The organism is Kitasatospora sp. NPDC001540 (genome assembly GCF_042894345.1).
GTDB classification, from domain to species: domain Bacteria; phylum Actinomycetota; class Actinomycetes; order Streptomycetales; family Streptomycetaceae; genus Kitasatospora; species Kitasatospora phosalacinea_C.
This window is the reverse complement of sequence record NZ_JBIAVO010000044.1, coordinates 1-57,098: the sequence shown is the minus strand read 5'-3', so window position 1 is coordinate 57,098 and position 57,098 is coordinate 1. Positions and strand designations below refer to the sequence as shown.

Genomic DNA, 57,098 nt, shown 5'->3' with positions numbered 1-57,098 from the left:
GCGACCAGTTGCCCGACGTTGCCGAACGCCGCGATGATCGCCAGCACGCCGAGGCCGACGGTGGTGACGGCGCAGTACGAGTACAGCCACAGCTGCCAGGCGTGTGGGGCGTCCATGTCGAGGACGACGGTCGCGGCGAGCATCACCAGGCTGGCGGAGACCACCGAGGCGCCCGCCGTCATGCCCATCTTGGCCAGCAGCACCTGGGTGCGGCTGATCCGCAGGGTGGGTTCGCGCAGGTGGAACGGGCCGATCTCGGCGTCCGCGAAGCCCATGGACACGTCGAGTCCGGCGTGCACGATGTTGGCGGTCATGAAGCCGGCCAACAACAGCAGGAGGGTGTAGTAGAACGCGCCGAGGCCCGCGCCGGTGCGCTCGCCGATCGGGTGGCCCACCTCGGTGCGCACCTCGACCGGGTCGGCGAGGAACGCCTTGGCGGTCTCCGTCGGGGCGGCGGTGCTCAGCTGCTTGCCGATGGTCAGGGACGCCTGGTGCGCGGCGGTCTGGTTGATCTGGCTCGCGATGCCGGAGCCGAGGCCGCCCATGCCCGGATTGGTCAGTACCTGGAGCACCGGTCGGGCCGGGGCGTCGGCGGTGGCCAGGGCGGCAACCGTGCGGGAGAAGTCCTCCGGCACCACCAGCGCCCCGTAGACCTTGCCGGAGGACAGCTGCTGCTGGGCCTCCGCCCGGCTGAGCCGCCGCCAGTCGATCTCGCCGGGCGGGCTGCCCGCCACCACCTGCTCGGTGATCTCGGCGCCGAGCGGCCGGGACTGGCCGGGCAGCGGCGGCCCGGCGTCCGAGTCAACCAGGGCGATCGGCATGTGGTTGAGGTGCTTCTGCGGCGTCAGGATGTTGCCCATGTAGAGCAGTGACAGCCCTGACGCGACCAAGGCGCTCAGTACGACCGGCGTAAGCCAGTTCTTCCAGCGACCCAACACCCCGCCGGCGTCGGCCGGCTGATCGGGGGCACCAGGCCGGTTTGGGCTGTCGGGGGAGCTCCCGGTGTTCGTCATGCCTCTCCATGCGCTCGTGCTTCGCGGTCAGCCGCCCTGTTCCAAGGCCGGGCCGAACACCCGACCAGGGCACGAAACAGACAATATGCGCAAAACGGAAACTGGGCGACCATGCGCTCACGTTCCGTCAGCTCGGCCCTGTCGAGGCGAAGTTCATGGGGGAAGACACCTCGTCCGGGCTCGTAGGTTGTTCGCGTGACGATCGTGGAACGCCTGATGCTGGACGAGTCGTAGGAGTTGTTCCAATGGTTCGCGCACCGGTCCGCCGAGCGAGGCGAGCACGGCTGGCGGCGCGTCGGCAGCCCACTCCGCGATCGCAGCCAAGTACTTCGCGCCTGCGAGCACGGCACACGCGGCCAGGGCCAGTACGAAGGTCAGGGGATGACGGCGGCCGGCGGACCGGCGCGGATCGGGTACGGCGGCCAGGCGGTCCAGCAGGCCGGGATGCTCATCGGGGGCGGGCGGCGGTGCGGTGATGAGCTGGCTCAGGCCAGCTGGGACGGGCGATGATGAGCGGGTAGGCACGGTCTTCCGTTGCGGTGGTCAGGGCTTCGACACCTCATGATCACCCGGAGACCGTGCCTGCCTTCGTTCATCCCGGCCCTGCGAACACGGAAACCACGTCAACCGTCTGAACCGGCATCACCCCGGACAGATCCTCGGAACGACGCCGCCTTGGCCAAGAGATGGGGGATGGAATTTTTCTGGATTCGACGGAACTGGGCCGGGCAGCCCAGGAGCTACCCGGCCCGGCACTTCCAACTCGAGAGGCGGATTCCCCCGTCACGAAGGAAAGCTGCCCGTCTCTCCAGTTATTTTCTCTTCGACCTCTTTGCCATGACAACTGCGGTGACGAACATGACTACAGCCACTCCGACAACAATGATCGAACTGGTTGCACCTCCGGAGAAACCAGAACCTCCGACTGCTATCACGCATTCCTTCTATTCATATTTCTCCGCGCCGACGCGCAGCAGGAAGGATGATGCTCCAGAAGACCATGAGTGCGGCAGCGAGCACGGCGAGGAGAAGAAGCGGGCCGGTTGTCAGCGCCGTCGGCGGCGCGACCAGACGATTGCTCCCACCACGAGCACGAGTCCTACGGCAAGAAGTACGGCGTCACCGATCGGTCCGATTCCGAGACCGGCCCCGCGAGCCAGTTGGTGCATTTTCGATCCTTTCTTTGTCGATTCATGTCCTGCGGCGCAGGATGTTCATTCCGACGAGGAACACGGCGACCCCTGCAGCCCCGATCGCGATGAGCAGGGCGCCTGCCTGCCAGCTGCGGAAAATCCCTATGCCGAGTCCCAGCACCATGAGGACCGACGAGGACACCACGGTCAGGTAGCCGTTTCGCCGAACAGCCTTGGGAGACCTGTACGGGGACTCGAAGAATTTAGCCAAAATTGCTACCCTGCCTTCTGCTCGACATAACTGGATGCCCTGTCCCCGACCGATGTGGCTATGGCCGCGCATCCCACCTCCACCGCCATGCCCCCTATGCCTGCCGTCGGAGCAGCGGCCAGGCCCGCAACGAATTGGCAGCCACTTTCCACGACGATTCCGGTGGCCACCCCGGCGAGGTCTCCGAGCAGTCCCGCTCCGTCTCCTTCTTCGGCGTCCTGCAAAGTGCCGATGACATCATTGGCGTCGTCCCAGAGGCCTTGGACGCTGCCTATGAGGCTGGTGCCGTTGGGGTCGGTGTGGTTGACGGGGTCGCCTGCGGTGTAGGCGTAGGGGTTGGTTTCGCGGCCGGAGGGGTCGGGCTGGGTGAAGCGGGCGAGTGCGGGGTCGTAGTAGCGGGCGCCGAGCTTGTAGAGGCCGGTGGGGTCGAGGTAGGCGCCGGTGTAGCGCCAGGGCTGGGGGACGGTTTCGGTGGTGGTGCGGGCGGTGCCGTAGGGGGTGTAGGTGTAGGCGTCGACCTGCTGGCCGGCGTTGTCGACCACGGTGGTCACCGAGCCCTGGGCGTCGGTGAGGTAGTGGTAGGTGGCGCCGCCTCGGGTCATACCGGTGAGGGTGCCCGACGGTTCGCGGATCATGCTGCTGGTGGTGGTGCCGGTCTGAAGGGCCGTCACGCCGAGGGCGGTGTTGGCGAAGGTGGTGGTGCCCAGGCGGGTGCGTTCGGCGCTGTCGGTGCCCGCGTAGGCGGCATCCAGGTGGGTGCCTCCCGTGGTGATCCCCGCGAGCTGGGAGAAGTCGGTCCAGGTCTCGGCAGTGCGGGCGCCGGTCGGGGAGGCGGCGGCGCTCTCGTTGCCGGCGTTGTCGTAGGACCAGCCGGTGGTGGAGCCGCCGGAGCTGGTGAGCTGGTTGGCGGCGTTGTAGCCGTAGGTGGCGCTCTGGCCGGTGCAGGTGCTGGCAGAGGTGGCGGTGCTGTTGGTGGTGGTGAGGTTGCCGGCGTTGTCGTAGCAGTAGAGCCAGCCCGCGGTGCGGGTGCCCGCCGAGTTGGTCTCCACGGCGCGGGTGAGGCGGCCGAGGGTGGTGTAGGTGTAGGTGGTCTTGTTGCCCGCGTTGTCGGTGCGGGTGGCGGTCTTGGTGCCGTCGGTGCCGTTCGGGCCGGTGGTGTAGGTGTAGGTGAGCTTCGACAGCACCGAGCCGGTGCCGCTGGTGGCGGTGATCGAGGTGGGGCGGCCGTCGTTGTCGAAGGCGGTGGTCTGCTTGGCGCCGCCGGGGAGGGTGGCGCCGGTGCGGTGGTTGTCGTCGTCGTAGGTGTAGGCGGTCTTGGCGCCGCCGGGTTCGGTGAGCGTGGTGAGGCGGTTGGCGTCGTCGTAGCCGTAGGTGAGGGTGCCGGACGGGTCGGTGGAGGTCTTCACGTTCCCGGCGGCGTCGTAGCCGAGGGTGGCCTGGTCGCCGGTGGGGAGTTTGCGCCAGTCCTCGCGGCCCAGCGGGTCGTAGTGGAAGGTGGTGGTGCCGGTCGGGTCGGTGCGGGTGGTGAGGTTGCCGTCGGTGTCGTAGGTCAGGGCGATGTGGGTGGTGGGGGTGTCGAGGGCGGTGGGCCGGTCGTGCCTGTCGTAGGTGTAGGTGATCTTGACGCCGCGTCCGTCGGTGACGGTGGCGGGCCGTCCCGCGCTGTCGTAGGTGATCGTGGTCCGGCCGAGCGGGGCGGGCGGGGTGACGGTGGTCAGGTTGCCCTGGGCGTCGTAGGCGAAGGTGGTCTTGTTGCCGCCCGCGTCGGTGGCCGAGCAGCGCTGACCGGGGAAGCCGCCGCAGGTCACGGTGGCGGGGTTGTAGGTGTAGTCGAGGTGGGCGGCGCTGCCGCCGCTGGTGGTGTCCTTGGCCTGGGTGAGGTTGCCGGAGGTGTCGTAGCTGTAGGTGGTCTGGTTGCCCTGCGCATCGGTGAGGGTGGCGGGCAGTTGCGCGCCGCCGCGGGCCGCGTAGCCGCCGAGCAGGGCGGTCGCGCCCAGGGGGAGCTTGGCGGAGGTGGGGTTGTTGCCGCTCCAGCCGAAGGTGGTGGTGTTGCCGGGCGTGGTGCCCACCCCGAGGGCGTCGGTGGCGGTGGCCTGGTTGTGCGCGGCGTCCCAGGTCGCCGAGCGGGAGTGGCCCAGGGCGTCCTTGACCGAGGTGGTCTGCCCGTCCCCGTCGTAGGTGTAGACGCTGGCGTGGCCCGCCGGGTCGGTGACCGTCGTCGTGCCGGCCCGGAAGTCGCTGTAGGCGTAGAGGGTGGTCAGGCCCGTGCTGCCGCCGGTGGTGGTGACGCGGGTGACGGAGGTGACCCGGTCGTAGCTGTCGTAGGTGAAGGAAGTCGCCCGGCCTTCGGGGGTGGTGACCTTCGCGATGCGGTAGTCGGAGTCGTAGGCGTAGACGGTCGGGTGGCCCCCGGTGTCGGTGACGGTCAGCACCTGCGCGTCGTCGGGGCCGGTGAAGGCGTAGGAGACGGTGCGACCGGTGCTGTCGCTGGCCTTCCAGGTGTCGGTGCCGGTTGCGGTGAGGTCGATCCAGCGGCCAGAGCGGGCGTCGGTCGCCTTGGAGCCGGTGGTGAACCCGTTGGAGTCGGTGTGCTGGGTGACGTTGATCGCGTCGCCGTTGCGGTCGGTGATCGCCGCCAGGTTCCCGGAGGAGTCGTAGGTCTCCTTCGTGCCGTCCTTGCGGTGCAGCAGGGTCCAGGTGCCGTCCGTGTTCGCGGTCAGCGACTCGTCGTAGCCGGTGGCCACCTGATAGGTGCCGTCCGCGTTGGCGTCGAAGGTGACGTTCTCCCCGGACGGTCCGTAGGCCACGACCTCGTCGGAGAAGACCTGCAAGTAGCGGTCGTAGGCGCCGAACCAGTGGTGTTCCAACGGCCCGTAGGGGCCGCCGCTGAGCGAGTTGAACGTGCGGGTCAGCTGCAGGCGTTGCCCCACCGCCGCCAGGTCGAGGTCCGTGGCGTCCAGCATCAGGTTCCCGTCCCACAGGTTCACCTTCGCCACCAGCGCGTCGTCCAGCCGCACCGTCGTGTAGCTGTTCCACGGGATCTCGCCCTGGCCGTAGGGGACGAACACCCGCGGCGACACCACCCCCTGTGTGGCGTCCGGCGAGGACTTCGCCTGCGGCGACGGGGCCGGGGCCTTCGAGCGCGGCTGCGCCGGGGACGCGGCGGGCCGGGGCGAGGTGGAACGCTGGGAAACCGGTGCCTTGGTCACCCCTGCCGGGACGGCCGGGTGGGCCAGCGCCGCACCCGATCCCCACCCCGACGGCGCTGCCGGCTCCGCCCAGGAAACCGCTGGCACCAGTGCACCGGCAACCGCCAGGGCCACCGCCACCGCGCTGGAGCGGGCATGCCGGAGTGACGTGCTCCGGGCACGTGAAGAGAGCATCTTCCCCCCAAGGAAGACGTCCGCCGACCCTGCTGGCCGACGGGCCGCGCAAACGTTCCCACACGCACCGACCCGAGAAGAGGGCCCCGTCTACCCGCGAAATCTCCCCCCAGACACCCGGAACCCGCCAACCCCGACCGGTGGACGAAACACCACCAACCGCCCGAGGTCAGCGCCCGCCCCACCAGCAGATGCCACCGTCACCACCGAGAACGCCCCACCGAACTGGACCGATCCACGCCCGAATCCCCGTCCGCACCCGCCACCTCCACAACGTCCGGAACACACCCACCCACTTGCGCCCACGAAACCCCCGAACCCGACAACTACGACACCCGCATACCGCAGGACGACCACCACTCGCGCCTGGAGCGGGCGCTGGACGCCGCCCTGGCCGACTGGCCCGGCTTGTCGGTGCTCGACCAGCCGCAGCACCGTGCTCCGGCTCACCGACACCCCGAACACTCCGGCCAGCCGGGCACCGGCCCGCCCGGCCAGCGCCAGCCCGACCGAGGCGAGCGTGACCCGCAACGGCTCGGTCCACCGGCCGCGTCGGCCCTTCGATCTGCTCGACGGCCACCTCGGCCTCGTCGAAGAGGGAGAAGTCCTCGACCGGCAGGTGCGGCCTGCAGGGGCCGGTCGGGATGACGCCGATGCTGACGAACGGGCTGGAGGCGACGGCGAGGAGGTGGCCGAGCTGGGCGGCCATCGTCTCCGGGTCGCACACCGCGGCGCGCAGCACCGACTCCTCGATGAGCAGGCCGAAACGGTGCCGCCCGCAGGATCGCCGGGCGTGGTGGCTGGCCTGCGAGGGCCGGGTGGACTGGCCCGGCCTGCCGGTGGACACCAGCTTCGAGGGCGAGGCGATCGGGCGCCGCAGGCGGTGCACCAGGCGCGCAGGTCGTCTTCGGACGGGGTGGCCTTGCCGCTCTGGATGCGGGAGGTCTTCGCCGGGTACCAGCCGCAGCGGGTGGACGGCTCATCGCCGGTCAGGCGGGCGGCGAGGGCCTTGCGCGCTTCGAGGACGCTGGAGGAGGGGGTGGACGACATGGTGCCGGCTGCCCGGCGGTGGTGGTGGACGGTTGGTCAGAGGGTGTACTGCGTGTGCGGGACGGCCCGCTCCCAGACCGTTTCGAAGGCCGCGGCCACCGCCTTCACCACGGCCTGGTCCTCGGTGCTCTCGTGGCCGACCCACTCGCCGTTGCCGGTGAACCAGTGGAACAGCACCGGGCGCTCGTCGACCAGCCACGGGTCGTTGCCGGGCAGCAGCAGGTCGGAGGCCCGCGAGCGGGGCAGCCAGCGCACCTGCTCGCCGAGCGCGACGTTGTGCCGCCCGGTGATCGCGTGCTCCCACCGGATGTAGGCGCTGGCCGGCTCCGAGACGACCCGGGCCCGCCGGACCTGCGCCCCGCGGCCGACCGTCTCCCGCACCAGCGCCGCCCAGGCCGCGTACTCCTGCAGGTCGTACGCCTCGGGCCGCTCGACCGGCAGGGCGGCGCGCCAGTCGGCGAACACCTGGTCCTCCCCGTAGGAGTCGCGCATCTCCAGGTGGCAGGCGGAGCGCTCAGCGCTCCCCAGCAGGGCGCCGAAGTCCGGCACCCTCGGCGTTCATCGCACACCTTCCGCAAGAAGCGGAAGCAGTGACCGGTGTGCCGGTCAGCCATCCAGCGACGCGGATTGCGCACCGCTGCGGGCTGCGGCTACGGGGTGAGGTCGATGACGCGCACCGGCTGGCCCTTCCAGCGCTGCGGGTCGACGGTGGCGACGAGGGCACCGGTGGGCCGCTCGGGGGTCGGGGCGGCGGCGTAGCGGGTGTGGGCCTGGGCCCAGGTGGTGTCGGCGGCGAGGGCGAGGACGGCGGGCAGGTCGAGGTCGAGGACGGTCAGGGCGGGTAGGGCGGCGAGGTGTTCGGCGGTGCCGGGGCGTTCGCGGTCGGCTTCGACGAGGGCGCAGGCGGGGGCGTAGAGGTGCCAGCCGGCTTCGGCGTGGGCGCGGTGGATGAGGCGGGAGGCGAGGAGGTTGCCGCGGCCGGCGGCGACCATGGCGGTGTCGTCGAGGACGACGTGCGTGTCGGTCACAGGCCGGCGGCCTGGTCGAGGCGGCGGTCGAGTTCGGCGTCCAGGTCCGCGGCGTGGACGGCGTCGGGGTCGTAACCGTTCCAGGCCTGGAGCTTCTGGCGGGCCTGCTCGGCGCGCTCGGCGCGCTCGGCGGGGGTGAGCTGGGTGTCGGCGAGGCGGGCGAGGTAGGCGCGCAGGGACATGTGTTCACCGGCGGCGAGGGCGGCGAGGCGGTCTCGGGTCTCGGCGGGGATGCGCACGTTGGCATCGGCCACGGTGCTGTTCCTTCCCTCTCGGCGTTACGCGTATGGGTACGTACCCGTACCCGTTACAGTAGCAGTACCCGGGCGGATCGGTCCCGGCCCTGCCCTGCCCACGGCCCGCCGATGCGGGTCGCTTCCCTCGACGGGAGCACCGGTGCTCGCCCGGGACGCCTCCCTTCCCCTGCCGTCGCACGAGCTGCGCCGGATGCCGGCCGAAGCCGTCCCGGCGCAGCGAGGCCGGCCACCTCCGTCACCGCCCGGATCGAGGGCGACCCGAAGGTCAGCGCGGCCCTCCCCCAGCAGGTCGGCGCCCGCCCTGTCCCGGGCCGGACACCGAGGAGAGCTGGTCCGGGGCGGACCCCGCCGCACCGTATGAAGCCTTGCCCACCGTGGCCCGCTGCACTGGTTGCGACAGATCAGGTGCGTGGGAGCATTATGCCGAGTTCGACCATGGCGGGTGAGGCTGGGCCGCCTTGGGAGCGTTCGGTCTTGTCGCCTTTGACGGTGGGGGCGATGGTGCGGGGGTCGACGGCTTCGGAGGGGGCACCGGTGGCGTAGAGGCCGTCGGGTTCGGTGTCGCGGTCGTGGGGCAGGAGCCAGAAGACGCGGCGGCGGAAGGTGCCGGAGACCCGGGAGGAGCGGGCGGTGGGGCCCAGGACGGCGTAACCGACCATGCGGCCGGCGCTGTGGTAGGGGGGTTTGCCCTTGCGGGAGTTGAGGCGCTCGAGGGACTGGCGGACGTAGTCGAGTTCGGCGATGTCCTCGAGCCAGACGATGTCGGTTTCGTGGGCGAGGTCGGCGGGGTCGATCAGGGCGCTCACGGCTGCGGCTCCTCGTCGGCCAGGAGGCCGATCCCGGGGTAGTACTTGCGGGAGTTGGACAGGACCATCTGTTTCGGTGAGGTCATACCCAGTGTGTCGCGTACACGTGCGGCGAATGCGCGGGCGCTGGCGGGGTTGGCGCCTTCTTCGGCGCACCAGCGACTGTAGGCGCTGTAGAGCTGGGACTGCTCGGCGCGCAGGCCGTCGGCGATCTTGCAGGCGTCGGTGAGGAAGCGGCCGGTGCTGTCCTCGGTCTCGGCATAGGCGGTGGTGGCGAGCTGGACGCTCTGGGGGCCGGTGAGGTCCTTCTCGCCGGCGAAGTAGCGGCGGGCGCCGGTGACGAGCCAGGCGAGGATGCCGGGGCCTTCCTCGGAGGCGAGGAGGCTGGCCAGGTTGTCGATCTTGCGTTCTTCGGCGACGACGCGTTCGAAGGGGATCAGGCGCATGCGGCGCCAGAACGCGAAGCCGCCCGAGTTGACTTCGGGGCGGTGGTTGCCGAGCAGCCAGAGCTTGTGGGTGGGGGTGAAGGAGAAGAAGTCCTGGCGCATGCGGCGGGCCTTGATCTTGTCGCCGCCGGTGAGGAGTTTGAAGCGGCCCTCGTCGAAGCGGTCGCCTGGCTTGAGCTCGGAGCACAGGATGATGCGCCGGCCGTGGAGTTCGGCGAGGTCGGTGGGGTGGCTGTCGAAGGCCTTGGCCATGAGGAAGCCGGGCGGGGCGGCATCCGCGTAGTCGCCCATGAGCTGCAGCATGACGTCCAGGAGGACGGACTTGCCGTTCTTCCCCTTGCCGTAGAGGAAGGGCATGATCTGGGCGCCGACGTCGCCGGAGATGGAGTAGCCCAGGCACAGGTGCAGGAAGTCGATCATCTCACGGCCTGCGGGGTCGGTGCCGAAGGTGTCCTCGAGGAAGCGGGTCCAGCGCGGGGTGGGCATGTCGACGGGCGCGACGGTGGTGGAGCGGGAGTGGCGCTGGGTGCGGGGGTCGGGCGCCGTCATCAGGCCGGTGCGCAGGTCGACGACGCCGCCGGGGGTGCACAGGGCGTAGGGGTCGGCGTCCAGGGCGAAGGCGTGCATGACCATGCCGGGGGCGGCCTTGGCCTGCTCCAGCATCGCGGTCATCCCGCTGGTGGACAGGGCGCGCTTGCGGTGGCGGCGCAGTTCGGTGGTGGTGTAGGTGCCGGTGGGGTCGTGCAGGGCCAGTTGTTCGGCGAGGTCGCCGGCGGCCCACAGGACGGTGTCGGTCTCGTCGATCTCCCACCGGTGGCCGGCCCACCGGTACCAGCCCAGGCCGGGCACGTAGCGGTAGTCGCCTCCGTAGAGGCGGACGAAGAGCTTGGCGTTGCCGCGGTCGCTGAGCGAGTCGGGCAGCAGCCCGGCGGGGGTTGCGGTGAGCGCGGGTGCGGGCAGGGAGAGGTGCGCGGTGGGCCGCGGCTGGGCCTGCAGGGCGGCGGGCAGCCGGTTGTCGGCCGGGGCGGCCGGGGCGGCCGGGATGTCGAGGAGGCTGTCTTGCACCGGGTCCAGGGGGTGGCGGGCGGGTGGGTCGGTCGGGTCGGCGGTGGGGGGCGGTGGGGTGGCGGCCAGGATCTGCTGGGCGGCTGCCACCGGGTCGAAGGGGCCCGTCCCCGGGGTGTCGGAGGGGTTCATGCGCGTCCTCGCGGATGGAGCGGGCTCCGGGTGCCTGCGGCGAGCCCCGCCCTGATGATCGTTTCGCTGCGGCGGTGCTGGTGGGGCCGGGCAGTCGCTGCGGCCTGGCGCAGGAGGTCCTCGGCCTGGTCCTCGGTCAGGTATCCGCCGGCGACGAGGCCTCCGGCGGTGAAGGCTGCGCGGTTGAGCTTCTCGGAGAATCCGGTGCCTTCCGCGGCAGTGGAGCAGGCTGCGACGTCGTCGAGCAGGCCCGCCAGCATGGAGTGCGCCGGACTGCGGCCGCCCGCGGCCGCGATGGCCTGACGGGCTCTGGGCGGGGGCCCCTGCGGAGCAGCCGTGGCCGGGGCGGGCGGGTCGGTGTGGTGGGTGCGCAGGAGTTCCGCGGCGAGCCAGGTCGGCAGCGGCGCGGGTGTGCGGGCACGGCCGATCGGGCTGTAGGTACCGGCGGCCGTGGTGGTGCCGGGGGCGATGATGTAGCCGCCCTGGGCGCGGACGTCGACCTGCCAGGCCAGGGCCCGGGTTTTGCCGGAACCGGAGGAGGACCGGATCGGGAGGTGGGGATGGGCCCGGTACCAGATGTGCGTGCCACCGGAGGGAGTTCGCACCCTGAGGGTTCCGCTGTCGTGGGACGGGTCGGGCTGGCCTCGTAGGGCGGCGAGGAGGGCCAAGGTGTGGAAGCCGTTGGCGAGACCGGTGAGGTCGACGGTGTCGGGGATGGCGATGCCTGGCAGGAGCCGGTCACGTTCGGGGACGGCCTGCTGGTGGGCGTCGACGTCGATGACCACCAGGCCGGCCGGTCCACAGGCGATGCCGACGCCGAAAGCGGGGTTGAGGGCCCACCAGGCGTCGATGACCGCCGGATCGGTCGTCGCAGCAAGGAAACCGTGGCACCACCGGCCGGCGCCGCGGCACGGGCAGTTGGTCGCGGTGTGGCCGCGGGTCGTACAGGTGGCGCAGTTAGCGGCGGGGAGTTTGCTTCCCGGCGTGAGGGGGTGCACCGGCCAGCCCTGGGCCGCGCACCACCGAGCCACGGTGAGAGGGCTGGCGGGCGGGGTGTTCGTGGGCGTGCTGGTGGGCACCTCAGCTCTCCCTCCCCTGGGCCGTACCTGCTGCCTTTATCGGGTCGCCGACACATCTTCCCTGGTCAGAGCGCTCGCAGCGACCGAAGCGACTGAGTTTCCAATATGGAGGAACAGACTAGCCCAGCGGGAGGCGCCCCGTGTGTCGCCCCGGCTTTTGCCTGCAGCGACCGAAGGTGGGGTGCAGCGACTGAGTCGTTTCAGTCGCTGCACCAGGCCTCGGAGGAAACCTGCAGCTCAGAGGCGTTGCGAAGCCAGTTCAGCGACTGAAGCGACTGAAGGTCGGGTGTATGAACGCGTACGCGCGCACACGAATGTCTGATATACCCAACCCCGAGTCGCTCCAGTCGCTGAAACACGGGCATCACCGCTCTGACCAGGCTTTTTGAGCAGCTACTGACCTCAGCGACCGGAGCGACCGAGCTCATTCCAGTCGCTCCGCGCCGCACCGACTGGAGCGACCAAGGAACCGGCATGAACCACCATCCGCTGCTCCTCGGGCGTGTCGCCTGCAAGCAGCCGCACACGTCCTGCCGGAAGTCCAGCGACCGAAGGTGGGGTGCAGCGACTGAGTCGTTTCAGTCGCTGCACCAGGCCTCGGAGGAAACCTGCAGCTCAGAGGCGTTGCGAAGCCAGTTCAGCGACTGAAGCGACTGAAGGTCGGGTGTATGAACGCGTACGCGCGCACACGAATGTCTGATATACCCAACCCCGAGTCGCTCCAGTCGCTGAAACACGGGCATCACCGCTCTGACCAGGCTTTTTGCCCAGCTACCGAAGCGATCTGCCAGCTACCGGCGCCGTTTCCGGACAGTCGCTGGCTTTTTTTGGACTGAGTACGCTGCTGAGCACGACGCTCTCATGCTGGCCGGCCGGCCGGCTGGCGCATGAGCAGCCGCAGGCCGGTCGAGCGGGAGATCGTGCAGGCCAGCACGCGCGAGAGGCGGGCGCCCGCCCGGCCCGCTAACTTCTTCACGATCTCCCCGACTTGGTCGGCGAGACGGCGTGTGTGCCGCTGGTAGCGCTCGATCAGGCCAGGGACCTGCTCGCGGAACGTCTGCCGCGGACACCCCAGCACCGGGCACACCATGCGCCGCACCCGCACCTTGGTACGCGGCGGGCGTGGGTCGAGCAGCGCGGTGTCGTCCCCGGTATTCCTCGGGGACGGGATGGTCATTGGCGGGCGCTGACGGGGGCGTGGTGGCGGCTTAGTCAGGCGAAGACGGTCCTCCGTAGGTGTCCGGGCCGGGGCGGAGGGGCTCGCGTTTTGAGGCAGGCACGAAAGCCGTCGCAGGCCCCTGTTGTCCGCGCTTAGGCCGTGGAAGTTCAGCCGGAACCCTCCTGGGGACGAAGTCGGCGTCTCGAAGCTCGAGGTGGCTCAGGATGGTGGTGGCAGCGGCTGCGCGAGGCCGCGCAGGTGGCTGAAGAGGTATTCGATGGTTGGGCCGAGTTCGTCAAGGACGCGACTCGGATCCTCACCCGTGATCGCACGCTGTCTGATCTGGCCGACAGCGGCCCGGTAGGCCCCACAGAGGGCGCCGGCCAGGAGGTGTGGTTCCGGGTCGCCTGTCTGCCGTCCACTGCGTTCGGCGAGCGCATGAGCCAGGGCTCTCTCGGCCCGCTCGGCGATCTCCCGTGACCGGGCCGTCAGGGTCGGGCTCTCAGCGACGGTGCGCCAGAACGCGGCCGCGTCCTTGCAGAGGCCGAGAGCGGGATCTCTGCGCTGTAGGGCGCCCAGGAGATCGGCGAGGAGGGCGTCGGCCGGGGTGGTGTCGCTGGGGGCTGTCACGACCACGTCGGCGAGGTGGTTCTCCGCCAGCGGTTGACTGTCGAAGAACAGGTCCTCCTTGGTCGGGAAGTAGTTGAAGGCGGTGTTGACGGATACGCCGGCCATGCGGGCGATCTCTGCAACGCTCACCTCGTCAAAGCCTCGCTCGCGGAACAGCGCTGATGCTGTCTCCGACAGAGCGGCCCGGGTCTGTTGCTTCTTGGTTTCCCGCAGTCCCATGGTCCTATTTTAGGCTGAACCCAAATTTGGTGCCATACCAAGATGTGGCCATGATGCTTCGCGCGGCCTTCGTCTCCGGCGTCAATCCCGAGGTCCGCTCGGCGCCCGGATCCGCTTCATCGGGCGGGCCGTGCCGACCAGTCCGGGCGGATCGGCACCGCCCTCAGCGAGTCTTCAGGGCGACGTCGACCACACTCTGCCCGTGCGGGCCCGCACGCCCCCGCAGGGGGCCACGAGGACCGGCTGGGCTTCTTCCGTGACGCCTTCCGCCCTCCAACCCGGCGCCTCAACCCGCCGTCATCACCGGCCGGTCAGCGGCTGCCGGGCGCAGCGAGGCACGGCAGGCCGCCGGGACCTCGGCGCCCGGGCGGCGCGACGTGCCGCCCGGGCGCCTGGCGCTCGATACCGCTCAAGTACCGCGGGAAGGGCCTTTCTCGGCGGGCAAGTGCCATGCGGCGATCGGGTGCCGGCCCCGCCCGGGTGGGATCAGGAACGCGTGATCTCGTCCCAGGCCCGGCGCTCACGTGGCGTCAGGCCTGCGCAGGTCCTCAGCTGCTCCGGATGACCCGGACCCGGAAGCCCGTCGGCTGTGAGGATTGTCTCGTTTGGCTCGCCCTCGTGCGGTGGCGCTGCGTACCAGAGGTGGCCGACTGTGCTGAGACCTTTACCAATAGTACTGAGACCCTTGACCATCATTTGCACGCAGCTGAGCCGGGCATGTCCAGCCGCCCACCACAGGAACCCAGCCAAGAATCCGACCTCACCTTCGAAACCGACCTGGCTCATGGTGGGCCTATGCCTTCGAGGATCGGTCGAATCCCGATCAGTCCGCCGACGCGGCCAGTCGATCTCGAGACAGGGTCCGCCCTGCAGCCGAGGCTGCGGCGCCGGACGGGCGGCGCACGTCGGATGTCAGACTTCATCCAACCGGGTCAGGCCAATGCGCTTCTGGTGGAACATGGACCAGTCGCGACGCAGGTGAAAAACCGTGCGGACGGCTACTTTGGAAATATCCACGCTGCTGAACACGTCACCGTCCTCCAGCAGCAGCAGGAGAGCGCGACGTGTGCCGTCGTGGGTTTCGCCTATCGCCTCGGAAAGTTGACTGATGCTTGTGCTCATCCCTGTTTTTCTGCGGGATTCCGATGGGATCATACTGGAAATTAACTGAACTTTTCCGGCATAGAGTTCCGCGCTTTTCAGCGAGTCGATGGCGCGCCTTTCCTCCTCGTCGAGTGGAAAGATTTCATCGAGATCGGGGAGCGGCTTGCGCGGCCTCAGTCGGGGTGTGCCGAGTTCGTCGCAGGCCTCGACGAGAATTCCTGCAGAAACCATGAGCCCTATGAGGTCGTCGACACTCTCCGGCACCTCGAGCCCGTAGCGCGCAGCATGGTCGGCAACCGTTCCGCGGCGGCTCGACGACTCCTCAGCTTCGGGTTCCCCGTCGGGTGGAGGCGGCCAGCAGGTGCCCGAGAGCTCGCCACGGGGGTTGGCGCCGTTGCGTGCATATGCCGCCAACTGGTCCCGGGTGGGCGCGAACTGACTCACTCCTGAGCCGATCAACAGCAATCCCATGGATGCCGGGCGTACTCTCAGCCAACCCTTGGCGGTTACTGCCTGAACATGACGCATCGCGTCATGTTCCGACCAGATCGGAGCGCTCACCAGAGCTCGCCACCTGTCCGAATGGGCCAGACGGCCAGGTCCAGAGGAGCTTTCCTCCGCCCGCGTTTTTCCTGCACCTTGAGCCCGCCCCTCACCTCAGGCATTTCCAGCCCCTTCCGGTCCGCGCCATCGCGTGGGCGGGCTCCCCGTGCAACCTTCAGCAGATTGATGCGGCTACTGGATGTCCGCGAGTCCCTTAGCAACAATTCCGCCTTTCCGCAAGGTCCTTCTGAGAACTGAGAGCAAGTTGAGAGCTTGCCAGGTGGCAGCCCGGGGTGAGCTGGCGCACGTGCGGCCATCGCTCGACGGTGAGGACACGCCCCTCGTCCTGTTGTACCAGTCTCCCGCCGCAGCCAATGCCGGTTCAGTAAGCAAATCCACCCATAGGGCTTTCGGGATCGAAGGCGGGAGGACTGGCCGAGGGGAAAGTCGCGCCAGGGCGCTCAGCGGGCCGCCACCACGCCAGGCGCACCCCATTTGCGGCAGGATCTCACCCCGGCTTTCGCCACTGTAATTCATGGACGAACTGCTGGAAACCGGCCCATAACTCTCCCGCCGATCAATGGCAGGTCAACTGCCAGAAGAGGCTGGTCAAGCCGGTCACGAACTGCCTACTATCCACGAAGGCCAGCGCCTGACGCCGACAGGGGGAGAGATGGCGCCGATGATCGAGTTAGAGCTGCACCGAAGGACTGGCACGCGACCTGCCCGCTTCCCTCTCCCGGCAACGAGGGTTCCTCCGTCGTCCGGCTCCCTCGCCGCCGGGGGCATCGCATCCCGGCAGGTCGCAGGAGCTTGCCGATGAGCGAGCAAACCGGTCAGCACCACCACCTCTCGGACCAGCCGCTGAACCTGACTCCGGGTCGGCGCGCCCCGTTCACGCAGGTCAGCGACTGGGTCCTGCTGTCCGGCGTGGACTGTGAGGCGAGGACTCTCTACTGGGCGCTCTCGGCACACCTCAACGCCTCGCGCGAGGACAACGAGGTATGGCCGAGTCTCCTCACCCTCGCTCGGATCATCGGGCTCAAGAAGCCGGAGAACGTGTCCAAGTACATGCTCCAGCTCGAGGTCATCGGGGCTGTCGAGGTTATCCGCACGACCGCGGGCCTGAAGCGCCGCAACCGCTACATCGTGCATCAGACGCCGCCTGCGGGCTATTCAGGTCCGCAGTCCATGGGGGATTGGTACGCCCGGTACCGGCCTGCCGAGGAGGAGAACAAGAACGAGCGACAGGCCCGCGAAGCCGAGTTCGACGCCTGGCTGGCCGATACCCGTCAGACCATCAAGGACCGGTGCGCAGAGACGTCCGAGGCACGTGTCCGCGCCAAGCAGAACGGCGACGCGGTGGTGCCACCGGTTCCCTTCCTGGGGTCCCGTCCCCGTACCCCCTCGGGAGGGGGTACGGGACGAGCAGGGGGAACCCGCCGCCCCCCGGACCGGTCCGTACCCCCTCGGCCGGGGGTACGCACCCCCTCGGCCGGGGGGCCCGTACCCCCGGCCGAGGGGGTGGAAGTAGACCAAGTAGAAATAGAACAAGAGCCGAGCGCAGCGCCTTCGGCGCGTAGCGCCGCTGCCGGCCGTAGGCCTCCTACAGGTAGTGGGAGCGTGCGCACTTCACGGCCGTCACTGCACGCCGGTGTTCCGAGCGCGTGCGGCGCGGCTGGGGCGCCGACCGACCGCGCCGCGCTCATGCTCGTGCGCACGGTCGAACTGGGGCTACCGACCGAGCTGCGCAGAATGCTTCCGAAATGGAGACCGCCGGTGCTCCGCGACGTCATCCTGCAGGAGTGCCAGACCAGGACGGCCGAACAGCTCATCGCACGAGCGGACCGGCGCTGGTACACCTGGGGACTCGCGGCGGCGGCCGACACCGCTACTGGCGGGGCCGGCCTGGCGCATCCGGTGGGTGCCGCCGTACGGATCCTGGGCCCCTACCGATGTCAGGTCGACGGCTGCGGACGGGAATGTCCGGATCCGCGCTGCGAGGACGGGTTCGTCATCGACAGCGGCAGGCGCTGTCCCCGGTGCGTAGAGCACCACGATGAGGCGCACCGCAGCCGGAGACGTCGGACGGGACGGCGGGAGGGCGCTGACGCCGTGCCGGCCGAGGCGTACTGCCTGGATTGCGGAGCCCGCGTCAGCGGCCCCCTCCAGAGCGACGGCACGTGCCAGGACTGCACGCAGGCGGCGGCCAACGCGCTGGCGTCCCTGGGAGGGATCAGCTGAGGGGCAGGGCGGCGCAGTGACCGACTGCGCCGCCGCCCCCTCAGGTCCGGGGCAGGGCGGCTTCCTCACGGCGGCGCAGCGGTTCCCACCACGAGCGGTTGTCCTGGTACCAGCGCACCACGTCGGCCAGGCCCTGCTCGAAGGCCACCTGGTTGCGGAAGCCGAGCTGTTCACGGATCTTCGAATCGTCCACCGCGTAGCGCTGGTCGTGGCCCTTGCGGTCCTCGACGTGACGGACGGCGCTCCAGTCCGCTCCGCACAGGGTGATCAGGAGTTCGGTGAGCTCCTTGTTCGTCAGCGACCGGCCGCCGCCGACGTTGTAGACCTCTCCGGCCCGTCCACCTTCGAGGACCGCTTGGATCGCCCGGCAGTGGTCGTCGACGTGCAGCCACTCGCGGACGTTGGAGCCGTCACCGTAGAGCGGCACCGGCTTGCCGTCCATGAGGTTGGAGATGAACAGCGGGATGACCTTCTCGGGGAACTGGTAGGGGCCGTAGTTGTTGGAACACCGCGTGATGGAGATGTCCATCGCGTGGGTGCGCCAGTAGGAGCGGGCGATGAGATCGGCTGCGGCTTTGGACGCCGAGTAGGGGGAGTTGGGCTCCAACCGGCTCTCCTCCGTCCACGAGCCGGTGGCGATGCTCCCGTAGACCTCGTCGGTCGACACCACCACCACGCGCGGGACGCCGGTCAGACGACTGCACTCCAGCAGGTTGTGGGTGCCCTGGACGTTGGTGCGCACGAACTCCGCGGCTCCGCCGATCGACCGGTCCACGTGCGACTCGGCCGCGAAGTGCACGACGGCGTCGTGGCCCGGCAGCAGTTCGAGGAGCGGCTCGGCGTCGCAGATGTCCGCGTGGACGAACTGCAGGCGGGGGTCGGCCATGGGCAGGCTCGTGGTCGTGCCCGCGTAGGTGAGTTTGTCCACGACCGTGACCTGGGCTCCGCGGTACGCGGGGTACTGGCCCGCCAGGAGGCTGCGGACGTAGTGCGAGCCGATGAAGCCGGCGCCGCCGGTGACGAGGATCCTCACGCGGCGGCCTCGATCCGGGAGTCGTCGCCAAGGACGAAGCGGTGGCGGGCAGGGGCTTCGGCCGCGTGGCTGACCTCGGCGTTGCGGCCGATGAGGGAGCCGTGGACACCCCGCACACCGCGGATGGTGGACCCGTCCATCACGATCGAGTCCTCGACGCCGGCCTGTTCCACCACCGCGTCGCGGCCGATCGAGACCGACGGGCCGATCGTGCTGTCGCGCACGACGGCACCGGCGGCCACCGTCACCGGACCGATGAGGGTGGAGCGCTCGATCACCGCGCCGGCCTCGATGACGAACGGACCCGGGCCCACCAGCTCGCTCTCGTCGTCGACCTTGCCGGCCACGGACGGGGTGAGCGCCTCCAGCAGGACGCGGTTGCAGGCAAGGACGTCCTCGATGCGCCCGGTGTCCTTCCAGTAGCCCTCGAAGACCTCCGCCCGTACGTTCCTGCCGTTCTTCCGCAGCCACTCGATGGCGTCGGTGATCTCCAGCTCCCCGCGTGCGCTGGGCTGGATGCTGGCCACCGCGGTGTGCACCTCCTTGGTGAAGAAGTACACCCCGATCAGAGCGGTGTCGGCGACCGGCTCGGACGGTTTCTCGATCAGCTGCTCGACGGCGCCGTCCGGCCCCAGCACGGCGACGCCGTAGTGGCGCGGATCTGCGACCTTGCACACCAGCACCTGGGCGTCGGGCCGGTTCGTCCGGAAGCGTTCGGCGTGCGGGGCCACGCCGCCGACGAGCACGTTGTCGCCCAAGTACATGATGAAGGACTCGCCGTCCAGGAACGGTTCGGCGATCTGCACGCAGTGTGCCAGGCCCAGGGGGGCCTCCTGTCGGATGAAGGTGACCTGCAGACCGAGGTCGGATCCGTCGCCCACGGCCCGGCGGATCTCCTCGCCGTTGTCGCCGATGATGATGCCGACCTCGGTGATGCCCGCGTCGCGGATGTTGGCCAGGCAGTGGAACAGCACGGGTGCGTTGCCGACGGGCACGAGTTGCTTGGGTATGGAGTAGCTCAACGGGCGCAGTCGTGTGCCGCTGCCCCCGGACAGGACGAGAGCCTTCATGCTGTGTCTCTCTTCTACCGCGTCAAGGATTGGGTGTGCCCGAGGGCGGACGGCGTCCGGGCCGCTGTCAGGCGTCCTTGACCGCGATGAGCAGGCGGTCATTGGTCACGGTGTTCAGCCGCAACACGTCCTGCGCGCGGAAGCCCGCCTTCTCGGCCCACTCGCGGGCGGCACCCTCGGTGTACTCCGAGCCGCCGTCGCGCATCAGACTGCAGATCAGGCTCTGCAGGTGCGCGTGCGCGTCGAAGCCGCCGTCCTCGATCATGGCGTCGTAGACGAGGAGGGCGCCACCGGGCCGGACCGCGGGGAAGGCGCGCTCGATCAGCTTCTTGCGGGCCTCCTCCGGCCAGTCGTGCAGCACGTGTCCGAAGATCACGACGTCGGCCTCGGGGAGCGGGTCGGAGAAGAAGTCGCCGCCCTGGAAGCCGACCTTGCCGGTGGTGCCGAGGGTCTCCATGTGCTCGTCGAACAGGGGGCGCAGCCCCGGCACGTCGAACACGGTCCCGCTCAGGTGCGGATGGGCCTTGACCAGAAGGCCCGACAGGTTGCCGCGCGCCCCGCCGACGTCGACGAAGGTGCGGTACTTGCTCCAGTCGACCTTCTGCGCCAGCTCGGGGGCGACGATCGAGTTGAAGGAGTCCATGTGCGCCATGAAGCGGCGGGCCGCGTCCAGGTCGGTCTGCTCCGTGGTGACCGCGCCGGCCGGCGTCTGCGGACCGGACTTCGCCCGGCCGTCGCGCAGCGCATCGGTCAGGTCGGCCCACAGGCCGTAGTGCACCTTGCCGTGCTGGCGGATGGACCCGTTGAGCGACAGCGGTCCGCCGGGCACCAGGAGGACCTGTGCCGGACGGGCGTTGTGGTACTGGCCGTCGCGGTACTCCAGCAGGTCCAGGCCGACGAGGGCGCCGAGGAAGTCCGGGGCCAGACGCGGGTGCAGGCCCAGGCGCTGGCACAACGCGTCCGCGGTCGCCGGCCCCGAGGCCAGCGCCTCGAACAGCCCGAGCTCCACGGCACTGTGCAGCACCTTCGCCTGGGTGTATGCGGTGTTGAGCTGCGCGAGTGTGCGGGCGGCCGCTACCGCGTCGGCGTGCAGGGACTGCGTCATGGGATGCCTTTCTGAAAATCTGCGGACTGGTGGGTGTGCGGTGGCGCCCGGACTCAGGCGCGGTCGGCGAGCAGGATCCGCAGCGGAACCCCGGGCAGCGAGTGGACCTGCGGGGCGGTCAGACCGGCCGCGGCGAACATCCGGCGGTAGGCCTCCATGCTGTGCGACTCGCCCTCGTGCGTCCACGCCAGCATCAGCACCGAGAACAGGTGCGGGATCGGGTCCTGCGCCGGGGGCTGGTCGTCGGTGGTGATGGCCACGACGGCGACCTTCCCGTCAGCCTTGGTCACCTTGGCGAGCTTGGTCAACATCTCGGTGGCACGCTCTTCGGAGAAGTGGTGCAGCACGTTGGTGATCATGGTGAGGTCGTAGGGGCCCCCGAGTTCCGCGGAGAACATGTCGCCGGGGATCAGCTCGACCCGGTCACGCACGCCCATGCGCTCGGCGTGCCTCACCGAGATGTCCAGGACGTTGGGCCAGTCCACGTCCCACACCCGGGCCTGCGGGTACCGCGCCGCCAAGGTGTAGCCGTAGTAGCCGTGGCCGCAGGCCGTGTCCAGGACGTTCAGCGACGGCCGTTCGGTCGCCCACTCCCGCAGGAGATCGGCCAGGGTGCCGGCCACGCGCGAGGTGTTGCCCGTGGGCAGGGCCGCGAAGTCCTCCCAGTACGGGTACTCGGGGGTCTCGGCGTGCTGCTCGAGAACGGTGCCCCCGTGGCGCACGGCGTCCGCGAGGCGCCCGAGGGCCTGCCACTCGTAGTCGCTGGACGCCAGCCGCATCGCGGAGCCGAAGTAGCCCGGGTTGGAGGTCACCAGCACCTCACCGGCCCCCGGGGCCAGCCGGTACCGTCCGCTCTCCACGTCGAGCAGACCGATCGCCGCCAGGGCGGCCAGCAGCACCCGCATCCCGCGGGGATGGATGCCGAGCCTTTCCGCGAGATCCTCGGCCTCCAGGGGACCGCCGGCCAGCCCGTCGAAGACGCGCAACTCGATACCCGCCCGCAGTACGGCCGTCCGCCGGGGCGACAGCATCATCTCGAACAGGTCTTCGCGTGTTACTGCAGGGGTGCTGATGTCGGTCACGTCCTTCTCCCGCTTCATTGGGAACGGCGAGTACGACGGTGCAGACCCCGGCTCGATCCGGGCTCGAGACCCTGTCCACGTCCGCTGCGGTCCGGGTCGATTGAGTCCTCCTCGAGCCCTTCCTGACAGCGTGCGAGCGCAGCGACCGCGTCGACGGGAGAACCGACATGGATTTGGGACTGGGCGGCCGGGTGGTGCTCGTCACCGGTGCGAGCCGCGGCATCGGGCGCGCGACCGCCGAGGCGTTCTCGCGTGAGGGCGCGCGCGTCGCCCTCACCTACCACCGTCACAAGGAAGCCGCCCTGGCACTGGCGGACCGGCTGGGGGCGGCCGACGGGCGAGCCATCGCCGTGCCGTACGCACTCGATGACCCGGCCTCGGCGCGGGCAGCCGTTGCCGAAGTCGAACAGACCTGGGGAACACTCGACGTGGCGGTCGCCAACGCCGCCGAACTCGGCGCGCGCCGACCGCGCGGACAGCACTTCGAGGACGTCGAGCCGGCCGCGTGGCAGCGGGTCCTGGACACCAACCTCGCCGGTGCCCTCCGCACGGTCCAAGCGGCCGTCCCGTTGATGCGCCGGTCGGGCTGGGGCCGGATCGTGCTGCTCTCCTCGCACATCGTCCACGACGGGGCACCCGGCCAGGAGTTCTACGGCGCGGCCAAGGCCGCCCTGCACGGCTTCGCCCGGAGCCTGGCCTGGGACCTGGGTCCTGACGGCATCCTCGTCAACGTCGTGTGCCCCGGACTGACCCTCACCGAGGGCGTGGCCGGGGATCTCCCTGCGGCGGTGCGCGACGGCGAGACCGCCCGCACCCCGACCGGCCGGCTGACGGCCCCGGACGAGATCGCCGCCGCGGCACTGTTCCTCGGGTCGGCCGCCAACGGCCACATCAGCGGGGAGGCGCTCACCGTGGCCGGCGGCCGCTGACCACCGGCCGCGGTCTAACACGCTTCGAGAGCTGCTCGAGACCTGCGGCCAAGGATGCCGGGGACGGGGGCCGCGACAGGGCTCCCCCCATCACAGGGGACTGCCAGGGGAGAAGATGACCGACGGACCCGAGCCCGACCCGCGTGATCCGCAAGTCCTCGTCGTCGGCGCCGGCCCGGTCGGCCTGACCGTCGCACACGAGCTGGCCCGCCGCGGTGTGCGCGTCCACCTGATCGACGCCGCCGCCGGCCCCGCGCCGACCAGCCGCGCCGTGGCCACCCACGCCCGCACCCTGGAGATCTACGATCAGATGGGTGTCCTCGGGGCGATGCTCGAGCACGGCCGCCGGATGCAGGCGTTCAGCATGCACAGCAACGGTGCCCAACTCGTCCGCCTGGGCGCCGAGTACCGCTCGACCCCGACCCGCTTCCCCTTCACCCTGCTGCTCGAGCAGGCGGGCACCGAGCGCGTGCTGCGCCAGGCCGTGGTCGACCGAGGCGTCACCGTGCACTGGGGGACGCGACTGATGGCGCTGGAACAGCACGAGGGCGGCGTCGACGCGGAGCTGCAGCTCCAGGACGGCACCAGCACCCGTCTGCGCGTCCCCTGGCTCGTCGGCTGCGACGGCGGCCACAGCACCGTCAGGAAACTGCTGAAGCTGCCCCTGATCGGCGACTCGACCGAAACCTGGCTGATCGCGGACGCCGACGTCGACATGAACGTCCCCCAGGACAGCATCCACTGGATCCACGTCGAGGGCGGGACGGTCATGGCGGTCCCCTTCGCGACCCCTGGCAAGTGGCGGCTCCTGGACACCACCGTGCAGTCGGACGCGGGCCACCCCGAGCAGGTCGCCGAGCGGTTCTCCCGCAAGCTGACCAAGGGCCTGGGCACCCGCGCCGCCGTCAAGACCCCCTCGTGGGTGTCGGTGTTCACCATTCAGCAGCGCATGATCCAGACCATGCGGGTCCGCCGCTGCTTCGTCGCGGGGGACGCCGCCCACGTGCACAGCCCGGCCTCCGGACAGGGCCTCAACACCGGCATCCAGGAGGCCTTCAACCTGTCGTGGAAACTCGCGATGGTCATCCACGGCCACGCGCACGACGCCCTGCTCGACAGCTACTCGGCCGAGCGCGTCCCGATCGGCGGCGAACTGCTGGAGACCACCCGCACCGCCACCCGCCTGGTCGCGCTCAAGAGCGCGGTCGCCGCAGCGGCCATGCCGGTGGCCTTCGCGGTCATCCGCCGCGTACCGGCCATTCGACGTCGGATCGAGGGCAAAGTCATCGGCCGCATGTCGGCCCTCCTCGTCGGCTACCCGGACAGCCCTCTGACACAGCCGGTGCAAGCCGGCCCGTCCGCACACCCCGCGCCCGGGGAGCGCGTCACCGCCGTGAGCGCCGACACCGCCGAAGGCGACCCCGGGTGGTCCGCCTTCGCCCGCCAGCTCCGGGATCCGCGCTGGACGCTCCTCGCCTTCACCGAGCGTCCGGGCGAGACGGAGGCCCCCCGCTGGCTGCGGGACCTCGCCGACCGCCAGCAGGGGTGGCTCTCGGTGCGAGTCGTCACGCCCTCGACGCCCGCGCACCTCGGCACGGCCTCCGCCTACGAGGCGCTGGCAACGTCCCTGCAGATCACCGATCACACGCCCCGGCCGCTCACGGGGCCGGCGGCCGTACGGGTCGAACTGCCCCGGTCGGCCGGCGACGCGCTGCCCGACCCGTACGGAACGCTCGCGGACGGACTCGGCATTCGAGGCCAGGGATGGCTCCTGATCCGCCCCGATGCCTACCTCGCAGCCCGCGGCGACCGGCTGGACGCCGACGCCGTGCACGCGGCGCTGGCCGCACTGCCGCTGACCCCCGCTCCTTGACCCCGGTCGAGGCCAACACCGAATCCGAGCCGACTGAAGGACAACCCGTGCCTGAGCAGATTGCGAACCCGGCCGTCGTGACCACGATCCACCGAGGCACCGCGGCCGCGCCCCCCGAGTTCCTGTTCGACGTCGTCGCCGCGGTGGAGAACTGGCCCCAGTTCTTCGCCGCCGCGGTCCACGCCGAGTACCTGGAGGCCGGTGAGGGCACCGACGTCGTCCGGCGTTGGTTCCTCACGCCCGACCAGGGACGGGTGGTGGTCCGCACCTCCCGACGGCACCTCGACCGCTCAGCGATGAGGATCACCCTTGAGGACGTCGAGCCGCAGGCCCCCCGTGCCGCCTCTCGCGTCGAATGGCTGTTCACCAAGAGCGCCGACGGGTCCGACGTCGAGGTCCGCCACGAACTGACCCTCTCGGACGGCACCACCGAGGAAACCCGGGCCGCGGTCCTCGCCGACCTCGAGCGCAACGCTGCCGCCCAACTCGACGCCGTCCTCGACCAGGGGAACCGCCGCGAGCTCCTCGATCAGCTGGTGCTGTCCTTCGAGGACCCCCTCTTCGTCGCCGGGCGCGCCGAGGACGCCTACGAGGTCCTCAACGAGGCCGACAAGTGGCCGGAGCGCATCGCTCACGTCTCCCAGCTCACCATGACCGAGGACGAGCCCGGCATCCAGTTCTTCGACATGGAGACCAGCACCCCCGACGGCGTCCCGCACAGCACCCGCTCGGTCCGCGTCTGCCTGCCCCCGCGGCTGATCGTCTACAAGCAGATCAAGCTGCCGCCGCTGCTGGACGCCCACACCGGCCACTGGCGCTTCACCCGGACCCCCGAGGGGATCATCGTCTCGGCCCGCCACACCGTCACCATCAAGCCGAGCGCCCTGGGCATCCTCGGAGAGGGGACCACGATCCAGGACGCCCGCAACTACCTGCGCAACGTCCTGAGCGCCAACAGCATGAAGAACCTCCAGCTGTCCAAGGCGTTCGCCGAGGGCCGAGCCCGTGCCTGAGCCGGCGACGACACCCGACCGGCTCGACGGTCTCGTACGGGCGGCCGCACAGACCGTGCCCCACCGCATCGCCCTGCGCGACAAGGACACCCAACTGTCCTACGCCGAACTGGACGCGCGCATATCGCGCTGCGCGGGCGTCGTACGCGACCGCTGGCAGGCCGCAGGCAGCGTCGTCGCCCTGGTCGCAGCACTCGACCCGGCGTTCGCCGTCGCCTACTACGGGATCGTGCGCGGCGGTGCCAGCGTCGCCATCGTCAACGCGCACCTGCGCGGCGAGAACCTCGCCCACGTGCTGCGGCTGTCGGGCGCCCGGATCGCGATCGTCACCCCCCAGATGCGCGACCGGATCCAAGAGGCCCGCCGGTGGATCCCCGAGCTGACGGAGGTGCTCCTGACCCGCGGCGGCGCCACCGGCTCCGGAATCGCCGGCCCGGAGTGCCTCGACGACCTCATAGCCGGCCACCCGCCCGTCGAGCCCAGCCCTCCGGCCGACGCGGACGACATAGCGTGCATCCAATTCACCAGCGGCACGACGGGACCGGCCAAGGGCGTCATGCTCTCCCACCGGAACCTGGTCACCAATGCCCGCCAGGTGGCCGGTGCGCACCGGCTCGACGGTGACGCCGTGATGCTCAACCACCTCCCGTCCTTCCACCCGATGCACCTCAACGCGGGCGTCGCCGCCATGGCGACGCACGTGCTCTGCGCGTCCGAGGACGGCGCGGACGCCATCGACGAGGCCAACAACCACGGTGCGACGCACTTCTACAGCCTCCCGGTGCGCCTGGCCCGACTCGCGGCAGACCCGCGGCTCCCCGAACTTCGGCTCGCGACCGCGCGGACCATCCTCTCGGGGGGCTCCGCACTCGCCCCGGCCGCCGCCGAAACCCTGTCAGCCCACTTCGGCCTCGCAGTGGTCCAGGGATACGGGCTTGCGGAGACGTCTCCACTGACCCACGGAGACCTGCCCGAGCACCCCACCCCCGGCTCCGTGGGCCCGACGGTCGAGGACACGGAATGCCGGACCGTCGACGTGGACACCCGTCGGCCGCTGCCCCCCGGCGAGCGCGGGGAGGTGCAGGTACGCGGTCCCCAGGTGATGCTCGGATACCTCGCCGGCGTCGAAAGCCCGATCGACTCCGAGGGATGGCTGTCCACCGGAGACATCGGCTACATCGGGGACGACGGAGTGCTGTTCCTCGTGGACCGCCTCAAGGACGTCTTCAAGTGCGACAACTGGCTGGTGTCGCCCAGCGAGGTCGAAGCGGTCCTCGCCCGCCACCACGACGTCGCGGACTGCGCCGTCGTCGACGTCCCCGATCCCTTCCGCGGTGCCGTGGCCCACGCCTTCGTCGTCCCCCGCTCGCCCGGTACGGACCTCGGTCGCGTCCTCGCCGACACCAACGCAGAACTCGCCGAGTTCGAGCAGCTCCACGGCATCGACGCCATCGACGCCATTCCGCGTTCCCCGAACGGCAAGATCCTGCGACGCGACCTGCGCGCACGGGCCCAGCACACCCCCGACTAGAGGAGTCCGCCATGGTGACCGTCATCAACAAGCTCACCGTCATCGGAGAGGCCGACGAGTTCGAGCGCTCCATCTCCGCCATCACCGACTTCATGAAGCAGCAGCCCGGCTTCGTGTCCCACCAGCTCTACCGCTCCCGCAACAACCCCGAGGTGTACGTGGAGACCGCCCAGTGGACGGCGCCGGAACTGCACCGGGCGGCGATGACGGCTGACGCCTTCCGCAAGCTGGTCGTCGGCCTGGGCAAGGTCGCCAAGGCCGAACCGGACGTGTTCGACACCGTCGCCGAGTAGCCGCGAGTGGCAGGGAGGGGCCCGCGGCTGCCGCCGCGGGCCCCTCCCTGCCGAGGTTTCTGCTCGCGCGGGCACTGGGGAGGATCAGGACCATGGCCACTGCTGTGATGTTCGACTTCTCGGGCACCCTGTTCCGGGTCGAGACCGCGACCGCCTGGCTCGACGCCGCACTGGACGCCGTCGGGGCGACCCTCACGGCCCCGGAGCGGGTGGGGTGGGCGAGCTCGCTCGAACGGGCGGGCGCGTTGCCCGGGGGAGCCTGGCCGCAGGCCGTCCCTCCCCACCTGGTCGAGGTGTGGCAGGAGCGGGATCTGGACCTGGAGCGCCACCGAGCCGCGTACACCGGGCTGGCGCAGAGCGTCGGCCCCCTCCCGCACCCCGACCTCGCGGCCGCGCTGTACGAGCGCCACATGGCACCGCAGGCGTGGCACGCCTACCCGGACACGCACAGCACGCTCACCGAGCTGCGCCGCCGGGGGGTGCCGGTCGCCGTCGTCAGCAACATCGCGTGGGACCTCAGGCCGGTCTTCCGCCACCACGGCCTGGAGGCCGCCGTCGACGCCTTCGTCCTCTCCTTCGAGCACCACAGGCAGAAGCCGGATCCGGAACTGTTCCGCGCGGCCTGCGAGCAGCTCGGCAGGGAGCCGGAGGACATCGTCATGGTCGGCGACGACGCCACCGCTGACGGCGGCGCCACAGCATTGGGCTGCACGTTCCTGCAGGTGCGGCATGCGCCCACCGTCGAGCGGCCCAACGCCCTGACCGCGGTGCTGGACCTGCTCGACCGATGAGCGCATCGAGGCTTTCGCGACCTGCTCAGGGCATGTCGTCCCGCGTGACGACCCGCTGGCTGATCCGCAGCGCGCCCTCCTCGCGGACCAGCAGGTCCTCGCACACGCACGTCCGGTGCAGCCGCGGTTCCTGGCCCGCGGTCGTGGCGAACACCAGGGCGTAGCAGCGCACCTTGACGGACCCGTCGGTCTGCGCGTCGACGGAGACCATGCCGTGCCAGTGCCGGTGCTGCTCGTTCGCGGCCGCCAGCTTGGCGTGTGCGTCCCTGGCCGCGGCGGCGAGCGCCGCCCGGCCCCGGACCGGCGCCGGCAGTGTCTGCGGGTGGAACCAGCCGTCCGCGGTGAAGTCCGCCGCCCAGGCCTCCGCGGCACCCGAGTCGAGGCGCTGCAGGTGGGCGGCGTAGAACTGCTCCACCTCCGCGCGCAGTGCGGCGAATTCCAGGGGACCGAGCTGCTGAACGGTCATGTCTCTGTTCTCCTTGGGAAGAGTGAGCGGGCGGGACGGCAGCGTCAGGTGTCCAGCAGGGCCACGGCACGGGTCCAACCGGCCCCCGCACCCGTGATCCGCACGGGGAAGCAGCTCACCGTGAACCCGAACGGCTCCGGGAGGGCGGCCAGGTTCGCGAGCCGTTCGATCTGGCAGTACTCGCGCTCGCGCCCGGCGAAGTGGGCCGGCCACAGCACCGAGGCGTCGCCGCTCTCCTGGAAGCGCTTGATCATGTGGCCGAAGGGTGCGTCCAGGCTGAAGGCATCCGTGCCGATCACCCGGATGCCCAGGTCGAGCAGGTAGTGCACCGCGGACGCGTCCAGGCCCGTGAACGAGGTGAAGTACTCCGGCGTCCCGGCCAGTTGGTCCGCCCCCGTCCGCAGCATCACGATGTCCAGCGGCCGGGGCCGGTAGCCGATCCGGTCCAGTTCCTTCGCCAGGTGATCGGCGGACACGGCTCCGGTCCCGGAACCACTGATGTCCAGGACCACCCCGGGACGCTGGAACCAGTCCAGGGGCATCTGGTCGATGTGGCGGGGCTCGCCGTAGGAAGCCCGGCTCCCGTAGTGGGACGGGGCATCCACGTGCGTGCCCGTGTGCGAGGTCAGCGTCAGGGTGTCGATGGACAGCAGTTCGTGGTCCGGGAGCACGGCAGGGTCGAAGTCCACCCCGAAGTGCTCCCGCATCTCCGAACTCATGTGGCGGGCGCCCTCGGCCGGAGTCATGATCTCGTGGACCACCGGCTCCGGCTCCCACTTGGACGCGTCTATCGGTGTGGACAGGTCGATCACGCGCATGATGGCGCTCCTCGTCGGGATGGGCTGCTCAGGAGGTGAAGAGATCCGTGCGCAGCGGCACGGGGCTGCTTCCGTACGCGATGCGGGCCGTGATCTTCGTGCCGATGGGAGTCCGGCCGACGATCCGGGCCACGACGGGCCGCAGGCGCGCCTCGAGCCCGCCGCGCGCGAGCATCATGCGGCTCTGCATGACCTGGAACTTCATGACGGCGTCGATGGCCGGCCGACGCCCGGTTTCGTAGGCGCGCAGGTGCTCGGCCGCGAAGCTCCCCCCGCGGACCGCCGCGGTGAGGACCGGGTGCAGCAGCGCCGCGTCCTGGATGGCGAGGTTGATCCCCTGGGCGCCCAGCGGGCTGTGGGTGTGGGCGGCATCACCGATCAGCACCAGCCCGTCCTGCACCCAGGTGTCGGCGCATCCCGCGAACACGTCCAGCAGCGTGAGGTCGTTCGCGGACTCCAACGCGGCGCGCACGGCGTCCGCGTACTGCGGGAGGGCCTGCACGATCTCCTCGCGGGCCCGAGCGAAGACGGCGTCCTTGCTTCCCGCGAACGAGCGGTGCGGCAAGGTCCAGCCGATCTGCACGGAGTCCGGCCAGGACGGGTACACCAGCACGGGGTTGCCCCGGGAACGGACGACGGAGACTTCCCGCGCCCCGGACGCCGCACCGGCGCTGCCGATGGGCACCTTCAGCCACAGGACGTCGAAGTCGAAGGCCTCCAACCTCCCCGCCTGGATCCCGGCGAGCTGACGCACCTTGGAGTACCGGCCGTCCGCGCCGACCACGCAGCCGGCGTTCACCCGCGTCCCGCCGTCCGGCGACCTCGTGGTCAGCCCGGTGGTCCTTCCTTCGTGCCGCTGCAGGGAACCCACGCGGTGGCCGGGCAGGTAGGTGAAGCCCGGGAGCTTCTCGCAGTGCGCCAGCAGCTCCTCGAGGAGGTGCTGCTGCGGGATGCTCAGCAGCTGGTTGTACGGGGCCTCCAGGCGCCGGTAGTCGATGTCCAGCAGAGTGCGCCGCCCCTCGCGGAGCCGGAAGCGGTCCAGCGGGTAGCCACCGCGAGCCATCGCTCCGGACAGGACACCGAGGCCGTCCAGGAGCTCCATGCCGCCGGGCTGCAGGATCTCGCCCCGGAACTCGCGCCCGTGAAGGGCGGACCGTTCGACCAGGGTGACCGTCAGCCCGGACCTGAGCAGGAGGAGGGAGAGGGTCAGTCCTGCGGGACCCGCGCCCACGACGCAGACGTCGGAGCTGATCACGGTCAACCCACCAGTCCCAGGCCGCCGTCGACGGTGATCACTTGTCCGCGCAGCCAGAACGCCTCGTCGGCGCAGAGCAGCGCGACCGCGTCGGCGATGTCGTCAGGACGCGTCAACCGCCCGGCCGGCGTCCGGGCGGCCAGGGCGGCGGAGACCGGATCGGTGGCGTCGCCGCGGTCCATCCGTGCGGTGGACACCGCGTTCACGGCCACGCCCGCCGGTGCCAGGGCGACCGCCAGGTAGCGGACCAGGCTCTCCAGCGCCGCCTTGGCCAGGCCCAGGCTCACGTAGGCGGGCACCACGCGGTTGGCGCCCGCGCTGGAGACGGCGATGACCCTCCCCCCCTGGGGGCGCATGACCGCGGGCAGGGTCGCCGCGGCGTGGATGAGGGGGGCCACGGCCACCTCGTAGTCCTGGTGCATCTCCTGCGACCGCGGTTCCACGGTCGGCATCCGGTGGAGCGAGACCGCGCAGTGGACCAGGATGTCGACCTGGCCGTGCTTGTCGGCGAGACCTCGCAGCAACTCGGGAAGGACACCGGGTCGTGAAACGTCACCCGGTGCCGCTGTCACATCGCAGCCCGGTGCACGCAGTTCGGCGGCCGCCGCCCCAGCCGTCCCGGCGTCGCGGGCATTGAGGTAGACCGTGCAACCTGACGCCGCGAGTTTGCGCACGACGGCCCGTCCAAGGCCTCGGCTCGCTCCGGTCACCAGGGCGACGCGCCCGTCCAAGCGCAGCTCGGTCGGCTTCATCGCGTCTGGGCCGCGTTCACCAGTTGCAGCAGCAGCCGGGGCGTTTTGGCGTCGTTGACGTCATCGTCCGACAGGGTCACCCCGTACTCCCGCTCCAGTCGGCTGGCGGTCTCGAGCATCGCCAGGGAGTCGTAGCCGATCGCGGAGAACGGGGTGTCCATCAGCTCGGACACCGGCTGGTCGAGCTCGATCCGCCCGGCTCCCTCCGCGAACACCCGGAACAGGTCCTCTATGAATACTTCACGCATCTCTGCCTCAGCTCTTCAGCTCAAAGGGGGAAGGGACGCAGCCCACGGCGGTGGGCGCCCGTCTCAACGGGGCGCGCGCACGACGAGAGCCGCGTTGAAGCCGCCCTCACCGCGGGCCAGGACGAGCGCGGCAGCCAGCGGTCGGCGGCGTGGCCCGCCGATGACGAGGTCGACGCCCAGGCGCACCGGGGGAGCGGGGACGTTGGTGGTCGGCGGGATGACCCCGTCGCGCAGCGCGAGCAGGGCGGTGGCGACGTCCAGTGCCCCGCCGCCGGCGTTCAGGCGGCCGGTCATCGTCTTGGGAACGGTGACCGGGACGCTGTGCGGGCCGAACACGGCTGCGATCGCCTCGGCCTCGTCCAGGTCCGGCGCGGGGAGTCCGGCCCCGTCGGCGAAGACCACGTCGATGTCCCTGGGGGCCAGGTGCGCGTCGGCGAGGGCGAGGTCGATGGCACGGCGCAGTCCGGAGGCGCGCCCCGATCCGCGCTTCGGGTCGAAGGTGGCCGCGTACCCGGCGATCTCGCCGTACACCTTCGGCGCGTGGCGCGACGTCGCGCTCTCGATGTCCTCCACGACCAGGAGCGCTCCGCCCTCGCCGGCCACGGCCCCGTCGGCGTCGGGCGCGAACGGCCGGTAGGCCCGCGCGGGGTCCTGACTGCGCGACAGTCGGCCTCCGGAGGCGACGGCCGCCCAACCCCACGGGCACAGCGACGCGTCGACACCGCCAGCGATCATGTACTTGGCCCCGGACCGCAGGTTGCGGCGCGCCTGCGCCAGTGCGTCAAGGCCTCCGGCCTGCTCGGTGACCAGGACGCCGCTGGGGCCGCGCATGCCGTGCCGGATGGAGATCTGACCGGTGTTCACCGCGTAGAACCAGGCGAATGACTGGTACGCACTCACATGGCCGGGCCCCTTGCTCCAGAGGTTCTCCAGCTCGCGCTGGCCGAACTCGAAACCGCCCGAACCGCTGGCGGTGACGACGCCCATCTCGTACTCGGGCAGGCCGGTGGGATCCAGCGCCGCGTCCCCCAGCGCCCACTCCGTGATGGTCAGCGCGATCTGGGTCACCCGGTCGGTCTGCGGCAGCAGGCGGTCGGGCAGGTGCGCGGCCCCGTCGAAGTCGGGCAGCTCCCCTGCCAGCACGGATGGATAGGCGTCGGGGACGAACCGGGTGATGCGCCCGATGCCGCTGCGCCCCTCCAGGACCGAGGCCCAGTAGTCCTCGGTGCCCAGCCCGTTGGGCGCTGCGATGCCCAGTCCGGTCACCACGGCGGTCGGCCTCGTGCTCATCGGGTGCTCCTGGCCTCGGGTCGGCTGAGGATCATCGCGCTCTGGAACCCGCCGAAGCCGCTGCCGACCGTCAGCACCGTGTCGAGGCGGGCCTCCCGGGCAGTCAGCGGTACGTAGTCCAGGTCGCACTCCGGGTCCGCTTCGTGCAGGTTCGCGGTGGGTGGGATCACCCCGTGCTCGATGGCCAGGGCGCAGGCCGCGATCTCCAGCGAGCCGACGGCCCCCAGCGAGTGTCCGATCATGGACTTGATCGAGCTGACCGGCACCCGGTAGGCGTGGTCACCCAGGCTGCGCTTGAAGGCCGCGGTCTCGTGCCGGTCGTTCTGCTTGGTGCCGGATCCGTGGGCGTTGACGTAGCTGACGTCCTCGGGGTTCTTGCGGGCCATGCCGAGCGCGGTGGTGATCGCCTCGCCGAGTTCCCTGCCGTCGGGGCGCAGGCCGGTCATGTGGAACGCGTTGGCGCGGGTGGCCGTGCCGGTGATCTCGGCGTAGATGTGGGCGCCGCGGGCCTCGGCGCGCGAGCGCTCCTCGAGAACGAAGACGGCAGCGCCTTCGCCCAGGACGAAGCCGTTGCGGCTCGCGTCGAACGGACGTGAGGCGTGAGCGGGGTCGTCGTTGCGCGGGGTCGTCGCGCGGATGGCGTCGAAGCACGCGACCGTGATCGGCGAAATGGGCGCGTCCGTGGCGCCGGCCACCATGACGTCGGCGGATCCCTCATTGATGAGTTCGACTGCGCGGGAAACGGCGTCGATACCCGACGTGCATCCGGTGGAAACGACGGAGGCAGGGCCTTCGGCGCCCACCCTCCAGGCGACCTCCACGGCGAGGGAGCTCGGGACGAGATACCCGAAGAGATGCGGGGCCGCGTATGCGAAGTCGATTTCCCCGCCGCCGCCGCTGACGACGACGTACTCCTCCTCTAGACCCATGGTGCAACCCACCGCGCTGCCGATGACGACACCGGTGCGCTCGGCCAGGGAATCGCTGATCGAAATCCCGCTGTCCGCGACCGCCTCCGATGCCGCTACGACAGCGAACTGAGCTGCCCGGTCCATCCGGCGGACTTCTTGCGGGGTGAGCCCCTCGATCTTCGGATCGAAGTCGCATTCGGCGGCGATGCGTGATCGGAACGGGGACGGATCGAAGAACGTTATGCCGCGCGTCGCGGTACGGCCTTCGCTGATCAGCTTCCAGAACTCTGCTGTTCCGCGGCCTCCTGGGGCGATGACCCCGATACCGGTTATAACGGTGCTCCGCACCACCATGCCTCCCGTCTCAGCCGGCATCCGTGCCGCTGTTTCAGAGTCGGATCGGCCGCTCGAACACCACTCGAGTGATGGACGAATCCGAGGTTTCGCATAGGTGTGCAGCGGGGCGGACCAACTGGCCGAAAATGACCCTCATTCAGCGGGGGGGTGGCGAACCAATGAGAGGCTGTGACTCGCTCCGCGGAGTGGTCCGAATATTTGAGAAGCGAAGTGTGCGTCGAGCGGGTGCCTGCAGTGTGCGATCCGGGTGAAGGATGAGATCGCCCACGGCTTGTCATGGCACGGGCCCCGAAAGTGAGGTATCTTGCTTGAAGTCGGCCGGAGAATCGGATCAAGTCGAAGGGGCGGGGCCCGTGCCATTGCTTTAGAAGTTGCCCAAAAGGGTCCAACTTCTTATTTTGCCACCGAACTACTGCCCATCGGGGAAGGCGGAAAGCGAGATGGAAGCGCGGGTTCTTGGGCCGGTATCTCTCACGGCCGACGGCCGCACGGTCATGCCGAGCGCGCGGAAGACGAAGCAGGTGCTCGCGCTGCTCCTGCTCAACGCGAACCACCTGGTCTCGGTCCCGACGTTCATCGAGGAGCTCTGGGACGACAAGCCGCCGGCCAGCGCGATGACGACCCTGCAGACCTACGTCTTTCAACTGCGCCGCATGATCGCCGAAGCCGTCCCGGGCGTCGGTCCCAAAGAGATCCTCGCCACCACTCTCAACGGCTACGTGCTCCACGTCCCCCCGGACTGCCTCGACCTCAACCGCTACGAGCAGGCCCGGACGCTGGGCCTGCGGCAGTACGCCGCCGGCCGGCTCCACGAGGCGGCCCACAGCCTGCGGACGGCCCTCGGGACGTGGAGCGGGCCGGCCCTGGCCGACGTCAAGACCGGCAGGCGCCTGGACAGCGAGGTCGTCCGCCTGCACGAGTCCCGTCTGACCGCCTACGAGACGTGCCTCGACGCCGAACTCGCCACCGGAGCCCACGCGACCCTCATCAGCGAGCTGACCGGCCTCACCTCGCAACACCCCATGCACGAGCCCTTCCACCGCCAGCTGATGCTGGCTCTGTACCGGGCCAGTCGCAGGCCGGACGCCCTGAGCGCGTTCCAGCGCCTGCGCACCACCCTGGTCAACGAGTTGGGGCTGGAGCCGTCGCGTGAGGTCCAGATGCTCCACCAGTCGATCCTCTCCGCCGACCCCGCGCTGGACCACGACCAGGTGCTCGTCCCGCGCTGATCGGTGTCAGGGCGGGGGGGGGGGGGGGGGCGCGGGGGGGGGGGGGCGGGGCCGCCCCCCGCGCGGGCGCGCCCCCCCCCCGCGGGGCGCGGCCCCCCCCCCCCCCCCCCCCCCCGCCCCCCCCCCCGTGCCCCACCACCCGGGGGTCTCCCGGGGGGGGGGGGGGTCGGGCCGGCGGGGGGGGGGCCCGGGGGCGGCGGGGGGGGGCCCCCCCCCCGCGCCGGCCCTGACACCCGCACAGGGCGCCGAGTCAGCAGACACTCACCCCGCCGTCGACACGCACGACCGATCCGGTCAGGTATCCGGCCCCGGGGCCGCAGACCGTGTGGATCCACCAGGCGATCTCCTCCGGCTGCGCTGCGCGCCCCAATGGGATGCGCTGGTAGTCGCGCTTGGCGGACAGCGTCTCCTCCGACAGGCCGGACTTGGCCAGGGCGTTCGTCTCGGTCACTCCCGGCGCGACGGACACGACCCGGATGCCCCGTGCGGCGACCTCCCGTGCCCATGTCCGGGTGAGGAAGTCCAGGGCCACCTTCGTGCTTCCGTACAGCGAATTGGCCGGCCACCCGCGCTCCGCGGGGTTGGAGGTGACGTTGACGACGACCGAGCCGGGGCCCAGGTGGGCGAGCGCGGCCTGGGTCAGGAAGACCGGACCCAGCAGGTTCGTCCCGAGCTGTTGGACGGCGAGGTCCCGATCGATCTCCCCGAGCACCGCCGGCCTGGTGATGCCGGCGTTGTTGACCAGGACGTCGATGCCGCCGAACTCCCTGACGGCCGCCTGAACGATTGCCTGCGGCGCGTCGGCGGTCGACACGTCAGCCACGAAAGTCCGGATGCGGGGGCGCCCGTGCGCGGTCTCCTCCAGGGCGTCCCCCGTCCTGCCGACGATCAGGACCTGCGCCCCCTCGTCGGCGAACAGCCTCGCAGTGGCCCTGCCGATCCCAGAGCCGCCGCCCGTGATCACCACGGTCCGGCGGCCCTGGTCGGCTGCGCGGTCGTTCACGCCTGGGACGGGACGACGGAGGGGGTCGGGTTCGGCAGGATGAAGCGCCCGCCCTTCGCGAGGAAGGCCTGCTCCTTCTTCAGGATCTCCTCGCTGTAGTTCCACGCGAGCAGGAGGTAGTAGTCGACCTCGTCGACCGCCACCTCGCTCGGTGCCCTCACCGGAATGTGCGTGCCCGGCAGCACCTTGCCCTGCTTGAACTCGGTGGTGTCCGAGCAGAACTCGAGGTCGTCCAGGCCGAGCCCGCAGGCGTTCAGCAGCGTGTTGCCCTTGGCCGGCGCGCCGTACCCGACGATCCGCTTGCCGTCGGCACGCAGACCCCGGATGAGCGACACCAACTCCTCCTTGATCGACGCGAAGTTCAGGGCGAACTGCTCGTAGGTTCCGTCCTTGTCCAGGCCGAACGCGCGCTCGCCCGCGATGAGCTCCTCCACGATCGGACGGGTTGCCCAGGTGCCGTCGGCCAGGCCGGCGAACACCAGGATCGACCCGCCGTGCACCGGGAGCCGCTCCACGTCGACGATCTTCAGACCGTGGCGCTCGAAGAGGGTCGCCAGGGTGCCCACGCCGAAGTACGACAGGTGCTCGTGGTAGATCGTGTCGAACTCGTTGCGCTGCAGCATGTCCACCACGTACGGCACCTCGATGGCGAACAGGCCGTCGGGGTCCAGCATGCTCCGGACGCCCTCGACCACGCCTGAGATGTCGTCGATGTGCGCGAACACGTGCCGGCCCAGGATCAGCCGGGGCGCCCCGTACTTCTCCTTGACCGAGGCGGCGGTCTCGACCGAGAAGAAGTCGGGAAGCGTCTCGACGCCCCGACGGCGTGCCACCTCCACGATGTTGAGCGCAGGGTCGATGCCGAGCGTGCGGATGCCGGCCTTCTGGAACGCCTTCAGCTGCGAACCCGTGTTGCTGCCGATCTCGACGACGAAGCTGCCGGCCGTCACACCGAACCGGTCCCCGCAGATCTCGACGACGCGCTGCATGTGCTTCGTCATCATCTCGGAGTCCGACGTGGTGTACGGGTAGGTCCGGTAGAGCACCTCCGGATCGACCACGTGGGTCAGACTCATCAAGCGGCACGACCTGCAGCAGATGACACCGAGGGGATAGCGCGGTTCGGCGTCGTACGAGTCGGACGGCTCGAGGAAGCTGTCAGCCAGCGGGAGGTCCCCGAAGGAGACGACCGGCTGCCAGTCCTGCCCGCCGCACACTCGGCAGGTCGTGACCTGTGTCGCGTTGCCCGTCGAAGTCATGTGATGGCCTTTCTCGTTGCTGTTGAGGTGGGCGGCTGCAAGGCGGTGCGCAGGGCGGACGTGGCGACCCGCTCCACGAGCTGTGCCTGATGCAGGAGGTCATCGGTGCAGGACACGGTGTCGCCGGAGTGGATGGCCGCAGCGAACGCCCCGAGCATCGCGTCGAACTGCCGGTCCGGAGCCAGGTGGTGAATGGTGCTGTGCCCGCCCCGGGTCAGCCGCATCACCGGTTGGAGGTCGTCCGGCGCGCTGTAGGCCCGCTCGAGGGTGATCGTCCCCTCGGACCCCCACAGGGTGTAGCCGCAGCGGTAGGAGTGGACGAACCCGAACGCGAGCTGGGCGGTGACGCCCTCCGGTGTCGTGAGCAGCGCGGCGCCGGCGACGTCGACGCCGCGCTCGCCGTCCGTGCGCAGGACGGCTCCGGCCACGTCCAGGGCGTCGCCGAGCAGCAGGCGGGCAGCGCGGATCGGATAGACACCGGCGTCGAAGAGGGCGCCTCCGCCCAGCTCCGGGAGGTAGCGGATGTCGTCGGCGGGGAGCGGCGGGAAGGCGAACTCGGCGGACATGCCGCGCAGTTCGCCGATCGCCCCCTCGGCCAGGAGGGTGCGTACGTGCGCCTGTTGCGAGTGACGCACGAAGCCGAAGTTCTCCATCAGGACCAAGCCGCGTTCACGCGCCAGGGCCACCAGCGCGGCGGCTTCCGCGGCGGTGGAGCACGCCGGCTTCTCCACCAGGACGTGCAGCCCCGCCTCGAGGCTCGCGCGGGCCCACGGGGCGTGCAGCGCCGCGGGCAGCGGGATGTACACCGCGTCGAGATCGTCGCGGGACAAGAGCTCCTCGTAGCCGGTGACCGGCTGGCAGGCGAACTTCCGAGCGAAGGCCTCCGCCTTCCGCGCCGTCCGGCTGGCCACGGCCCGGAGCGTGAAGTCCCCCACCCTCGTCAGTGCCGGAAGCGTGCGGCGTCCGGCGATCTCCGCGCACCCGAGGACCCCGAGGCGGATGGGTCGCGCGGCCCCTGTTCCCACCGACGCCCTCACCAGATCGACTGCAGGCAGGCGATCAGGCTGCGCGCCTGGACGTTGACGTAGTGGCTGTGCTGCAGCAGCGCCACGAGCTGCCCGACGGTCATCCACCGGAAATCCTCGTGCGGAGGGACCTCGTGGTCGACTTCCACCACCATGTAGCGGCTCAGCACCTGGTAGAACCGCCCGCCCTCCTCGGACTGGGTGACGCCGTACCGGACCTGGTCCGGCGACGCGGAGAGGATCTCCTTCAGGTAGGGCTGGTACCCGGCCGTCAGGGGGGAGCCGTCGCTGTCGGGGATGAACTGGACGGTGGGACCCAGCTCGATCGCGTCGGCGAACCCCGGTTCCACGCCGGCGTGGACGAGGACGTGGACCACGCCTTCGATCCGCCTGGCCAGGAAGGCGATGGTGCCCTCGGCCCGGGTCCGCAGAAGCGGCTGAGTCCACTGGGTGACTTCGCGGCTCCGCGCGCTCACCGACACCGCGACGATGCTGAAGTCGTTGCCGGACTCGTGCCGGATCTCATCGCGGGTGGTGACCCACCCTTCGATCGCGCCCAGGGGGATCCGTTCGCTCACCAGGTCCGCCCGCGCCTTGACGTCGGTGAACCAGCGCAGCAGCTCCGGCAGGTCGTGCGCGGCCGGCGCGTCGCCGCGGAGCGACGCCAGCAGGGCCGCCCCGAAGGGGCTCGCGCCACCGGGCGGCGCCGCCTCGCTCGCCGCGTCGAGGGGGATGCAGGCCAGCACCGTGCGGGTGTCCATGTTCACCAGGTCCTCCGCCTGGAGCAGGTGCCGCACCTGGCCGATGGTCAGCCAGCAGTAGTCCTCGTGCTCCGGGACGTCCTCGGTCACCTCGACGACCATGTTGCGGTTCCGCTTGCGGAAGAACCACGACCCGTGCTCGGACAGCAGCACGTCCACGAGGACCCGGCCCTGCCGGGGACCGGTGAAGTACTCCAGGTACCGCACGGCGCCGCCGCGGTGCACCCCGGTGTAGTTGCTGCGAGTCGCCTGGACGGTGGGGGAGAGCTGGAAGCCCTGGGCGTTGCCCGGTTCGGCCTTCGCCTGCATCAGACAGTGCAGAACTCCGTCGATCTCCTTCACGAGGATCCCGAGAAATCCGATCTCCGGCTGGTTCATGATCGGCTGGTCCCAGGTGGCGGCCCCGTCGCCCCCGAGCCTTGCGCGCACTCCCTCGACCGAGAAGAAGCGCCCGGTCTCGTGCACCAGGTTCCCGGTGCCGGGTTCGAATCCCCACCGTTTCAGGTCCGCGAGGGGAATCAGCTCCACGTCCATGCGGACCGCCTCGCGGCGCTGGGCGAGCCACTGCCAGAACTCGTCCATCGACAAGGACCCGTCCGTCTCCCGCGCGGAGGCGGCGAAGCGGGCACGGTCCGCGATGCCAGTGACCCCGGCAGTACGGTGAGGGCTCACGAATGCCTGGGACAATGGGATCTCCGTCGCGTCGAACTGAGGTGTCCTGCCGGTCCCGAGCTTCGAATCGGACGGTAGAGGCAGGCTCGAACCGCGCTCTAAGGTGGCGTCGTCCCGGATGCTGGATGAGCCTTCGAGCGGACTTCGACCGATGCGGCACACGGTGACCGCGTGGAGTTTCGAAAGCTTGGACGCAGCGGCCTGTCCGTGAGCGAGATCGTCTACGGGAACCTTCTGTATCCCCAGGACGACACCCCCGACGAGACGGTCCTGGCATGCATCCGGGGCGCTCGGGACGCGGGCGTGACGACCTTCGACACCGCCGACATCTACGGCATGTTTCGCTCGGAGAGCCTCCTCGGGCGCGCCCTGGCCGGAGAGCCCAGGGAAGAGCTCGTCCTGTGCACCAAGGTCGGCATGCCCACCGCCGGCGGCCCCAACGGACGCGGCCTGTCCCGCAAGCACGTACTGGAGTCGGTGGACGGGTCGCTGCGCCGGCTGCGCGTGGACCACATCGACGTCTACACCGCCCACCGGTACGACCCGGACACACCGCTCGAGGAGGTCATGTGGACCTTCTCCGAGCTGGTGCGCGCCGGGAAGGTCCTCTACGTGGGGATGTCCGAATGGCCGGTGGAGTCCATCGTCGAGGCCGCCGCGCTCGCTCGGGAACTCCACGTGCCGCTGGTGAGCCACATGCCCCGCTACTCGATGCTGTGGCGTGTTCCGGAGGCCGAGGTCTTCAAGACCTGCGACGACCTCGGCATCGGCCAGATCAGCTACTTCACCCTCGAACAGGGCGTGCTGACCGGCAAGTACCTCCCCGGGGCCGACCGGCCGGCCGGATCGCGGGGCACGGCCCTCAAGGGCGGCCGCGGTCCGCTGATGCGGCGTTGGCTCGATGCCGACGACGCGCTCACCCGGGTCCAGGAGCTGGCACCACTGGCCGGGGAAGCGGGACTGAGCATGGCGCAGCTGGCCATCGCCTGGGTGCTGCAGCACGCGAGCGTCGCCGGTGCGGTGATCGGGGCATCGGGCCCCGAGCAGCTGCGCCACAACGCCCAGGCGTCGGGATGCCGGCTCGATGCGGACCTGATGGCCCGCATCGACCAGGTCCTGGGCGCCGACCTCATCGTGCACAGCGAATGAAGCCGCAGCCGATCGGAAGGACGTAGGGCTGATGCGGGTACTGTTCACCACTTTCCCCTGGCACTCGCACCACTTCCCGATGGTCCCGATCGAGCAGGCATGCCTGGCCGCGGGCCACGAAGTACGAGTGGCCAGCACACCGGCCCTGCAACCCATCGCGGCCGCCTCGGGTCTGCCCTTCGTCCCGGTCGGACGCGACGTGAACCTGGCCGCGCTGTCCAACGACCGCAGCCGCGCCGCCTGGCACCGCCAGGAGCGCTGGCCCCAGGACTGGCCGATCCACCCCGAGCTGCTCAACGACGACCAGTTCGCGATGATCGAGAACCTCGGACGGATGCAGGCCGTCATGGCGGACGCCATGCTGGACGACCTGCTGGAGTACGCGCGCGCGTGGCGCCCGGACCTCGTCGTCCACGATGCCGTCACCCTCGCCGGACCCGTGGTCGCCTCCGCGCTCGGCATCCCCAGCGTCAGCCATCTGTGGGGCACACCCGGCCCCCAGAGGATCGAGATGCGTCGCTTCGGATCCGAGCCCATCCCCGAATACGCCGCACTGTACGAACGCGTCGGGGCTCCGCTGCGCGCCGAACCGACCGCCTGGCTCGACCCCTGCGCCCCCGGGACGAGGTACGAGATCGGCCCGACCTGCCGACAGGTGCGCTACGTCCCCTACAACGGTCCCGGAGTGATGCCGCTGTGGCCGCTCGAGCCGCGACGCGGCACCCGGATCTGCGTCACCTGGGGAGCGACCAGCACCGCCCTGCGCGGAGACTCCGTGCTCGACCTGGTGTCCCAGTGCATCCGAGCGGCGACCAGCATGGCCGACGAGGTCGTGGTCGCCGTCACCGACAGGGCCGTCGAGGGCCTCAAGCCCGTGCTCGCCGACGATCGCGTCCGCCTCGCGACGAACCTCCCCCTGCACCTCTTCATGGGCACCTGCGACCTGGTCGTCCACCACGGCGGTGCCGGCACCAGCCTGACCGCCGCCCTCGCCGGAGTTCCCCAGCTGGCGATCACCGCCCGGCCGGAGCCCTCCGTCAACGGTGCGCGCCTGGCCGCTGCCGGAGCCGCCCAGCACTTCCTGACCCACGAAGTGCCCGCGGGAGAAGACGGCGTCCGCCTCCTGCGCGGTGAGATCGCCGAGCTGATGGGTTTTCCCGGCTACCGATCCGCCGCCAGGGAACTCGCGCAGGGCATCCTCGCGCAGCCCACGCCTGCGGCGACCGTGGCGGAGCTCGAGTCCGTCGCCCGCGGCGGGCAGCCGCTCCCCTCCGCGGTCCCCCTCGTGCACCACTAAGACCCAAGGAGACGGAGATCGTGCGAGTTCTGGTAGTCACTTCCCCCTGGCCCACCCACTACTTCGTGATGCAGCCCCTGGCCGGCGCCTTTCGCGCGGCCGGCCACGAGGTCCTGATCGCGGCGCAGGCCTCCATGAGCGACCTCGTGACCCGGTCGGGCCTGCCCATGGTGGCCATCGACGGCGACGTGGACCTGGTCGGGATCCGTCGGCGGACCCTGTCCCGGGAACTGCAGGCGCGCGAGAAGCCGGCCCAGGCCGCGGGGGGCGAAGGCAACGAGGTCTTCGACTCCTGGCGCGAGGCGACGCTCTCGAACCTGGACAGCGTCGTGGAGTTCGCCGGCGCCTGGCTGCCCGACCTCATCGTTGCCGACACCATGAGCCCCGCGGGCCTGGTCGCCGCCCGTGTCCTGGGCATCCCGGGCATCCGACACCTGTGGGGGTGGGACTTCCTCGGGTCGGTCGAGGGCGAGAAGCTCCTGTCGGTCCTGCCCGGCTTCTACGAGCCCTACGAGCGCTACGGCCTGAAGGTCACCGGTGACCCCGCGACCCGAACTGTCGACCCGTGCCCGCCGAGCCTGCAACCGCCGGGTTCGCCGACCCGGATCTCGATGCAGTACGTCCCCTACAACGGTCCCGGCAGCGTCCCCTCCGGGCTCCCGCCACGCGCCGAGGGGCGCCCCCGCATCTGCCTCACGTGGGGCCGGTCCATCACCCGGATCATCGGCGACAAGGCGTTCCTCCTCCCGCAGATCATCCGAGCCGTCGACGGGATCGACGCGGACTTCGTGGTGGCGATCGACCCCGCGGACCGTGACGGCCTCGGCGAACTCCCGCCCAACGTGGTGGCGCTCGACGCCCCGCCCCTGCACCTGCTGCTCGACACCTGCGACGCGATCGTCCACCAGGGCGGTTCGGGAACGGTCTACAACGCGATCCGCTACGGCCTGCCGCAGCTCGCGATCACGCACATGGCCGACCAGGACAACATCTCAGCGGCCCTGGAGAAGAGCGGCGCCGGGATCCACCTGCGGAGCGAGGAAGCGACCGCGGAAGCCATCCGCCGGGCGGTCGCGCGACTCGTCGACGACAGCGGGATCGCCCACGCGGCCGCCCGGCTCCGTGCCGAGATGCTGTCCCAGCCCGCTCCCGCCCAGGTCGTCGCGGAACTCGAACAGCTCGCCGCGTCGGCCAGCCGACCGCGGGACTGACCCGGAGTCGGCCGCCCGCCGTCAGCCCCAGCGGGCGGCCAACTCCTCGGCCACCACGATCGGCAGAGGCCGCCCCTCCTGTTCGGCGGCGACCTCCGCCGCCCGCGCCCGCCACGAATCGTCTCCGAGCAGATCGCCGAGAGCCTCCGTCACCGTGTCGGCGCTCAGGGCCGAAGGCTCGATGCAGATCCCCAGGCCTGCGGCAGCCACCCGCCTCGCGTGCTCAGGGGCGTCGGCGACCGGCAGCTCGACGACCAGCTGCGGAACCGCTGCCGCCGTGGACATCATCGTGACCCCGGCGCCGCCGTAGTGCAGCACCGCCGCGCACGCCGGCACGACCAGGTCCATCGGCAGCCAGCCGGCCGCCACCACGCCCGGGGGCACGGGCGACAGCTGTGCCGCGGTGGCCCGGTCCGTCGCGATCGCCACGTCGACACCGAGCGTCGGCACGATCTCCGCCAAGCGCGAGGTGAGGTCGAGCATCCCCTCCGGGTTCACCTTCGGCAGGATGCTCCCGAACGTCAGGCACACCAACGGCCGATGCCGCGGCTCGTCCAGCCACTTGGGCAGCATCGCAGGGCCGGCGACCGACACGTACCGCATCGCTGTCGCGGACACCCCCTTCCGCTGAAGGCTCGGCGAACAGAAATCCAGGCGCTCGTCGGGAACCGGCAGGCTGCCCAGTCCGAGCCGTTCCAGCTCCGGTGCCAACTCCTCCTGCGCTCCCACCGCGAACAGCGGATCCGGCCAGACGCCCCAAGCGTGCTCGACCACCGGAATGCCCCGTCGGGCCGCAGCCAGACGCCCCGCGTACTCGACCGGGTCGACGACGACGAGATCCGGCTTCCAGCCGGAGACGATGCGACTCATCCCGTCCAACAGGTGCGCGCCCAGCCTGCCCCAGCCACGTCCGCTGCGCAGCACCCGCTCCTCGGCATCGCCGTGGTACGGCACCGGGCGTCCCTGCCGGTCGCGGCCCATCACGGCTTTGAAGTCGACAGCGGGGAGCGACGCCACCGGCAGCCCGCGTTCGCAGACCTGACCGGCGAAGTCCTCGCTGGCCGCGGCCAGCACCTCGTGGCCGGCGGCGCGCAGCGCCCAGGCGAGCGGAACCATCGGGTTGAAGTGCCCGAGCATGGGGGTGCTGCACAGCAGGACGCGCATGAGACATCCCTTGCGTGGTGCGTCGGGTGCGGGGCGCCAGGCGCTTCGCCGGATGGGAGAAGGCTCCCCACCGCGGATCGGACCGGACTCGAACCGGGCTCGACATGACGGACGAGTGTGACTCGGCCCGCCCTCGAGCACCCGCCCGTAGCGTCGGACCTGCTCCGGCGACCACGTTGCCGGACCCAAGGTCGGCGTCCGGCGCAGAAACGCGGGGGAGAGTCATGCGGGTCCTGTTCGTCTGCTCGGTCTCGGCCTCCCACCTGATCCCCATGGTCCCGCTCGCCTGGGCGCTACGGGCGGCGGGCCACGACGTCCGCGTCGCCTGTTCGGCGGACTCCGCGCCCGGCGCGCTCGCGACGGGCCTGACGGTCACCCTCGTCGGCGGCGACGGGGACTTCGCCGAGAGCCACCGGCGCAGCGTGTCCGAGACCAGTGAGCAGCACGGCCACGGTGGAAAGGACCACCTCGTCAACCTGTTCGCCCGCAGCGCGCGGGACATGATGGACGGCCTGTTCGCCGTCGTCGACAACTGGCAGCCCGACGCGGTGGTCTACGAGCCCGTCGCCTTCGCCGCGGAAGTTGTCGCGGCCGCCCGCCCCGTCGTGACGTTCCGCCACCTGTGGGGTCCCGACCTGCTGGCCACCACCCCCGGGCAGTGGCTCCGCCACCGGGTCCACGAGTCCCTGGCGGACGAGTTCCACGCCCGCGGCGCGGCGCCCGCGGACTTCCACGACCGGTTCGTCATCGATCCCTGCCCGCAGGACCTGCAGCACCTCGGGGCCGGCACGGCGATCCCCGTGCGGTACGTGCCCGTGGACCGGCCGGGTCCGGTACCGCCCTGGCTCATAGGCGTCTCGCCCGCCGACCGGATCTGCGTGACGTGGGGGACCTTCGGCGACGCCATGCCCAACGGCCACCCGTTCGTCCGCATGCTGGAGCGCCTGGCCGGCATCGGCAAGGAGGTCCTGCTCGTCGTCCCCCCGGCGGACCTGGAGCGACTTCCGCAGCTTCCCGAAGCCGTGCGCCCCGTCACCGGGGCTCCGCTCCACGCGGTGCTCCCCGCCTGCTCCGCGATCCTGCATCACGGAGGGGCGAACACCATGCTCGACGCGGTCTCCCGCGGCATCCCCCAGCTGGTGGTGAGCGACACCTTCGAGCGGTCCCTGAACGGCGAGCGCCTCGCCGCCACGGGCGCCGGAACCCACCTGACGGCTCGCCAGGCCGACGGCCCCGCCGTCGAACGGGCCGTAGTCGACATGCTCGCCTCGCCGCAGTGGGCCCTGAGGGCCGAGGCGCTGCGCGCCCAGATGGCGAGCAGGCCCAGCCCCGCCGAGGTGGCCTCCGTCCTCCAAGACCTCAGCGCAAGGAAGGCAGCACTCAAGTGACCACAGCGGACAAGCCGGTGGAGACAGACGTCGTCGTCGTTGGCGGGGGGCCCGTGGGTCTCATGCTCGCCTCGGAGCTGCGCGCCGGGGGCGTGCAGACGCTGGTGCTCGAACGGCTGCAGCAGCCGGCCGGACACGACCGGGCCGGAGCGCTCCACATCCGCACGGTCGAGAGCCTCGACCTCCGCGGCCTGCTCGGGGGCTTCCTCGAGGACACCCAACTGGCCAAGGGACTGCCGTTCGCCGGCATGTTCGAGCACGGCCTCGACTTCTCGGCGCTGGACACCCGTCACCCCTACAGCGCCATGGTGCCGCAGTCGCGGACCGAGGAGCTCCTGGCCGAACACGCCAGTGCGCTGGGGGCGCAGGTCCGGCGTGGCCACGAGGTGGTGGATCTCAGCCAGGACGAGGACGGTGTCGAGGTCACGGTCTCCACCGCGGAGGGGAGCTACCGCGTCCGTGCCCGTTACCTCGTCGGCTGCGACGGTGGGCGCAGCACGGTGCGGCGCCTCGCCGGCGTCGCGTTCCCCGGCACCGAGGCGACCGTGAGCGCCCTCATAGGCTACGTGACCACGCCCGAGCGGAACGTACCGCGTCAGTGGCAGCGCACCGCCGACGGTGTGCTCGTGCTCGCTTTCCCGCCCGAAGGCGGCATGGGACGGGTGGTGGCGATCGAGTACGGGCGCACGCCCCCTGCCGGGAGCCCGCCCGTCACCCTCGACGAACTCAGCGAGGCGGTGGAGCGCGTGCGCGGCGAGCGGCTCGCCCTCACGACCCCGGTGCAGTGGCTGTCCCGGTTCGGCGACGCCACGCGTCAGGCCGAGCGTTACCGCACCGGACGCGTCTTCCTCGCCGGTGACGCGGCCCACGTGCACTTCCCGATCGGCGGGCAGGGCCTCAACACGGGTCTGCAGGACGCCATCAACCTCGGTTGGAAGCTCGCCGCGCGGGTGCGCGGTTGGGGATCGGAGGAGCTGCTCGACACCTATCACGAGGAACGGCACGCCGCCGGCGAACGCGTCCTGCTCAACACGCGGGCACAGCTCGCACTGATGCGCCCGGACGAGCAGCACACCACCCCGTTGCGGACGATCATGAACGAGCTCCTGGCCTTGGGCGAAGCGAACGCCTTCTTCGCGGGGATGATCAGCGGCGTCTCGGTCCGGTGCGCGGGCCTGCCGACCGGGCCGGCCGAAGCCGCCCACCCGCTGGCGGGGTCGTTCGCCGGCCAGCTCACCGTCGTGACCGGCCGTGGGGTCGGGACCCCGCTCGCCGAGTTGCTCCGCTCCGCCCGCCCGCTCGTCGTGGTTCCCGGAGACCGCCCTGAGCTGTTGGAGACCGCCCGGAGCTGGCGGGACAGGGTCGATCTGGTCGAGGGGCGGGTGCCGGAACGGCCCGAAGCCGCGATCCTCGTCGTTCGCCCCGATGGCTATCTCGCGTGGGCCGCGGGTCCGGGGAGCGACCCGGCGCAGTTCCGCAGCGCCCTGGCGCGGTGGTTCGGGGATCCGACACGACTTGAGGAGTGACAGTCGGATCCGTATAGTCGGGAGCGACTGATTAGTCGGAACCGACTATGCGTGGGGAGAACAGCAGTGACCCAGGGCACGATCGACGTGGTCGGAGCACGCACGCACAACCTTCAGAACGTGTCGGTGGCCGTGCCGAAGGGCAAGATCGTCGCGTTCACGGGCGTGAGCGGCAGCGGGAAGACCTCCCTGCTGATGGACACCATCCACGCCGAGGCCCAGCTGCGTTACCTCGAGGGCATGAGCCCCTTCGTCCGCCAGTTCATGACCCCCCGCGACCGCCCCCAGGTCGACCGGGTCGACGGGCTGCCCCCGACCCTCGCCGTCGACCAGCGCTCGCCCAACCGCAGCCCCGGATCCACCGTCGCCACCATCACCGCCGCCGATGACTACCTGGGCCTGCTCTTCGCCAGCCTGCCCCCGCTGGGGCCCGACTGGGACGGCAGCATCAGCCGGGTCCTGAAGCCCTCGCAGTTCAGCCCCCGCAACCCCGACGGCTGCTGCTCGGTCTGCTCCGGCAGCGGCCAGCACGCCGCAGCCGATCCGGCCCTGCTCATCGCCCGACCGGAACTGCCCCTGCTCGACGGCGCCTCGGCCTGGTTCGCCGACGCCCGCGAACCGGACAGGGCGCTGCTCGCCGAGCTGGCGCGGCTGCACGGGGCCGACCTCAACGGGCCGTGGGCCGATCAGCCCGCCGGTTTCCAGAGGGCCGTCCTGCACGGCACCGGCGCCGCCATGGTGAACGTCGTCTACGACACCACGATGAAGAAGAGCGGAACGACCATCAATGTCCGCAACCACCGTCAGTGGCCGGGGGTCATCGCCGAGGTCGAGCGCCTGCACGCGGCCGCCCCCACCCCGGCCGCGAAGGAGCGGTACAGCCCCTACATCCGCAGCCAGGTCTGCGCGGAGTGCCAGGGCACCGGTCTGGGGCTGATCGCCCGCACCGTCACCCTCGGGGGGAGCCGTCTCGGCGAGGTCCTGGCCAGCCCCATCAGCGAGGCCGTCCTGTGGGCCGAGCGCCTCTCGGGAGAACTCGGTCCCACCCAGCGCGAGGCCGCCCAAGCCGTGCTGCCCGGACTGCTCGCACGGCTCCGCCTGATGCAGCGGCTCGGCCTGGGCCACATCGGACTCTCCCGCAGCGCTCCGACGCTGTCCGGTGGCGAACTGCAGCGCGCGAGGGTGGCCGCCCAACTGTGCACTGCCCTGTCCGGCGTCGCCTTCGTCCTCGACGAACCCTCGGCCGGCCTCCACCCGGCCGACAAGCAGCAACTGCGGCTCCTCCTCGAGGAGCTGCGCGCGGCAGAGAACACGATCCTGATGATCGAGCACGACCCCGAGCTGATCAAGTGCGCGGACTGGGTGATCGACATCGGTCCCCGCGCCGGCCGCAACGGGGGGCAGCTCGTCGCGGAAGGCTCGCCGCAGGTCGTCGCCGGCGTCGCCCACTCCCTGACCGGACGCTACCTCGCCGACCACGGCCACCGTGTGCACCGCACGCCGCGGGCGCTGCGCGCGGACCGGCGCCTCGTGCTCACGGACGTCTCCGTGAAGACGGTGCGCGCGGAGCGCGTGAGCGTTCCCCAGGGAGCGCTCACCTGCTTGACCGGCGTCAGCGGCAGCGGCAAGAGCACACTGCTGATCGACGGGTTCGCCCAGGCGGTCCAGGCCCGGCTGGACGGGAAGCGCCCCTCGGGGGTCGGTGCCGTGTCCTGGGACGCCGACCTGGACTGGGTCAGCATCGTGGACCAGGAGCCCATCGGGCGAACCCCCCGGTCGAACCCGGCCACCTACACCAAGGCGTTCAACCTGATCCGAGGGCTCTACGCGGGTACCGACGCCGCACGCCGACGTGGACTGACCGCCTCCGACTTCTCGTTCAACTCGGCAGGCGGCCGCTGCGAGGTCTGCGCCGGCCACGGGGTGCGCCAGGTGGACATGCACTTCCTGCCCGACGTGTGGGTGACCTGCGAGGCCTGCGAAGGCCGCCGCTTCGAGCCCCAGGTCCTCGGCGTCACGTGGCGTTCCCGGGCGATCGACGAAGTCCTCGACCTGACCGTCGACGAAGCGGTCGACTTCTTCGACCTGCCCGCCCTGCAGGCGATCCTGCGGGATCTGGTCCGTGTGGGGCTGGGGTACCTGCGGCTGGGGCAGAGCGCGACGGTCCTGTCCGGAGGCGAGGCCCAGCGGCTCAAGCTCGCGGCCGCGTTGAGCCGCACGGGCAAGCGGCCCGGCCTGGCCGTCCTCGACGAGCCGTTCACCGGACTGCACCCCGCGGACGTGCAGGTCCTCGTGGAGGCCCTCGACAGCCTGGTCGCCCGCGGCAGCACGGTGATCCTGGCGGAGCACGACCTGCACGTGGCGGGCGCCGCCGACTGGATCGTGGACCTGGGCCCGGGGGCCGGTGACAAGGGCGGCCGGATCCTGCACGCCGGAACCCCCGGCGACCTGCGGGAATCCGGTTCGGGGCCGACCGCCGACTACCTGCGCTCGATCAGCGGCCTCATCTCCGTCGGCAGTCCTGTTGGATAGATTATTCGGATCCGACCAACCAAGACGCGGAGGGCACGATGGCAAAGAGAAGGCCGGTCTCGAATCTGCTCGGTCTCGCCGTGCTCGGGCTTTTGACCGAGCAGCCCATGCACCCCTACGAGATGGGCGCGACACTGCGCGAGCGCAAACTGGACGGCAGTTTCAAGGTGCGAACCGGCTCGCTCTACGACGTGGTCGAGGCACTGCAGCGAGTGGGCTGGATCGCGGCCGACACCACGGAGCGCGAAGGGCGGCGTCCCGAGAGGACCGTCTACTCCCTCACCGAACTCGGACAACTCGAGTTCGCCCAGTGGCTGGACGAACTCGTCCGCACACCGGTCAAGGAGTACCCGAGCTTCCTCGCCGCCGTCAGCTATCTCGGGGCCCTCGGGCAGGAGCGGGCCGTACAGGCACTCCAGGAGCGCGTCTCCGTGCTCGACACCGAGATCCGTGGGATCCAGGCGACCCTGGCCGAAGCCGAGCGCCAACACGTTCCCAGGCTGTTCATCATCGAAGCCGATTACGCGGCAGCGATGGCCACCGCCGAGCGGGACTGGTGCCTCCGGATCGTCCGCGAGATGGGCGAAGGCACCCTCACCTGGCCCGACAGGCCGGAGCCGACCAGGTCCGCGCTGGCGTCCGCAGGCGGCTCGTCGTGAATGCAGCAGCCACCGCGTCCAGCGCCGACCAGCGGTACCAGGACGTCAACGAGGAGGAGTTATCACGATGATTCAGGTCAGAGGGCTGACCAAGACGTTCTCCTCCAAGAAGGGGAACGTGACAGCCGTCGCGGGCGTCGACTTCGAAGTCGGGGCCGGGGAGATCGTCGGTTTCCTCGGCCCCAACGGGGCCGGCAAGACGACCACCATGCGCATGCTGACGACGCTGCTCAAACCGAGCGGGGGCAGCGCCGTCATCGCGGGACACGACCTGCTGCGCGCCAGCGGAGAGGTCCGCAGGACGATCGGCTACGTATCGCAGACCGGGGGAGCCAAACCCGCGGCGATCATTCGGAACGACATCGTTCTCCAGGGCCGGCTCCACGGCATGTCCAAGAGCGAGGCCCACGCCCGGGCCGACGCCGTGCTGGCGGAATTCGAGATCGAGGACCTCGCCGAGCGAACCGCGGCAACCCTCTCGGGCGGTCAGCGCCGCCGGGTGGACATGGCGCTCGGCCTGGTCCACCGACCGCCGGTGCTCTTCCTCGACGAACCCACCGCCAACCTCGACCCGCAGAGCCGGGCCCTGGTGTGGTCACACATCCGGCGGCTGAGGGAGGAGCACGGCACGACCGTCTTCATCAGTACGCACTACCTGGACGAGGCGGACAACCTCTGCGACCGCGTCCTCATCATCGACCGGGGGCGCGTCGTCGCCGAGGACACCCCGGAGCAGCTGAAAGCGGCGATCGCCCACGACACCGTCCAGATCGACGTTGCCGACGCCGTCGACCGGGCCGTGGAGACCCTCGCCCGCGTCGACGGAGTGCACAGTGTGAGCGCCGACGGCAACAGCCTCTCGCTGGCCTGTGACCAGGCCGACCAGAACCTCAGCGTTCTCCTGCGCCAACTCGACCTGGCCGAGGTCCGCGTGGAGAGCGTGCGCGTCGTCAAGCCCTCGCTCGACGACGTTTTCCTGGCAATCACCCACCGGGGCCGGACCGAGGCCACCGAACACGCCCACGCCTGAGGGAGACCGTCATGCACACCATCCGGGACGCGATGATCGTCTTCCGTGACGAGGTATCGGCTTCACTGCGCAACCGCGTCGGGATCGCCATCGGGCTGGTCCAGCCCTGCGTGTACCTCTTCCTGTTCGGGCCCCTGCTCACCAAAGCCCTGCCCTCCCAGGGAGACAACGCCTGGCGCATGTACATCCCCGGGCTGCTCGTGCAGTTGGCCCTGTTCACCACCGCCTACGCCGGCTTCAACCTCATCCCCGACATGCGCTCCGGGTACCTCGAACGGCTCCGGGTGACCCCCGCCAGTCGGCTCGCCCTCCTGCTGGGCAGGGTCCTGCGGGACCTGGTCCTCCTGACGATCCAACTCCTCTGCATCCTCGCCCTCGGCCTCGCCTTCGGGCTGCGGGCCTCGCTCCCCGGCGTCCTCGCATCAGCCGGCTACGTGCTGCTCCTCGGCATCAGCCTGGCCTCCCTGTCCTACATGCTGGCACTCAGGCTCCCCCTCGAATACCTCTTCGCCCCGGTGCTCAACGGCATCTGCCTGCCCCTCATGCTGCTCTCCGGGATCCTGCTCCCGATGACCTTCGCCCCTGGATGGCTGCGCGGGATCAGCGACGCGAACCCGCTGCGCTACGCGGTCGACGCGATGCGGGACCTGTTCGACGGTCGCTTCAGCACGCAGCCGGTCGCCATCGGCGCCCTCGTCGTGATGGCCCTCGCCGCCCTGTCGATGCGGCTGAGCACCCGCGTCTTCGGCCAGTACAACAGCTGACCGGACGCCACAGACCCCCCGCGCCGTTCGCGCATCCGACCACCCGACCCGCCCACACCGCCTGCCCTCACGAGTGCACGGCGGCATCAGACACGCGCTCACGCAGCAGCTCGAACCCCTTAGGAGCCGATGTGCACTCGGTGCAAGTACAAGACCTGACCAAGACCTACAAGACCAAGAACGGCCTCGTCGAGGCGGTCGCCGGCGTCAGCTTCGACGTCGCCCAGGGAGAGATCGTCGGCTTCCTCGGACAGAACGGTGCCGGCAAGACCACCACGCTGCGCATGCTGACGACACTCCTGAAGCCCACCTCGGGCAGCGCCCGAGTAGCCGGTCACGACCTCAGCACCGACGCCCAGGGCGTGCGCCGCAAGATCGGGTATGTCGCCCAGTCCGGCGGAACGTCGCCCGCGGCCTCGGGGCGCAGCGAGCTGGTCCTCCAGGGTCGGCTCTACCAGATGAACCAGGCCGACGCCGTCCGGCGAGCCGACCAGCTCATCCAGGAGTTCGACCTCGAGGACCTCGCCGATCGGCCGACCGTGACGCTCTCCGGGGGGCAGCGCCGACGGCTGGACATCGCCCTCGGCCTCACCCACCGGCCCGATGTCCTCTTCCTCGACGAACCGAGCGCAGCCCTGGACCCCCAGAGCCGGAGCCTGCTCTGGGAGCACGTCCGCAAGGTCCGCGAGAACTACGGGACCACCGTGTTCCTGAGCACCCACTACCTCGATGAGGCGGACGCCCTCTGCGACCGCGTCCTCATCATCGACAAGGGCCGAGTGGTCGCCGAAGACAGCCCGGAGAACCTCAAGGCCCAGCTCGGATACGACATCGTCACCATCGAACTCGCCACCGACGCGGACCGTGCCGAAGCCGTCCTCGCCCAGCACCCCGCGGTCCAGGAGGTCAAGGCCCAGGCACAGGGCCTACGGCTGACGGTCGAGCACAACGACCGGGTCCTCCTGCAGTTCCTCCGCACCCTCGACGAGGCGGGCATCGAGCCCCTGTCCATCCAGGTCGAGCGCCCCACCCTGGACGACGTCTTCCTGTCCATCACGAACCGCTCCATCAACCTGCCGGGCCAGCAGCCCATGAATGTCTGAGAGAGAACCCCATGCAGATCATCAGCGATTCGGTGCTGCTCTTCCGCCGGCACCTCGACACGACCATGAAGAGCAAGATCAGCATTCTGATCGGCATGGTCCAGCCCGTGCTGTACCTGCTCCTGTTCGGCCCGATGCTGGAAAAGGCCCTCCCCGACGCCTCCGGCAGCAACGCCTGGCAGATGTACGTGCCGGGCCTCCTCGTCCAGCTCGGCCTGTTCGGCGCCGGGTACGCCGGGTTCAACCTGATCCCCGACATGCGCGCCGGCGTGATCGAGCGCATGCGTGTCACCCCCATCAGCCGCCTCGCCCTCCTGCTGGGGCGAGTCATGCGGGACGCGGTCGTCATGCTCATCCAGGCGGTCATGCTCACCCTGGTGGCGGTCGGCTTCGGACTGCGGGCCCCCCTCGTCGGCGTCGTGGGGAGCTTCGTCATGGTCCTCGCGCTCGCGATCAGCCTGGCCTCCATGTCCTACCTGCTGGCCCTGAGCCTGCCCACCGAGTACCTCTTCGCCCCCGTCGTCAACACCGTCGCCCTGCCCCTGCTGCTGCTCTCCGGGATCCTGCTGCCCATGACCTTCGCCCCGGGCTGGCTGTCCGTGCTCTCGCACTTCAGCCCGTTCCGGTACATCGTCGACGGCATGCGCGACCTCTTCCTCGGGCACTACGCCACGCGGTCCGTCCTCGAAGGCGCCGTCGTCGCCGGCGTCCTCGTCGTCGGCTCGCTCGCACTCGGCACCCGGAAGTTCGTACAGGCCAACTCCTAGGCGCGCGTTGCCGGCGCCCGGCCCCGGCCGGGCGCCGGCCGCAGGAGCGCCGCCGGCCGATGCTCCCGTCCGCGGGGCCGTCGGCCTGCGCTGCACCACGAGCAAGAGCCCACATTGAGAGTGCCTCGAGCAGACTGGGCCATCGTCCAAGGGCACAGACGACGCGCGGCCCGTCCGCCCGACCGCCCCCGGCGACGGCCCGGGCGTCCTGCGGGCGTTGACGCGCACCCCGACCGATAGGGAGTGGGAGATGGCGGCCGACACCGAAGAACCAGCCTTCTACGAGACACTGATATGGTCCGAGGCCGAGCCCGACGGCGACCTTCTCGATCCGCCGCTGAGCAGGGCAGACGTGGTCGCCGCGCTGCTGCGGATCGCTGACGGAGAAGGGCTGCCCGCGGTGTCCGTCGCCCGTCTGACGAGCGAACTGGGGCCGGCGGGACGATCCGTCCCCAGCCACGTCCGATACCTCGGGGACCTGGAGGACCTGCTCATCGACGGCGTCCTCGCCGAACTGGTCCTGCCCGAGCCGAAACCCGGACAGTGGCAGGCCGACCTGCGGACCGCGGCCCTGGAACTGCGCGCGGCGATCGCCCGCCACCCGTGGTTCCCGTCGCTCACCTTCCGCCGGCCGCTCTTCGGGCCCCGTGCGCTCGACTGGCTGGACCACATCATGACGGTGGCCGAGGGCGCCGGACTCCCCATCGCCGAGGCGGCCGCCTACGCCGGCATCGTCACGGGCCACGTCCTGGGCGCCGCCATGTGCGAAGCCGAGGAGCGCGAGATGCAGCGCAGGCGGGCCGGCGACCGGACCAACCACGAAGTGCACAACGTGCTGCAGGAGTTCCTCGGCGGCATCGTCGCCAGCGGACGGTACCCGGCGTTCTCACGGTTCCTCCAGGCCGGCGCCCAGCACCTGACACCGGACGAGAGCTTCGAGATCAGCCTCGACGCACTCCTGGCCGGACTGGCCCTGCGAGCCTCGGGGCGGACCACCACGGAGTGAGGCCGCGCGGACCAGCTCCCCTGTCCGGCGTCCGACGTCACGCCGGACAGGGGCGTCTTGGTCGGCGCCCGACCGTCGGGCCGGGTCAACGCCTGCTCGGTGCGCTACCCGCACTCCTCCAGGCGCTCGCCCCTCCGGGCGGAGACCGGCACGCCCCCCAGCTCCTCGGGGGGCGCCGTCCGGACCGGCTGTTGGTCCAGCCCGAGAGCCCGGTAGATGTCCAACGAAGCAGCTGGACGGTTCAAGGTGATGAAGTGCAGGCCGGGCGCGCCCTCACGCAGCAGCACCTCAGCCAGGCCGGTCGCGTGCTCCACCCCGATGCGGTGCGAGGCGGCGGCGTCATCGCGCGCCCGCTCCAGTTGCTCCGCAAGGGCGGAGGGAAGTGTCGCACTGCTCAGTCGGGCGAACTTGCGGATCTGCTCGAAGTGCGTCGCCGGCATGATCTCGGGAATGATCGGGGTCGTGCATCCCGCCGCCGCCACCCGGTCCCGCAGCCGCAGGTAGTCCTCGGCCCGGAAGAACATCTGTGTCACTGCGTAGTCGGCGCCTGCCCGGCACTTGGCCACGAAGTGCCGCAGATCGCTCTCCCGGTCGGGGGAACGAGGATGCCCCTCGGGGAAGGCCGCGACACCGACGGTGAACGCCCCCCACCCCTTGATCAGCTCGACCAGTTCGGCGGCGTAGCGGACCCCCCGGGGATGCGGGTGCCACGCCCCCTGCGGGTCGCCCGGCGGATCGCCCCGCAGCGCCAGCACATCGCGAATCCCCGCATCCGCGTAGCGGCGGACGATCGCCCGCAGGTCGGTGACCGAATGCCCCACCGCGGTCAGGTGCGCGACCAGACGGAGCGTGGTCCCCGCGACGATGCGTTCCGTTGTGCTGATGGTCTGGTCGCGCGAGGAGCCGCCGGCGCCGTAGGTCACCGAGACGAAGGCGGGCGCGACCGGCTCCACGCGCCGCAAGGCCGTCCACAGCCTCCGGTCACCGGCCTCGTCCTTGGCCGGGAAGAACTCGAAGGAGATGCTCCGCTCACCCGAACCCAGCACCTCGGGCAGGCTCCGTGGATGTCTGCGCATGTCTACCTGGCGTTGAAGTACTTGGCTTCGGGGTGGTGGACGACGATGGCGTCGGTGGACTGTTCGGGGTGGAGTTGGTACTCCTCGGAGAGGATCAC

52 protein-coding genes and 1 pseudogene (1 of these 53 running past the window's edge) are annotated in these 57,098 nt (G+C 70.5%); 20 read left to right on the top strand and 33 right to left on the bottom strand.

The features are described from left to right. The 16 genes and pseudogenes from ACFY00_RS33765 to ACFY00_RS33690 all read right to left on the bottom strand — a co-directional run. Positions 1-1,013 carry the 5' portion of a DUF3533 domain-containing protein gene (locus ACFY00_RS33765; RefSeq protein WP_388036879.1) on the bottom strand. Its footprint begins 283 nt before the window's first position, so the window shows 1,013 of its 1,296 coding nt (coding positions 1-1,013); the start codon lies at positions 1,011-1,013; the stop codon falls past the left edge of the window. 153 nt (positions 1,014-1,166) lie between these two features. Then, on the bottom strand, positions 1,167-1,538 hold the full coding sequence (locus ACFY00_RS33760) for a transposase family protein (RefSeq protein ID WP_388036876.1): 372 nt from the start codon (positions 1,536-1,538) through the stop codon (positions 1,167-1,169). Between the two features lie 521 nt (positions 1,539-2,059). Further along, complete coding sequence (locus tag ACFY00_RS33755; protein ID WP_388036873.1) at positions 2,060-2,182, bottom strand: LPXTG cell wall anchor domain-containing protein; 123 nt, start codon at positions 2,180-2,182, stop codon at positions 2,060-2,062. A gap of 22 nt (positions 2,183-2,204) precedes the next feature. Further along, a complete protein-coding gene (locus ACFY00_RS33750) occupies positions 2,205-2,417 on the bottom strand; it encodes a hypothetical protein (RefSeq protein WP_388036870.1) in 213 nt (70 codons plus the stop codon). 5 nt (positions 2,418-2,422) lie between these two features. Beyond that, on the bottom strand, positions 2,423-5,497 hold the full coding sequence (locus tag ACFY00_RS33745; protein WP_388036867.1) for an RHS repeat-associated core domain-containing protein: 3,075 nt from the start codon (positions 5,495-5,497) through the stop codon (positions 2,423-2,425). Positions 5,498-5,969: 472 nt separating this feature from the next. Next, positions 5,970-6,527, bottom strand: coding sequence for a Scr1 family TA system antitoxin-like transcriptional regulator (locus ACFY00_RS33740; protein WP_388036897.1), 558 nt, complete (start codon positions 6,525-6,527; stop codon positions 5,970-5,972). A 359-nt stretch (positions 6,528-6,886) separates the two neighbouring features. Further along, positions 6,887-7,399 carry a DUF6879 family protein gene (locus ACFY00_RS33735; RefSeq protein ID WP_388036865.1) on the bottom strand — a complete coding sequence of 171 codons (513 nt, stop codon included), beginning with the start codon at positions 7,397-7,399 and terminating at the stop codon, positions 6,887-6,889. A gap of 101 nt (positions 7,400-7,500) precedes the next feature. Beyond that, positions 7,501-7,842 carry a hypothetical protein gene (locus ACFY00_RS33730; protein WP_380276922.1) on the bottom strand — a complete coding sequence of 114 codons (342 nt, stop codon included), beginning with the start codon at positions 7,840-7,842 and terminating at the stop codon, positions 7,501-7,503. 32 nt (positions 7,843-7,874) lie between these two features. Next, a complete protein-coding gene (locus ACFY00_RS33725) occupies positions 7,875-8,132 on the bottom strand; it encodes a hypothetical protein (protein ID WP_285740059.1) in 258 nt (85 codons plus the stop codon). 404 nt (positions 8,133-8,536) lie between these two features. Then, complete coding sequence (locus tag ACFY00_RS33720; protein ID WP_285740058.1) at positions 8,537-8,941, bottom strand: DUF6009 family protein; 405 nt, start codon at positions 8,939-8,941, stop codon at positions 8,537-8,539. After that, the gene (locus ACFY00_RS33715) at positions 8,938-10,584 is read right to left on the bottom strand and encodes a phage/plasmid primase, P4 family (RefSeq protein WP_388036860.1); all 1,647 of its coding nucleotides are present in this window, start codon (positions 10,582-10,584) and stop codon (positions 8,938-8,940) included. The genes ACFY00_RS33720 and ACFY00_RS33715 overlap by 4 nt, the downstream gene beginning before the upstream one ends. Beyond that, positions 10,581-11,615: a bifunctional DNA primase/polymerase gene (locus ACFY00_RS33710; protein WP_388036894.1), complete on the bottom strand. Its 1,035-nt coding sequence runs from the start codon at positions 11,613-11,615 to the stop codon at positions 10,581-10,583. Before ACFY00_RS33710 ends, ACFY00_RS33715 begins: the two co-directional genes overlap by 4 nt. A 925-nt stretch (positions 11,616-12,540) precedes the next feature. Beyond that, positions 12,541-12,768, bottom strand: a pseudogene (locus tag ACFY00_RS33705) (ISL3 family transposase); the annotation flags it as partial. Positions 12,769-13,041: 273 nt separating this feature from the next. Further along, entirely contained in the window at positions 13,042-13,671 is a 630-nt protein-coding gene (locus ACFY00_RS33700) for a TetR/AcrR family transcriptional regulator (protein ID WP_388036858.1), read from the bottom strand. Between the two features lie 486 nt (positions 13,672-14,157). After that, positions 14,158-14,364, bottom strand: coding sequence for a DUF6059 family protein (locus ACFY00_RS33695; protein WP_388036892.1), 207 nt, complete (start codon positions 14,362-14,364; stop codon positions 14,158-14,160). A 219-nt stretch (positions 14,365-14,583) separates the two neighbouring features. Continuing rightward, the gene (locus ACFY00_RS33690) at positions 14,584-15,336 is read right to left on the bottom strand and encodes a DUF6042 family protein (protein ID WP_388036855.1); all 753 of its coding nucleotides are present in this window, start codon (positions 15,334-15,336) and stop codon (positions 14,584-14,586) included. 801 nt (positions 15,337-16,137) lie between these two features. On the opposite strand from ACFY00_RS33690, the gene ACFY00_RS33685 reads away from it, so the two are divergent. Beyond that, on the top strand, positions 16,138-17,562 hold the full coding sequence (locus tag ACFY00_RS33685) for a hypothetical protein (protein ID WP_388036852.1): 1,425 nt from the start codon (positions 16,138-16,140) through the stop codon (positions 17,560-17,562). A gap of 40 nt (positions 17,563-17,602) precedes the next feature. Here the strand turns inward: ACFY00_RS33685 and rfbB are convergent, their stop codons facing one another. From rfbB to ACFY00_RS33665, 4 genes are all read right to left on the bottom strand, one after another. After that, positions 17,603-18,595, bottom strand: a complete 993-nt coding sequence (rfbB, locus tag ACFY00_RS33680) for a dTDP-glucose 4,6-dehydratase (protein ID WP_388036850.1) — start codon at positions 18,593-18,595, stop codon at positions 17,603-17,605. Further along, the gene (locus ACFY00_RS33675; RefSeq protein WP_285740052.1) at positions 18,592-19,665 is read right to left on the bottom strand and encodes a glucose-1-phosphate thymidylyltransferase; all 1,074 of its coding nucleotides are present in this window, start codon (positions 19,663-19,665) and stop codon (positions 18,592-18,594) included. The genes rfbB and ACFY00_RS33675 overlap by 4 nt, the downstream gene beginning before the upstream one ends. A 67-nt stretch (positions 19,666-19,732) precedes the next feature. Beyond that, positions 19,733-20,770, bottom strand: a complete 1,038-nt coding sequence (locus ACFY00_RS33670; RefSeq protein ID WP_285740051.1) for a methyltransferase — start codon at positions 20,768-20,770, stop codon at positions 19,733-19,735. 53 nt (positions 20,771-20,823) lie between these two features. Then, positions 20,824-21,852: a methyltransferase gene (locus ACFY00_RS33665; protein ID WP_388036846.1), complete on the bottom strand. Its 1,029-nt coding sequence runs from the start codon at positions 21,850-21,852 to the stop codon at positions 20,824-20,826. 167 nt (positions 21,853-22,019) lie between these two features. Between ACFY00_RS33665 and ACFY00_RS33660 the strand changes: the two genes are divergently transcribed. From ACFY00_RS33660 to ACFY00_RS33635, 6 genes are all read left to right on the top strand, one after another. Continuing rightward, positions 22,020-22,781: an SDR family NAD(P)-dependent oxidoreductase gene (locus ACFY00_RS33660; RefSeq protein ID WP_285740049.1), complete on the top strand. Its 762-nt coding sequence runs from the start codon at positions 22,020-22,022 to the stop codon at positions 22,779-22,781. A gap of 115 nt (positions 22,782-22,896) precedes the next feature. Further along, positions 22,897-24,654 (top strand): FAD-dependent oxidoreductase, encoded by a 1,758-nt coding sequence (locus tag ACFY00_RS33655; RefSeq protein WP_388036843.1) that lies wholly within the window; start codon positions 22,897-22,899, stop codon positions 24,652-24,654. A gap of 47 nt (positions 24,655-24,701) precedes the next feature. Then, complete coding sequence (locus ACFY00_RS33650; RefSeq protein WP_388036840.1) at positions 24,702-25,667, top strand: SRPBCC family protein; 966 nt, start codon at positions 24,702-24,704, stop codon at positions 25,665-25,667. Next, positions 25,660-27,198 carry a class I adenylate-forming enzyme family protein gene (locus ACFY00_RS33645; protein ID WP_388036838.1) on the top strand — a complete coding sequence of 513 codons (1,539 nt, stop codon included), beginning with the start codon at positions 25,660-25,662 and terminating at the stop codon, positions 27,196-27,198. The genes ACFY00_RS33650 and ACFY00_RS33645 overlap by 8 nt, the downstream gene beginning before the upstream one ends. Positions 27,199-27,209: 11 nt before the next feature. After that, the gene (locus ACFY00_RS33640) at positions 27,210-27,491 is read left to right on the top strand and encodes an antibiotic biosynthesis monooxygenase (protein WP_285740045.1); all 282 of its coding nucleotides are present in this window, start codon (positions 27,210-27,212) and stop codon (positions 27,489-27,491) included. A 92-nt stretch (positions 27,492-27,583) separates the two neighbouring features. Further along, positions 27,584-28,282 (top strand): HAD family hydrolase, encoded by a 699-nt coding sequence (locus tag ACFY00_RS33635; protein ID WP_388036835.1) that lies wholly within the window; start codon positions 27,584-27,586, stop codon positions 28,280-28,282. A gap of 25 nt (positions 28,283-28,307) precedes the next feature. On the opposite strand, the gene ACFY00_RS33630 is transcribed toward ACFY00_RS33635, so the two are convergent. The 7 genes from ACFY00_RS33630 to ACFY00_RS33600 all read right to left on the bottom strand — a co-directional run bounded on the left by ACFY00_RS33630 (position 28,308) and on the right by ACFY00_RS33600 (position 34,376). After that, a complete protein-coding gene (locus ACFY00_RS33630; RefSeq protein ID WP_388036832.1) occupies positions 28,308-28,748 on the bottom strand; it encodes a nuclear transport factor 2 family protein in 441 nt (146 codons plus the stop codon). A 44-nt stretch (positions 28,749-28,792) separates the two neighbouring features. Continuing rightward, positions 28,793-29,566: a cyclase family protein gene (locus ACFY00_RS33625; protein ID WP_285740042.1), complete on the bottom strand. Its 774-nt coding sequence runs from the start codon at positions 29,564-29,566 to the stop codon at positions 28,793-28,795. Between the two features lie 28 nt (positions 29,567-29,594). Beyond that, the gene (locus tag ACFY00_RS33620) at positions 29,595-30,821 is read right to left on the bottom strand and encodes an FAD-dependent monooxygenase (RefSeq protein WP_388036829.1); all 1,227 of its coding nucleotides are present in this window, start codon (positions 30,819-30,821) and stop codon (positions 29,595-29,597) included. A gap of 2 nt (positions 30,822-30,823) precedes the next feature. After that, entirely contained in the window at positions 30,824-31,573 is a 750-nt protein-coding gene (locus ACFY00_RS33615; protein ID WP_388036827.1) for an SDR family NAD(P)-dependent oxidoreductase, read from the bottom strand. After that, positions 31,570-31,821, bottom strand: a complete 252-nt coding sequence (locus tag ACFY00_RS33610; protein WP_285740039.1) for an acyl carrier protein — start codon at positions 31,819-31,821, stop codon at positions 31,570-31,572. The genes ACFY00_RS33615 and ACFY00_RS33610 overlap by 4 nt, the downstream gene beginning before the upstream one ends. A 63-nt stretch (positions 31,822-31,884) precedes the next feature. After that, complete coding sequence (locus tag ACFY00_RS33605) at positions 31,885-33,111, bottom strand: ketosynthase chain-length factor (protein WP_388036825.1); 1,227 nt, start codon at positions 33,109-33,111, stop codon at positions 31,885-31,887. Beyond that, a complete protein-coding gene (locus ACFY00_RS33600; protein WP_388036822.1) occupies positions 33,108-34,376 on the bottom strand; it encodes a beta-ketoacyl-[acyl-carrier-protein] synthase family protein in 1,269 nt (422 codons plus the stop codon). The genes ACFY00_RS33605 and ACFY00_RS33600 overlap by 4 nt, the downstream gene beginning before the upstream one ends. A gap of 497 nt (positions 34,377-34,873) precedes the next feature. Here ACFY00_RS33600 and ACFY00_RS33595 point away from each other — a divergent pair, with 497 nt between their 5' ends. After that, positions 34,874-35,608 carry a BTAD domain-containing putative transcriptional regulator gene (locus ACFY00_RS33595; RefSeq protein WP_388036819.1) on the top strand — a complete coding sequence of 245 codons (735 nt, stop codon included), beginning with the start codon at positions 34,874-34,876 and terminating at the stop codon, positions 35,606-35,608. A gap of 250 nt (positions 35,609-35,858) precedes the next feature. On the opposite strand, the gene ACFY00_RS33590 is transcribed toward ACFY00_RS33595, so the two are convergent. The 4 genes from ACFY00_RS33590 to ACFY00_RS33575 are packed head-to-tail and all read right to left on the bottom strand — an operon-like array spanning position 35,859 to position 40,238. Continuing rightward, positions 35,859-36,611, bottom strand: a complete 753-nt coding sequence (locus tag ACFY00_RS33590) for an SDR family NAD(P)-dependent oxidoreductase (RefSeq protein WP_388036817.1) — start codon at positions 36,609-36,611, stop codon at positions 35,859-35,861. Beyond that, entirely contained in the window at positions 36,608-37,870 is a 1,263-nt protein-coding gene (locus ACFY00_RS33585; protein ID WP_285740035.1) for a class I SAM-dependent methyltransferase, read from the bottom strand. Before ACFY00_RS33585 ends, ACFY00_RS33590 begins: the two co-directional genes overlap by 4 nt. Beyond that, a complete protein-coding gene (locus tag ACFY00_RS33580) occupies positions 37,867-38,895 on the bottom strand; it encodes a Gfo/Idh/MocA family protein (protein WP_388036889.1) in 1,029 nt (342 codons plus the stop codon). Before ACFY00_RS33580 ends, ACFY00_RS33585 begins: the two co-directional genes overlap by 4 nt. Before the next feature lie 8 nt (positions 38,896-38,903). Beyond that, positions 38,904-40,238 (bottom strand): NDP-hexose 2,3-dehydratase family protein, encoded by a 1,335-nt coding sequence (locus tag ACFY00_RS33575; RefSeq protein ID WP_388036887.1) that lies wholly within the window; start codon positions 40,236-40,238, stop codon positions 38,904-38,906. Between the two features lie 297 nt (positions 40,239-40,535). On the opposite strand from ACFY00_RS33575, the gene ACFY00_RS33570 reads away from it, so the two are divergent. The 3 genes from ACFY00_RS33570 to ACFY00_RS33560 are packed head-to-tail and all read left to right on the top strand — an operon-like array spanning position 40,536 to position 43,985. Further along, complete coding sequence (locus tag ACFY00_RS33570; RefSeq protein ID WP_388036814.1) at positions 40,536-41,477, top strand: aldo/keto reductase; 942 nt, start codon at positions 40,536-40,538, stop codon at positions 41,475-41,477. A 31-nt stretch (positions 41,478-41,508) separates the two neighbouring features. Continuing rightward, positions 41,509-42,774: a nucleotide disphospho-sugar-binding domain-containing protein gene (locus ACFY00_RS33565; RefSeq protein ID WP_388036813.1), complete on the top strand. Its 1,266-nt coding sequence runs from the start codon at positions 41,509-41,511 to the stop codon at positions 42,772-42,774. A 20-nt stretch (positions 42,775-42,794) separates the two neighbouring features. Further along, positions 42,795-43,985 carry a nucleotide disphospho-sugar-binding domain-containing protein gene (locus tag ACFY00_RS33560; protein WP_388036810.1) on the top strand — a complete coding sequence of 397 codons (1,191 nt, stop codon included), beginning with the start codon at positions 42,795-42,797 and terminating at the stop codon, positions 43,983-43,985. A gap of 21 nt (positions 43,986-44,006) precedes the next feature. Here the strand turns inward: ACFY00_RS33560 and ACFY00_RS33555 are convergent, their stop codons facing one another. After that, positions 44,007-45,149, bottom strand: a complete 1,143-nt coding sequence (locus ACFY00_RS33555) for a glycosyltransferase (protein WP_388036807.1) — start codon at positions 45,147-45,149, stop codon at positions 44,007-44,009. 224 nt (positions 45,150-45,373) lie between these two features. On the opposite strand from ACFY00_RS33555, the gene ACFY00_RS33550 reads away from it, so the two are divergent. The 9 genes from ACFY00_RS33550 to ACFY00_RS33510 all read left to right on the top strand — a co-directional run bounded on the left by ACFY00_RS33550 (position 45,374) and on the right by ACFY00_RS33510 (position 55,924). After that, complete coding sequence (locus ACFY00_RS33550) at positions 45,374-46,537, top strand: nucleotide disphospho-sugar-binding domain-containing protein (protein ID WP_388036805.1); 1,164 nt, start codon at positions 45,374-45,376, stop codon at positions 46,535-46,537. After that, complete coding sequence (locus ACFY00_RS33545) at positions 46,534-48,063, top strand: FAD-dependent monooxygenase (protein WP_388036802.1); 1,530 nt, start codon at positions 46,534-46,536, stop codon at positions 48,061-48,063. Before ACFY00_RS33550 ends, ACFY00_RS33545 begins: the two co-directional genes overlap by 4 nt. 66 nt (positions 48,064-48,129) lie before the next feature. Then, positions 48,130-50,595, top strand: a complete 2,466-nt coding sequence (locus ACFY00_RS33540) for an excinuclease ABC subunit UvrA (RefSeq protein ID WP_388036799.1) — start codon at positions 48,130-48,132, stop codon at positions 50,593-50,595. Positions 50,596-50,633: 38 nt separating this feature from the next. Continuing rightward, a complete protein-coding gene (locus ACFY00_RS33535; protein ID WP_285740027.1) occupies positions 50,634-51,254 on the top strand; it encodes a PadR family transcriptional regulator in 621 nt (206 codons plus the stop codon). 67 nt (positions 51,255-51,321) lie between these two features. Then, the gene (locus ACFY00_RS33530; RefSeq protein WP_388036796.1) at positions 51,322-52,284 is read left to right on the top strand and encodes an ATP-binding cassette domain-containing protein; all 963 of its coding nucleotides are present in this window, start codon (positions 51,322-51,324) and stop codon (positions 52,282-52,284) included. 11 nt (positions 52,285-52,295) lie between these two features. Further along, positions 52,296-53,048: an ABC transporter permease gene (locus ACFY00_RS33525; protein WP_285740025.1), complete on the top strand. Its 753-nt coding sequence runs from the start codon at positions 52,296-52,298 to the stop codon at positions 53,046-53,048. 140 nt (positions 53,049-53,188) lie between these two features. Next, positions 53,189-54,151 (top strand): ATP-binding cassette domain-containing protein, encoded by a 963-nt coding sequence (locus tag ACFY00_RS33520; RefSeq protein ID WP_352230342.1) that lies wholly within the window; start codon positions 53,189-53,191, stop codon positions 54,149-54,151. Positions 54,152-54,162: 11 nt separating this feature from the next. Beyond that, entirely contained in the window at positions 54,163-54,918 is a 756-nt protein-coding gene (locus ACFY00_RS33515; RefSeq protein WP_388036792.1) for an ABC transporter permease, read from the top strand. A gap of 250 nt (positions 54,919-55,168) precedes the next feature. Continuing rightward, positions 55,169-55,924, top strand: coding sequence for a TetR/AcrR family transcriptional regulator C-terminal domain-containing protein (locus ACFY00_RS33510; protein ID WP_388036789.1), 756 nt, complete (start codon positions 55,169-55,171; stop codon positions 55,922-55,924). Between the two features lie 104 nt (positions 55,925-56,028). Here ACFY00_RS33510 and metF read toward each other — a convergent pair whose 3' ends face one another. After that, positions 56,029-57,000 (bottom strand): methylenetetrahydrofolate reductase [NAD(P)H], encoded by a 972-nt coding sequence (gene metF, locus ACFY00_RS33505; RefSeq protein ID WP_388036787.1) that lies wholly within the window; start codon positions 56,998-57,000, stop codon positions 56,029-56,031. Positions 57,001-57,098 lie beyond the last annotated feature (98 nt).

Excerpts from the sequence above, each read along its gene's own strand:
- ACFY00_RS33755 (WP_388036873.1), bottom strand. The coding sequence starts at position 2,182 with ATGCACCAACTGGCTCGCGGGGCCGGTCTCGGAATCGGACCGATCGGT.
- ACFY00_RS33730 (WP_380276922.1), bottom strand. The coding sequence starts at position 7,842 with ATGGTCGCCGCCGGCCGCGGCAACCTCCTCGCCTCCCGCCTCATCCAC.
- ACFY00_RS33715 (WP_388036860.1), bottom strand. The coding sequence starts at position 10,584 with ATGAACCCCTCCGACACCCCGGGGACGGGCCCCTTCGACCCGGTGGCA.
- ACFY00_RS33700 (WP_388036858.1), bottom strand. The coding sequence starts at position 13,671 with ATGGGACTGCGGGAAACCAAGAAGCAACAGACCCGGGCCGCTCTGTCG.
- ACFY00_RS33695 (WP_388036892.1), bottom strand. The coding sequence starts at position 14,364 with ATGGTCAAGGGTCTCAGTACTATTGGTAAAGGTCTCAGCACAGTCGGC.
- ACFY00_RS33685 (WP_388036852.1), top strand. The coding sequence starts at position 16,138 with ATGAGCGAGCAAACCGGTCAGCACCACCACCTCTCGGACCAGCCGCTG.
- ACFY00_RS33675 (WP_285740052.1), bottom strand. The coding sequence starts at position 19,665 with ATGAAGGCTCTCGTCCTGTCCGGGGGCAGCGGCACACGACTGCGCCCG.
- ACFY00_RS33670 (WP_285740051.1), bottom strand. The coding sequence starts at position 20,770 with ATGACGCAGTCCCTGCACGCCGACGCGGTAGCGGCCGCCCGCACACTC.
- ACFY00_RS33660 (WP_285740049.1), top strand. The coding sequence starts at position 22,020 with ATGGATTTGGGACTGGGCGGCCGGGTGGTGCTCGTCACCGGTGCGAGC.
- ACFY00_RS33655 (WP_388036843.1), top strand. The coding sequence starts at position 22,897 with ATGACCGACGGACCCGAGCCCGACCCGCGTGATCCGCAAGTCCTCGTC.
- ACFY00_RS33640 (WP_285740045.1), top strand. The coding sequence starts at position 27,210 with ATGGTGACCGTCATCAACAAGCTCACCGTCATCGGAGAGGCCGACGAG.
- ACFY00_RS33635 (WP_388036835.1), top strand. The coding sequence starts at position 27,584 with ATGGCCACTGCTGTGATGTTCGACTTCTCGGGCACCCTGTTCCGGGTC.
- ACFY00_RS33630 (WP_388036832.1), bottom strand. The coding sequence starts at position 28,748 with ATGACCGTTCAGCAGCTCGGTCCCCTGGAATTCGCCGCACTGCGCGCG.
- ACFY00_RS33625 (WP_285740042.1), bottom strand. The coding sequence starts at position 29,566 with ATGCGCGTGATCGACCTGTCCACACCGATAGACGCGTCCAAGTGGGAG.
- ACFY00_RS33615 (WP_388036827.1), bottom strand. The coding sequence starts at position 31,573 with ATGAAGCCGACCGAGCTGCGCTTGGACGGGCGCGTCGCCCTGGTGACC.
- ACFY00_RS33610 (WP_285740039.1), bottom strand. The coding sequence starts at position 31,821 with ATGCGTGAAGTATTCATAGAGGACCTGTTCCGGGTGTTCGCGGAGGGA.
- ACFY00_RS33605 (WP_388036825.1), bottom strand. The coding sequence starts at position 33,111 with ATGAGCACGAGGCCGACCGCCGTGGTGACCGGACTGGGCATCGCAGCG.
- ACFY00_RS33600 (WP_388036822.1), bottom strand. The coding sequence starts at position 34,376 with ATGGTGGTGCGGAGCACCGTTATAACCGGTATCGGGGTCATCGCCCCA.
- ACFY00_RS33595 (WP_388036819.1), top strand. The coding sequence starts at position 34,874 with ATGCCGAGCGCGCGGAAGACGAAGCAGGTGCTCGCGCTGCTCCTGCTC.
- ACFY00_RS33585 (WP_285740035.1), bottom strand. The coding sequence starts at position 37,870 with ATGACTTCGACGGGCAACGCGACACAGGTCACGACCTGCCGAGTGTGC.
- ACFY00_RS33575 (WP_388036887.1), bottom strand. The coding sequence starts at position 40,238 with ATGGACGAGTTCTGGCAGTGGCTCGCCCAGCGCCGCGAGGCGGTCCGC.
- ACFY00_RS33565 (WP_388036813.1), top strand. The coding sequence starts at position 41,509 with ATGCGGGTACTGTTCACCACTTTCCCCTGGCACTCGCACCACTTCCCG.
- ACFY00_RS33555 (WP_388036807.1), bottom strand. The coding sequence starts at position 45,149 with ATGCGCGTCCTGCTGTGCAGCACCCCCATGCTCGGGCACTTCAACCCG.
- ACFY00_RS33550 (WP_388036805.1), top strand. The coding sequence starts at position 45,374 with ATGCGGGTCCTGTTCGTCTGCTCGGTCTCGGCCTCCCACCTGATCCCC.
- ACFY00_RS33535 (WP_285740027.1), top strand. The coding sequence starts at position 50,634 with ATGGCAAAGAGAAGGCCGGTCTCGAATCTGCTCGGTCTCGCCGTGCTC.
- ACFY00_RS33530 (WP_388036796.1), top strand. The coding sequence starts at position 51,322 with ATGATTCAGGTCAGAGGGCTGACCAAGACGTTCTCCTCCAAGAAGGGG.
- ACFY00_RS33525 (WP_285740025.1), top strand. The coding sequence starts at position 52,296 with ATGCACACCATCCGGGACGCGATGATCGTCTTCCGTGACGAGGTATCG.
- ACFY00_RS33515 (WP_388036792.1), top strand. The coding sequence starts at position 54,163 with ATGCAGATCATCAGCGATTCGGTGCTGCTCTTCCGCCGGCACCTCGAC.
- ACFY00_RS33510 (WP_388036789.1), top strand. The coding sequence starts at position 55,169 with ATGGCGGCCGACACCGAAGAACCAGCCTTCTACGAGACACTGATATGG.
- metF (WP_388036787.1), bottom strand. The coding sequence starts at position 57,000 with ATGCGCAGACATCCACGGAGCCTGCCCGAGGTGCTGGGTTCGGGTGAG.